This is a genomic window from Achromobacter sp. FW305-C-28 (assembly GCF_058783235.1).
In genome coordinates this window covers 675355-719661 of record NZ_JBYSYL010000003.1, presented here as the reverse complement: position 1 = coordinate 719661, position 44307 = coordinate 675355, and the positions used below count along the sequence as shown (strand labels likewise).

General features: G+C 67.4%; 40 protein-coding genes and 1 pseudogene (1 of these 41 only partly in view). 21 read left to right on the top strand and 20 right to left on the bottom strand.

Annotated elements, in window-relative coordinates; all coding sequences use genetic code 11:
• Nucleotides 1-72: 72 nt before the first annotated feature.
• A pseudogene (locus AC3WMR_RS12070) lies at nt 73-781 on the top strand (IS256 family transposase); the annotation flags it as partial.
• A gap of 207 nt (nt 782-988) precedes the next feature.
• On the opposite strand, the gene AC3WMR_RS12065 reads toward AC3WMR_RS12070, so the two are convergent.
• The 3 genes from AC3WMR_RS12065 to AC3WMR_RS12055 form a co-directional block, all read right to left on the bottom strand.
• Nucleotides 989-1342 (bottom strand): hypothetical protein, encoded by a 354-nt coding sequence (locus AC3WMR_RS12065; RefSeq protein WP_492263303.1) that lies wholly within the window; start codon nt 1340-1342, stop codon nt 989-991.
• An 87-nt stretch (nt 1343-1429) separates the two neighbouring features.
• Nucleotides 1430-1897 carry a hypothetical protein gene (locus AC3WMR_RS12060; protein WP_492263302.1) on the bottom strand — a complete coding sequence of 156 codons (468 nt, stop codon included), beginning with the start codon at nt 1895-1897 and terminating at the stop codon, nt 1430-1432.
• Between the two features lie 638 nt (nt 1898-2535).
• A complete protein-coding gene (locus AC3WMR_RS12055; RefSeq protein ID WP_492263301.1) occupies nt 2536-3981 on the bottom strand; it encodes an MFS transporter in 1446 nt (481 codons plus the stop codon).
• Nucleotides 3982-4202: 221 nt separating this feature from the next.
• Between AC3WMR_RS12055 and AC3WMR_RS12050 the strand changes: the two genes are divergently transcribed.
• The 4 genes from AC3WMR_RS12050 (at nt 4203) to AC3WMR_RS12035 (ending at nt 7098) form a co-directional block, all read left to right on the top strand.
• Entirely contained in the window at nt 4203-4646 is a 444-nt protein-coding gene (locus tag AC3WMR_RS12050) for a DUF2946 family protein (RefSeq protein ID WP_492263300.1), read from the top strand.
• A gap of 100 nt (nt 4647-4746) precedes the next feature.
• A complete protein-coding gene (locus AC3WMR_RS12045; protein ID WP_492263299.1) occupies nt 4747-5010 on the top strand; it encodes a FeoA family protein in 264 nt (87 codons plus the stop codon).
• Nucleotides 5003-6826 carry a ferrous iron transporter B gene (feoB, locus tag AC3WMR_RS12040; protein ID WP_492263298.1) on the top strand — a complete coding sequence of 608 codons (1824 nt, stop codon included), beginning with the start codon at nt 5003-5005 and terminating at the stop codon, nt 6824-6826. The genes AC3WMR_RS12045 and feoB overlap by 8 nt, the downstream gene beginning before the upstream one ends.
• Complete coding sequence (locus AC3WMR_RS12035; protein WP_492263297.1) at nt 6823-7098, top strand: hypothetical protein; 276 nt, start codon at nt 6823-6825, stop codon at nt 7096-7098. The genes feoB and AC3WMR_RS12035 overlap by 4 nt, the downstream gene beginning before the upstream one ends.
• A gap of 25 nt (nt 7099-7123) precedes the next feature.
• Here AC3WMR_RS12035 and AC3WMR_RS12030 read toward each other — a convergent pair whose 3' ends face one another.
• The 3 genes from AC3WMR_RS12030 to AC3WMR_RS12020 form a co-directional block, all read right to left on the bottom strand.
• Entirely contained in the window at nt 7124-8326 is a 1203-nt protein-coding gene (locus AC3WMR_RS12030; protein ID WP_492263296.1) for a pyridoxal phosphate-dependent aminotransferase, read from the bottom strand.
• Nucleotides 8327-8393: 67 nt separating this feature from the next.
• Entirely contained in the window at nt 8394-9365 is a 972-nt protein-coding gene (locus AC3WMR_RS12025) for a D-2-hydroxyacid dehydrogenase (RefSeq protein WP_492263295.1), read from the bottom strand.
• Nucleotides 9366-9369: 4 nt separating this feature from the next.
• Entirely contained in the window at nt 9370-10158 is a 789-nt protein-coding gene (locus AC3WMR_RS12020) for a class II aldolase/adducin family protein (RefSeq protein ID WP_492263294.1), read from the bottom strand.
• Nucleotides 10159-10349: 191 nt separating this feature from the next.
• Between AC3WMR_RS12020 and AC3WMR_RS12015 the strand changes: the two genes are divergently transcribed.
• On the top strand, nt 10350-11312 hold the full coding sequence (locus AC3WMR_RS12015; protein WP_492263293.1) for a LysR family transcriptional regulator: 963 nt from the start codon (nt 10350-10352) through the stop codon (nt 11310-11312).
• Between the two features lie 2 nt (nt 11313-11314).
• On the opposite strand, the gene AC3WMR_RS12010 is transcribed toward AC3WMR_RS12015, so the two are convergent.
• From AC3WMR_RS12010 to AC3WMR_RS11995, 4 genes are all read right to left on the bottom strand, one after another.
• Nucleotides 11315-12298: a Bug family tripartite tricarboxylate transporter substrate binding protein gene (locus AC3WMR_RS12010; RefSeq protein ID WP_492263292.1), complete on the bottom strand. Its 984-nt coding sequence runs from the start codon at nt 12296-12298 to the stop codon at nt 11315-11317.
• Nucleotides 12299-12349: 51 nt separating this feature from the next.
• Nucleotides 12350-13981, bottom strand: a complete 1632-nt coding sequence (locus tag AC3WMR_RS12005) for a hydantoinase B/oxoprolinase family protein (protein WP_492263291.1) — start codon at nt 13979-13981, stop codon at nt 12350-12352.
• Nucleotides 13982-16084: a hydantoinase/oxoprolinase family protein gene (locus AC3WMR_RS12000; RefSeq protein WP_492263290.1), complete on the bottom strand. Its 2103-nt coding sequence runs from the start codon at nt 16082-16084 to the stop codon at nt 13982-13984.
• A gap of 129 nt (nt 16085-16213) precedes the next feature.
• A complete protein-coding gene (locus AC3WMR_RS11995; protein WP_492263289.1) occupies nt 16214-17194 on the bottom strand; it encodes a LysR substrate-binding domain-containing protein in 981 nt (326 codons plus the stop codon).
• 88 nt (nt 17195-17282) lie between these two features.
• On the opposite strand from AC3WMR_RS11995, the gene AC3WMR_RS11990 reads away from it, so the two are divergent.
• The 7 genes from AC3WMR_RS11990 to AC3WMR_RS11960 are packed head-to-tail and all read left to right on the top strand — an operon-like array spanning nt 17283 to nt 24057.
• Nucleotides 17283-18563, top strand: coding sequence for an amidase (locus AC3WMR_RS11990; RefSeq protein WP_492263288.1), 1281 nt, complete (start codon nt 17283-17285; stop codon nt 18561-18563).
• Nucleotides 18564-18599: 36 nt separating this feature from the next.
• On the top strand, nt 18600-19766 hold the full coding sequence (locus AC3WMR_RS11985) for an ABC transporter substrate-binding protein (protein WP_492263287.1): 1167 nt from the start codon (nt 18600-18602) through the stop codon (nt 19764-19766).
• Between the two features lie 27 nt (nt 19767-19793).
• Nucleotides 19794-20663, top strand: a complete 870-nt coding sequence (locus AC3WMR_RS11980; RefSeq protein ID WP_175217229.1) for a branched-chain amino acid ABC transporter permease — start codon at nt 19794-19796, stop codon at nt 20661-20663.
• Nucleotides 20664-20677: 14 nt separating this feature from the next.
• Complete coding sequence (locus AC3WMR_RS11975) at nt 20678-21664, top strand: branched-chain amino acid ABC transporter permease (protein WP_492263286.1); 987 nt, start codon at nt 20678-20680, stop codon at nt 21662-21664.
• A complete protein-coding gene (locus AC3WMR_RS11970) occupies nt 21661-22443 on the top strand; it encodes an ABC transporter ATP-binding protein (protein ID WP_492263285.1) in 783 nt (260 codons plus the stop codon). The genes AC3WMR_RS11975 and AC3WMR_RS11970 overlap by 4 nt, the downstream gene beginning before the upstream one ends.
• Nucleotides 22427-23131, top strand: coding sequence for an ABC transporter ATP-binding protein (locus AC3WMR_RS11965; protein ID WP_369797695.1), 705 nt, complete (start codon nt 22427-22429; stop codon nt 23129-23131). Before AC3WMR_RS11970 ends, AC3WMR_RS11965 begins: the two co-directional genes overlap by 17 nt.
• Before the next feature lie 26 nt (nt 23132-23157).
• The gene (locus tag AC3WMR_RS11960; protein ID WP_492263284.1) at nt 23158-24057 is read left to right on the top strand and encodes a polysaccharide deacetylase family protein; all 900 of its coding nucleotides are present in this window, start codon (nt 23158-23160) and stop codon (nt 24055-24057) included.
• Nucleotides 24058-24098: 41 nt separating this feature from the next.
• On the opposite strand, the gene AC3WMR_RS11955 is transcribed toward AC3WMR_RS11960, so the two are convergent.
• From AC3WMR_RS11955 to AC3WMR_RS11940, 4 genes are read right to left on the bottom strand one after another with little or no spacing between them, the layout of a single operon-like run.
• Nucleotides 24099-25007, bottom strand: a complete 909-nt coding sequence (locus AC3WMR_RS11955) for a polysaccharide deacetylase family protein (RefSeq protein ID WP_492263283.1) — start codon at nt 25005-25007, stop codon at nt 24099-24101.
• Nucleotide 25008: 1 nt separating this feature from the next.
• Nucleotides 25009-26631, bottom strand: coding sequence for an FAD-dependent monooxygenase (locus AC3WMR_RS11950; protein ID WP_492263282.1), 1623 nt, complete (start codon nt 26629-26631; stop codon nt 25009-25011).
• A gap of 37 nt (nt 26632-26668) precedes the next feature.
• Nucleotides 26669-27673 carry a Bug family tripartite tricarboxylate transporter substrate binding protein gene (locus tag AC3WMR_RS11945; protein ID WP_492263281.1) on the bottom strand — a complete coding sequence of 335 codons (1005 nt, stop codon included), beginning with the start codon at nt 27671-27673 and terminating at the stop codon, nt 26669-26671.
• A gap of 56 nt (nt 27674-27729) precedes the next feature.
• Nucleotides 27730-28542: a maleate cis-trans isomerase family protein gene (locus AC3WMR_RS11940; protein ID WP_492263280.1), complete on the bottom strand. Its 813-nt coding sequence runs from the start codon at nt 28540-28542 to the stop codon at nt 27730-27732.
• Between the two features lie 243 nt (nt 28543-28785).
• On the opposite strand from AC3WMR_RS11940, the gene AC3WMR_RS11935 reads away from it, so the two are divergent.
• From AC3WMR_RS11935 to AC3WMR_RS11925, 3 genes are read left to right on the top strand one after another with little or no spacing between them, the layout of a single operon-like run.
• Complete coding sequence (locus tag AC3WMR_RS11935) at nt 28786-29787, top strand: Bug family tripartite tricarboxylate transporter substrate binding protein (protein ID WP_492263279.1); 1002 nt, start codon at nt 28786-28788, stop codon at nt 29785-29787.
• Nucleotides 29788-29796: 9 nt separating this feature from the next.
• Nucleotides 29797-30534: a hypothetical protein gene (locus AC3WMR_RS11930; RefSeq protein ID WP_492263278.1), complete on the top strand. Its 738-nt coding sequence runs from the start codon at nt 29797-29799 to the stop codon at nt 30532-30534.
• A gap of 45 nt (nt 30535-30579) precedes the next feature.
• A complete protein-coding gene (locus AC3WMR_RS11925) occupies nt 30580-31527 on the top strand; it encodes a LysR substrate-binding domain-containing protein (RefSeq protein ID WP_492263277.1) in 948 nt (315 codons plus the stop codon).
• On the opposite strand, the gene AC3WMR_RS11920 is transcribed toward AC3WMR_RS11925, so the two are convergent.
• A complete protein-coding gene (locus tag AC3WMR_RS11920) occupies nt 31516-32430 on the bottom strand; it encodes a LysR substrate-binding domain-containing protein (RefSeq protein WP_492263276.1) in 915 nt (304 codons plus the stop codon). The genes AC3WMR_RS11925 and AC3WMR_RS11920 overlap by 12 nt on opposite strands.
• Nucleotides 32431-32566: 136 nt before the next feature.
• Between AC3WMR_RS11920 and AC3WMR_RS11915 the strand changes: the two genes are divergently transcribed.
• The 5 genes from AC3WMR_RS11915 to AC3WMR_RS11895 are packed head-to-tail and all read left to right on the top strand — an operon-like array spanning nt 32567 to nt 38101.
• Nucleotides 32567-34198: an FAD-dependent monooxygenase gene (locus AC3WMR_RS11915; RefSeq protein ID WP_492263275.1), complete on the top strand. Its 1632-nt coding sequence runs from the start codon at nt 32567-32569 to the stop codon at nt 34196-34198.
• Nucleotides 34195-35130: a VOC family protein gene (locus AC3WMR_RS11910; protein WP_492263274.1), complete on the top strand. Its 936-nt coding sequence runs from the start codon at nt 34195-34197 to the stop codon at nt 35128-35130. The genes AC3WMR_RS11915 and AC3WMR_RS11910 overlap by 4 nt, the downstream gene beginning before the upstream one ends.
• 11 nt (nt 35131-35141) lie before the next feature.
• Nucleotides 35142-36002 (top strand): fumarylacetoacetate hydrolase family protein, encoded by an 861-nt coding sequence (locus AC3WMR_RS11905; RefSeq protein ID WP_492263273.1) that lies wholly within the window; start codon nt 35142-35144, stop codon nt 36000-36002.
• A 36-nt stretch (nt 36003-36038) separates the two neighbouring features.
• The gene (locus AC3WMR_RS11900; protein ID WP_492263272.1) at nt 36039-37361 is read left to right on the top strand and encodes an MFS transporter; all 1323 of its coding nucleotides are present in this window, start codon (nt 36039-36041) and stop codon (nt 37359-37361) included.
• A 38-nt stretch (nt 37362-37399) separates the two neighbouring features.
• Nucleotides 37400-38101 carry an SDR family NAD(P)-dependent oxidoreductase gene (locus AC3WMR_RS11895; RefSeq protein ID WP_492263271.1) on the top strand — a complete coding sequence of 234 codons (702 nt, stop codon included), beginning with the start codon at nt 37400-37402 and terminating at the stop codon, nt 38099-38101.
• A 58-nt stretch (nt 38102-38159) separates the two neighbouring features.
• Here the strand turns inward: AC3WMR_RS11895 and AC3WMR_RS11890 are convergent, their stop codons facing one another.
• The 5 genes from AC3WMR_RS11890 to AC3WMR_RS11870 form a co-directional block, all read right to left on the bottom strand.
• Complete coding sequence (locus tag AC3WMR_RS11890) at nt 38160-39113, bottom strand: hypothetical protein (protein ID WP_492263270.1); 954 nt, start codon at nt 39111-39113, stop codon at nt 38160-38162.
• Nucleotides 39114-39131: 18 nt separating this feature from the next.
• A complete protein-coding gene (locus tag AC3WMR_RS11885) occupies nt 39132-39920 on the bottom strand; it encodes a bestrophin-like domain (RefSeq protein WP_492263269.1) in 789 nt (262 codons plus the stop codon).
• Between the two features lie 75 nt (nt 39921-39995).
• On the bottom strand, nt 39996-42515 hold the full coding sequence (locus AC3WMR_RS11880) for a spermidine synthase (RefSeq protein ID WP_492263268.1): 2520 nt from the start codon (nt 42513-42515) through the stop codon (nt 39996-39998).
• A 90-nt stretch (nt 42516-42605) separates the two neighbouring features.
• The gene (locus AC3WMR_RS11875) at nt 42606-44243 is read right to left on the bottom strand and encodes an arylsulfatase (RefSeq protein ID WP_492263267.1); all 1638 of its coding nucleotides are present in this window, start codon (nt 44241-44243) and stop codon (nt 42606-42608) included.
• A gap of 50 nt (nt 44244-44293) precedes the next feature.
• Nucleotides 44294-44307, bottom strand: the final stretch of a protein-coding gene (locus AC3WMR_RS11870) for an HAD family hydrolase (protein ID WP_492263316.1). The gene runs 1021 nt beyond the window's last position; 14 of the gene's 1035 nt are visible here — the last part of the coding sequence; its start codon lies beyond the right edge, outside the window — the gene reads right to left on this strand; its stop codon occupies nt 44294-44296.

Here is a 44307-nt window from a genome sequence, read left to right as displayed (position 1 = left end):
TGGCGACGCCCTCCTGGGGGCTAGTTTCGCCGGAATTTTCCAGTTATCAACTGTCCAACTTTTAGGGGGGAGGTCAAAATCCGCGAGGACGGGGTGGTGCGCAACAAGGCGGTGTAGCTGGCGCTGGGCGTGCTGCCTGACGGCACGCGCGACATCCTGGGCCTGTGGATCGAACAGACCGAGGGCGCCAAGTTCTGGATGAAGGTGTTCAACGAACTGAAGACCCGCGGCACCCAGGGCATCCTGATCGCGGTCACCGATGGCTTGAAGGGCATGGAGCAAGCCTTGAACGCGGTGTTCCCGCTCACCACGCTACAGACCTGCATCGTGCATCTGATCCGCGCCAGCCTGGACTACGCCAGCTGGAAGGAGCGGCGCACGGTGGCAGCGGCCCTCAAACCCATCTACACCGCGCCCTCCGTCGAGGCAGCCCTGGCGGCCCTGGCAGAGTTCGAACAAGGTCCGTGGGGACAACGCTACTGGCCGGATCGTCGATGCCTGGCGGCGGGCCTGGGACCAGGTGATCCCGTTCTTTATGTTCCCGCCGGCCATCAGGCGCGTGATCTACACCACCAACGCCATCGAGAGCATCAATGCGCAACTGCGACGGGCGGTCAAGACACGAGGCCACTTCCCCAGCGACGAGGCGGCCACCAAGTTGCTCTGGCTGGTCTTGCGCAACATTACCGAGGGCTGGGGTGGCGCTACCCATGACTGGAAGACCGCCATGAACCAGTTCGCCATCATCTACGCCGAACGCTTCACTGACCCGCACCGCTGAGATAGCATCAACAAGCCTGACCGAAACGTCGTGCGGACAGAGGAGGGAGCGCGCTGTGGGCAAAGGCCGCGGGCCTAGTTAGCACTTGATACGCCTACCCGCCTGGTCAGCATAGCCGGTTGCTCGTGTAGCAATGATCGGAAGAGCAGGGTAGGGCACGGAGCCGGGAATCTACTTCGGCTCTAGCAAAACGCTCCAGGCTAGCCTTTAGGAGGCGTTATGCTGCTGCTTGGCCTCAGCCAGCTCATCGCGAAGCGTTTTCGATGTGTCGAGTTCAAATATGCCCGGCGTTATTGGTGTTGAGCCGACGCGGGATGCCCGCCATGCATAACTGATCGCTGTTACCCATGAACCAACCCTATATGCAGAAATCGCCGAGCGGAAGTGTTTATCTTCGGACGTCGTGGCGTCTCTGCCTTGGGTCTTGAGTTGGTCCAGGAGCCGCTCGATGAGGCGGTGGACGAGGATCTGTATCTCGTCTTCCGGTCGAGAGGGGAGAGCACCATTTGCTATCAGATCAAGGCCTGAGTTGGCCTCGTCAAAGTTCAATACAGCCGTCATGAACTGATCTTCCTCTATGAGATGGCAGTGCCGCGATCGCTCGAGCGACCGACACAGCAGGCTTTCGCGCCAGGTGTTGCGATTGAATTACTCTAGGGCCGCGCGAAGGAACTTGGACCACCATTGCGTAGCCTCGGGTAACTGGAAGGAATCCAGAGAGATGTTATCTCCCAGTACCACGTCGCCGCCGCGGGGCGATGGGATATAGCAGCCTCTGACGACGTCGCCGTACGACTGAATCAAAAAACTCCAATGGCTGCCTGTACCAGGCTGGGCTGCGGCTTTACCCTTGACTGGTATGAACCGCACGAACACGCTCGCACGATCCGTACTGGCGTCCTGCGTGTATTCCGCAGAGATGAGGCCGCATTCCACCATCGACTTAACCTCGGCCGCAAAGAAGTCGTAGATGGATATTTCGTCAAAGTGTTGGCGGGCACGTTTGACGGCCTCGTCCTTCTTCCGCGCTACCTCTTCTGCAGCGGCATGCGCCGCAGCTAGTTCACTCGCCTTGCGGTCTTCTATTTGATTAAGAATTTGGCTGAACATGCTCATGGTGCGCCCTCTGGTAAATAGAGACGACCATTGTCCGCAAGACGCTGGTGGATTCTTGAGCAACAGAGCAGTGCAGATCTGCGGTCGCATAGCCAGTTCCGTGACTAGAGAGGTCATCTTGCCGCGACGAGATGCTTTGGACTGCCGACCAAGCGCGCGAATTGCTTCCTTCGGCATGTAGGGCCCGACAGATTCCAAGCGTTCGATTGGCCTGCCGCGTTTTGTGATGCGAGCGATGGCCACGCTGGCGGCAGGCGAGCGTACAGGCACCGCTATCAGAAACGGTCAGAAACTGCCTTTTTTGCACGACTTGCTTAATTTTCACTCGGAAGTTTGCTTAATTGGACGGCAATGACTCGGTTTGGGTGATTGCCGCCTATCTATTACTTTACATAATATACATTATGCGTATTACGGGCAGCCCGCAGGCGGCCTTGCCCCGGCGCGGCCGCCCTACGGGGATCCGACTGCCGTTCTTGACCCAAGACACGACTGATTCAGCCCCTCGAACTTCCGTAAATTTTGCCCCCATGGACCGAGGCTCTTCTAGGATGCGCGAATCTCCCTGATCTTGCTGAATCATGCAGATAGGCGCTGAACATCTCGGACAAGAAGTCGGCGTCGCGTTGCCATGGCGCCTACCTGCCGCTGACCGAGCTGCCGGCGTCACGCTTCAAGCCGAGCAGATCCAGCATGCCGATCAAGGAAACCAGCGCCACCACCAGGAATGCCAGGCGATAGGCCGCGCCAGGCGCCTGATCCACCCCCAGCACGGGCGCCGTCCACTCGCCAATGCGAATGGCGATCGCGCCCAGCGCAATGCCCATCCCCAAGGCCAGCTGCGACATCGTGGAAAACAGCGAACTGGCCGCACTGAGTTCCTCTTGCGGCATGTCGGCGAACGCCAAGGTGTTCAGGGCGGTGAACTGCATGGACCGCGACAACCCGCCGATGAACAGGATCGCCGCGGTCGTCGGGAAGCTCATGGCCGGGCCGATCAGCGCGCACGCTGCCAGGGCCAGCGTGTTGATCACGCCGTTGCACAAGAGGATGCGCTGAAAGCCGAACCGCTTCATCACGGGCGTCGTGAACATCTTCATCGCAAGGTTGCCGGCGAAGACGACCAGCACCAGCTGGCCGGCATGAAAGGCATCCATGCCGTAGCCGACCTGGAACATCAGCGGCAACAGGAACGGCACGGCGCCCACCGACATGCGAAACAGCGACCCGCCCCGGATGTTCACCGCATAGGTCGGGTGCTTGATCGGTGTCAGCAAGAGCATGGGGTGAGGATGGCGGTTCAGGTGCCGGATGCCGATGGCGAGCATGGCCGCGCCCGCGCCCAGGAAAAGCGTCATTTCCTGCCAGGGCAGCACGGAACGTCCGCACAGTTCCACGCCCCACAACACGCTGGCCAGTCCGCCGCCGATCCAGAAAAAGCCCTGCCAATCGAACGGACGCCGGGTGTCGTCGATCTCGTTGGGAATCAACAGCCAGGCCGCGGCCAGCGCGGCGAAACCGACCGGGATGTTGAGATAAAAGATCCAGCGCCAAGACGTGTACTCGGTAATGAAACCGCCCAACGGAGGCCCCAGGACCGGTGCGAACAGCCCCGGCCAGATCAGGATGGACATGACCCGCATCAGGTCGTGCTTGGGCGTGCTGCGCAGCAGGACCAGTCGTCCGACGGGCACCATCATCGCGCCGCCGATGCCTTGCAACACGCGCAACGCGATGAACGCCCAGAGGCTGTCGGCCAGCCCGCAAGCCAGGGACGCCAGGGTGAAGAGGATCAGCGCCGAGCAGAACACTCGCCGGCTGCCGAAGCGTTCGGCCATCCAGCCGCTGATGGGAATGAACACCCCCAACGTCAAGAGATAGGCGCTGACGCCCAGGCCGAGGTCGGTGGGGATGACGCCGAAGTCGCGGGCCATCGCAGGGACGGCCGTCGTGATCACGGTGCCGTCCAGGTTCTCCATGAAGAACGCGGTGGCCACCAGCAAGGCGGTCAGGGTATTGCGGCGTCTGCCCGCGTAGCCGCTGGCCGCGGGCGGAGGAAGGGTTGGGGTGGAATCTTGAGCCATGAATAGCGTTTCCGATGAGAAACGCCTGCGCCGATGCGACCTGGCCCCTGCGTACACGCGGCCACGCCCGACCGCGGCGAAGGCGGTTTCAGGCGCGTTGGATGACGTGAACGCTTACGGCGCAAAGGGCTGAATGCCCGAGCGCTGGGCGATACGTTAGCACGCGGCAGCGGCGTTTTCTACCGTTTCAACGCCCTGTCGATTCGGCTTAGAATCCGGCCATGGCCGTTTCCGCCCGTCCGGGCCCATCCCTCGCGCTCAAGTCCTGGCATGCCTATGGCATGCTGTGGGCGTTGCTGGTGGCGCTGGTGCTGCGCGGCTTCGTGCCGCCGGGATACATGCCGGACCCCCGCGGCCGGGATGACGGGCGCATTGCCCTCACGCTTTGCACGTCGGCGGGCACCGTGTCCACGGTATTGCTGTCCCTGACGGACAAGCGCGCGGATACGTCCCGCCATGGCGGCCCGTCGGCTTCCGGCCTGGATTGCCCCTACGGGCTGCTTGCCCACGACGGTTCCGCGCCGCCGCCGTCCGATCTGGCGCCGTCCCCGCTACGGGTGGCGGTTGCGGTCGTGCCGGGGGTTGCCACGTCGCAAGCGCTGCCGCCCCTGCCTGGGCAGGGGCCGCCGCTGGGCTCCCGCGCACCGCCCTCCTCTCTCGGCTGATCCGCACTCATGCAGCGCGCCAGGCATGGCGCGTTCGTCCCGTCTTGCCCGCGACCGCCTGGCCCCTTCCGGCCGCGCGATCGCCATTCTGATTCCTATCATGATTGATTCTGTCCTACGTCTTTGCGACCTGGCGTTGCGAGATCGCGCCGTGGTCGACCATATCGTCCAGGAGCGTCCTTCGGACCCCATCGCAGACCGGCTGCGTGACCTGGGGTTCGTCCACGGGGAACCGATACGGCTGACCGCCCGGGGTCCGTTCGGCGCGTCCCCCTTGCTGGTGGCCATCGGCGCCACCCGTTTCGCGCTGCGTCGCCAGGAAGCGGCCCGCGTGATGGTCAAGCGCGAGGTGCCCCATGGCTGACCACGCATTGCGGCTGGCGCTGGTGGGCAACCCCAACTGCGGCAAGACCGCCCTCTTCAACCAACTGACCGGCGGCCGCCAGAAGGTCGCCAATTACGCCGGCGTCACGGTCGACCGCAAGGAAGGATTCTTCGCCACGCCCGCCGGGCGGCGCGCGCGGATTCTTGACCTGCCCGGCACCTACAGCCTGACGGCGGCCAGCGCCGACGAGCAAGTCACCCAGGACATCCTGCAAGGCCGCTATCCCCGCGAAGTGCGGCCGGACCTGGTGGTGATGGTCGTCGACGCCACCAACCTGCGCCTGCACCTGCGATTGCTGCTGGAAATGCGGCGCCTGGACCTGCCGATGGTGGTGGCGTTGAACCTGTCGGACCAGGCGCGGCGGCGTGGTATCGACATCGACGTGCCCGAGCTGGCCCGGCGCCTGGGGGTGCCGGTGGTCGAGACCGTCGCGGTGCGGCGGCAAGGCGCCCAGGCGCTGCTGGATCAGCTGGACCAACCTTTGGCGCCCCAAGCTCCCCTGCCCCGCGCCGCTGATCCGCAGGCCGAATTGCGCCAGATCCTGGCGGACACGGTGCGCACGCCGGCGTCCGCCACCGCCGTGGATGACCGCATCGACCGCTGGACGCTGCATCCGGTGTTCGGTCCGCTGATCCTGGCGCTGATCATGTTCCTGACGTTCCAGGCCGTCTATGCGATCGGCAAGCCGCTGACCGACGCGATCGTCGACGGCATCGGCGGCCTGGGCGTCTGGAGCACGGCCGCCCTGGGCGACGGTCCGTTCAAGGCGATGCTGCGCGAAGGCCTGTTCGGCGGGCTGGGAACCGTTTTGGGTTTTCTGCCGCAGATCCTGGTGCTGTTCCTGTTCATCCTGGTGCTGGAGGAATCCGGCTATCTGCCGCGCGCCGCCTTCCTGCTGGATCAGGCCATGGTGGCCGTGGGGCTGACCGGCCGCGCCTTCATTCCCCTGCTGTCGAGCTTTGCGTGCGCCATTCCCGGCATCGTCGGCACGCGCAGCATTCCCGACAGGCGCGACCGCCTGGTGACCATCCTGGTGGCGCCATTGATGACCTGCTCGGCCCGCCTGCCCGTCTATGCCCTGCTGATCGGCGCCTTCGTGCCTGATGTGCCGGTGCTGGGCATCTTCAATCTGCAAGGCGCGGTGCTGTTCGCGTTGTACGCAGGCGGCATCGTGGCGGCGTTGGGCGTCGCCTATATCGGCAAACGCCTGCGGCCGGCCGGGCAGACCGCGGCATTGCTGATGGAGCTGCCGGCATACCGTCTGCCCAGGTGGCGCGACATCGGCATCGGCCTGTGGGCGCGCGCGTGGCTGTTCCTGAAGAAGTTGACCGGGGTCATGCTGGCGCTGACCGTGCTGATGTGGTTTATCGCCACGTTCCCGGGCGCACCTGCCGGGGCGACGGGGCCGGCCATCGAGTACAGCTTCGCCAATATCCTGGGCCAGTGGATGCAGCCGCTGTTCGCGCCGCTTGGCTTTAACTGGCAGATCACGCTGGCCCTGATTCCCGCCTTTGCCGCGCGCGAATCGGCGGTGGCGACCCTGGCCACGATCTACAGCGTAGCCGAGGGCCAGGAGGACGCCCTGGGCAACGTGCTGGCCGGCAATTTTCCGCTGGCCAGCGCCCTGTCGCTGATGGTGTGGTTTGCCTTCGCGCCGCAGTGCATGTCGACGCTGGCGATCATCAAGCGCGAAACGGGGGACTGGCGCAACGTGGCGCTGTCTTTCGGCCACATGTTCGCGCTGGCCTATGCCGCGTCTTTCTTGACCTACCGGCTTGCGGGGTGGCTGCTATGACGCCGGCCAACGATACGCAAGTCTGGCAGTACGCCGTGGTGGCGATGGCGGTGGCAGCCAGCGCCATCGCATTCGCTTGCCATCTGTCGCCTGCCCTGCGCGCCTGGCTGCGCAAGAAAGTGACGGGTGGCCGCCTGCCGGCAGCATCGGCGGATGCGGCTTGCGATCAGGGCTGCGGCCCGTGCGGCGGCTGCGGTGCGCGCCCATCGCCGCGCGGGTCGGAATCCTCGGTTGCGCCGCCCCGTAGCCGGCGCCCGCCGCAACAGCCTTGACGCGCAGCGATGCCAGAAATGCGAATTACGCCAGCTTCTCGCAAGCGCGCTTCAATCGGCGGCAGCCTTCGTCGATCACGTCCATCGACGTCGCATACGACAGCCGGAAAAATGGCGATACGCCATAGGCCGCGCCTTGCAGCACGGCCAGGTTTTCCTCGTCCAGCAGGTACATCACGAAGTCCTCGTCCGTCTGCAGGGTCTTGCCCGCCGGCGTCTTGCGGCCCAGTACGCCGGCGCAGGACGGGAATGCGTAGAACGCACCCTCCGGCACATGGCACGACAAGCCCGGCATCTGGTTGATCTGCGCCACGATGGCATCGCGCCGCGTCTGGAAGATGGCCGTCCGCTCGGCGATGAAACCCTGCGGGCCGGACAGCGCTTCCTGCGCGGCCGCCTGACTGATGGACGACGGATTCGAGGTGCTTTGCGATTGCAGCTTGGTCATGGCGCGTACCAGTTCTGCCGGCGCCCCGCCGTAGCCGATGCGCCAGCCGGTCATGGCATAGGCCTTGGAGACGCCATTGATGGTCAGCGTGCGCGCCTGCAAGGCGGGTTCGACCTGCGCCAGGGTGTGAAACGAGCGGCCGTCGTAAAGGATGTGTTCGTAGATGTCGTCCGTCATGACCCAGACCTGCGGATGGCGCAGCAACACGTCGGCCAGCGCCTGCAATTCTTCCCGGCTGTAGGCGGCGCCGCTGGGGTTGTTGGGCCCGTTCAGCATCAGCCAGCGGGTGCGCGGCGTAATGGCGCGTTCCAGGTCTTCGGGTTGCAGCTTGAAGCCTTTTTCGGGTGGGCCGGGCACGAATACGGGCGTGCCGCCGGCCAGCAGCACGATATCCGGGTACGACACCCAGTATGGGGTGGGAATGAGCACTTCATCGCCCTCTTCCACCGTGCTCAGCAAAGCGTTGAAAATGATCTGCTTGCCGCCGTTGCCGACGATGATTTCGGTGGCGCTGTAGGCCAGGTCATTGTCACGCTTGAATTTTTCGGCAATGGCGGCCTTCAGTTCGGGCGTGCCGCCGATGTCGGTGTATTTGGTCTTGGACTGCGACATGGCGCGGATGACGGCCTGGGCCACGTTGTCCGGCGTGTCGAAGTCCGGTTCGCCCGCGGTCAGGCTGACGATGTCGCGGCCGGCGGCGCGCAATTCACGGGCGCGCTGGCCCGCCATCGAGCTGGGCGACGGTTTGATGCGGTCCATTCTTGAAGCGATGAAAGCCATGAGGGTTCCTGTGCAAGGGATGCGGGGATGGGTGTAGGAGCGTTATCGATGAATCGTCGTGCCGGCGTCAAGGCCAGCGGCGCAGGTGATCGAGGAATATCTGGTCGACCCGCCCTTCGTTGCCGTCGGAATGGCCGGCGGAATGGGGCGTGACGATGACGTTGTCCAGGTCCCAGAGCGGCGAATCGCGTTGCAGCGGCTCGAATTCGAAGACATCCAGGTAGGCGCCGGCCAGCCGGCCGTCGCGCAGCGCGTCCACCAGGTCGGATTGCACGACGATCTCGCCACGGGCCACGTTGACAAGGCGCGCGCCCGGCTTGAGCGCCGAGAATGTCCGTGCGTCGACCAAGTGGCGGGTGCGATCGCTCAAGGGGCAAGCCAGGATCAGCCAGTCGGCCCGGGCCGCGGCCTGGTTCAGGTCTTCGAATGCCAGGGTTTCCAGCCCGGGCCCGGCGCTGGCGGCGGTACTGCGCGCGACGATCACATTGAGCCGCAGCGCCCGCAGCAAGGCGGTGAGCGACTGGCCGATGGGGCCCCAGCCGGCCACGATGGCGGTCTGCCCGGCGAGGTCAGCCGGTAGCGCTTGGGCGATCAACGATGCCCAGGTGCGTTCGCGCTGGGCCCGCCACAGGCGCGGAAAATGGCGCGCCAGCGCCAGGACGCCCGCAAGGGCCGTCTGGGCGACCACTTCCGCATTGGCGCCCGACGAGGTCGTGACGGTGACGCCCCGGGTCTTGAGCTCGGCAAAGATCGGCCGGTCGGCGCCGGCCGAGTGCGTGTGCACCCAGTGCAGCGACGGCGATTGGCGCAGCGATTCGTAGAAGGCTTCCAGGGTTTCCTGGATGACGTGCTTGGTGGACAGGCCGGTCACGTCGCGGGAAATGAAGGCCAGATCGACATTGCCGGGCGCCTGGCCGCGTACCGGGCTGGCGACGACGGCTTCGAACGGGCGCGGGCCCAGCGTGGCGGCGATGGCCGGGCCCAGGCGGTCCCAGGCCTGGGCCGACAGCAGAATGCGTAAAGGGTCGACGGCGGGCATGGGATCAATTCCGGAACGAAGGGTCCATGCGGTCCAGCTTGCGCAGCAGCGCCGGCCACTCCATCTTGCCGTATGGCCGGCGGGTGCCGGGCTGGTAATTGCTCCAGGTTTCCTGCAGCACGGCATGCGGCACGGCTTGCAGCGGGCTGTGGGTGGCCATGGCGGCCAGTTGCGAACGGCAGGCCAGTTCCAGTCGATGCATCCAGTTGAACGCCTCGCCCACCGTGTTGCCCACGGTCAGGGCGCCGTGATTGCGCAGGATCAGCGCTTCGCCGCGGCCCAGGTCCTGCAGCAGCGAGGCCTGCTCGGCGGTGTCCAGCACCACGCCCTGGTAGTCGTGGTACCCGATGTGCAGAAAGCGCATCGCGGTCTGGGTGATGGGCAGCAGGCCGCACGCCAGTGACGAGACGGCCATCGAGGCCCAGCTGTGGGTGTGGATGACACAGGCGACTTCGGGGCGGGCCTCGTGCACGGCGCTGTGGATCACGTAGCCCGCCTTGTTGATGCCGTAATCCAGGTCGCCGAAATCCGGCCGGGCCAGGATCTTGCCTGCCAGGTCCACCTTGATGAGGCTGGACGCGGTGATTTCCTCGTACATCATGCCGTAGGCATTGATGAGAAAGGCGCCCTCCTCGCCCGGCACGCGCGCCGAAATGTGGTTGGCCATCATGTCGGACATGCCGTACAGGTGCACCAGCCGGTAGCAGGCCGCCAGGTCGACGCGCGCCTCCCATTCCTCGGGCGTGCACCTGGCCTGCATGGATTCGATCTGCAGGGTTCCTTTGGCGTTCATCAAGCGACTCTCCTGAAAAGGCGCGGCCGGGCCGCGGTGGGCGATGGCGGGCAGAGCCGCCTGCTGGAAATTCTAGGCAAGTGTTTTCATCGCTACAAATAATTGGTTTTTGTTGATTATTCGTTTTTGCAAATATATGATCCGGCCAGACATCCCGGGCGGCGTTGGGCTGCCCGCTACTGGTGACCCGCATGCTGAGAAACGTCTCCCTGCGCCATCTGCGCTGCTTCGTGGCGGTGGCCAACGCCGGCTCGTTCACGGTCGCGGCTGCGCGCCTGTTCCTGACGCAGTCTTCCCTGACTGCGACCATCCAGCAGTTCGAGGAATCGGTGGGGGTCAAGCTGTTCGACCGCAATACCCGCCGGGTCGCCATGACGCAGGAAGCGGTGCGTTTCAAGGTCGAGGCCGAAAAGATTCTCAGCCAGTTCGATGGCGCCCTGAGCGACCTGCAGGCGTTCTCCAAAGGGCACCAGGGCCACGTGCGCATCGCGGCGGCGGCGTCGGTCATCAACCATTTCCTGGCCGACGCCATTCACGGGTTTCGCCAGACCTACCCCAACATCACGATTTCGTTGCGCGACGCGGGCGCCGAACTGGTCGAGCGCATGGTCTCGGCCGGCGAGATCGACTTCGCGGTGACCAGCCGGCACAAGGGCTATGACGACCTGATCTACACGCCCTTGTTCGAAGACCGCTACGGCGTGGTCTGCACGAAGGATCATGCCTTGGCGGCGGGCCGCGGCCCGCTGCGCTGGGACGCGCTGGACCCGGCCGATTACGTCGGTTTCACGGCAGACACCGGCATTGGCGCCTACCTGCGCGCCAACACGCCCAATTCGGCCCTGTTCGACGGCACCCGCGACGAAATCTCCAGCACGACGTCGCTGTACGCGGTATTGCGGTGCGGCGGTCGTTATTCGATCCTGCCGGCGCTGCCGGCCAGCGTGGGGGAATTTGCCCAGTTCCGGTTCCGCGAACTGACCGGTCCCAAGCTGGCGCGCGAGGTCTGCCTGATCACGCGGCGGTTGCGGTCCTTGTCGCCCAGTTCCGAACAGTTGCTGCGCTTCATCCGCGAGGAAATGCGCAAAAAGCCGGTGCCCCCCGGCGTGCGCATCCTGGAAGCGCGCAAGCGCGGGGGCACCGGCCAGGGCTGAGCTCAGTCCAGCTTGATGCCGGCCTCGTCGATCACGGATTTCCATTTGCGGCTTTCGCTGCGCATCATGTCGGCCAGCCTGTCGGGTGGGCCGCCGGCGATTTCAAAGCCCATCTCGGACAGCTTCTTCTTGGTGCCATCGTCCTGCAAGGCCTGGTTGAACGCCCGGTTGAGCGTTTGCACGATGGCCGCGGGCGTGCCGGCCGGTGCCAGAAAGCCGTACCAGCCGATCAGTTCGTACCCCGGCACGCCGGATTCCGCCACGGTGGGCAGGTCCGGATAGGCCGCCAGGCGTTGCGCCGTGGTGACCGCCAGGGCGCGCAGCTGGCCGCCTTTCACCAGCGGCATGGCTTCCGGCAGGATCGCGAACATGTAGGTGGTCTGGCCGCCGATCAGGTCCTGCAGCGCGGGTGCCCCGCCCTTGTACGGAATGTGCGTGGCCCGGGCGCCGGTCATGCGCTTGTAGAGCTCGCCGCCCAGGTGCGACGGCGTGCCGGCGCCGGCAGACGCATAGTTGACGGTCCCCCCTGCCCCGCCCGGCTTGAGCAGGGCCGTGAGTTCCTGCAGGGTCTTGGGCGCGGCCGCCTTGTTCACCACCACCAGGCTGGGCAACAGGGTCGCCAGCACGATCGGGCTGAAGTCCTTCTGGGCGTTGTACGGCAGGTTGGCGTACAGGCTCTGGTTGACCGACAACGCCGTCGAGGTGCCCAGGAACAAGGTGTAGCCATCCGGTTCCGACTTGGCGACGTAGGCGGCGCCGATATTGCCGCTGGCGCCAGCCCGGTTTTCCACGATGACGGGCTGGCCCAGCGCGTCGCCCACTTTCTGGCCCAGGGCGCGGGCCAGCACGTCGGTCGAGCCGCCGGCCGGGTATGGCACGATCAGCCGGATGGGCTTGTCGGGATAGCCCGCCGCCAGCACCGTTGCCGACGTCATCGTGGCCGCCAGCATGGCCCCCCGGGCAAACTGCAATGCAATGCGCTTCATTTTTTGTTTTCCCCTTGCTACGTTGAAAGAAGCTGCCGCCCTCAAGAGCGGTCAGCGTGCTGCAACATATCCCTGCAGGCGGTCCTGGCGCAGGCCGGCGGCATCGCGTTGGGCCGCCGGGCCATAGCCGCCGCCGCCCGGCGTGCACAGGGTGACTTCGTCGCCGGGCTGCAAGACGTGCGGACGCCGACTGTCGACGGCCTGGCCATTGATCAGCACGCGGCCCAGCGCGCCGGGTTCGCCGCCGCCCAGCCCTGGCGCAGCCACCTTCAGCCGTTCGGTCAGGAAGACGATCGACAGCGGCGTGTCGTGGGTGCTGACGAAACGGATCTCTTCGCCCAGGCCGCCGCGCCAGGCGCCCTCGCCGCCCGAGTCCTGGCGCAGCGTCTTGCACCGGAACATCAGCGGCGCTTCGCGCTCGGCCACCTCGATGGGCGTGGCCGAGATATTGCTGGGCCAGGACATGACCGACGCCCCGTTCTTGCCCGCGGTGGCCCCCATGCCGCCGTTGTAGAACAGCACGGTGGCAAAGGGCTTGCCGTTGGCGCGGGTGCCGCTGAGATTGGCGATCCACAGGGGCGAGCCGACCCCGGCCATGACCCGCTGCGGCAGCACCGAGTACAGCGCCCCGAAGATGACGGTGGGCACGTAGTGCCCGGTGCAGGCGCGCCCGCCGACGGGCGCCGGCATGCGCGGGTTCAGGATGGTGCCTTCGGGCGCCACGGCGCGGATCGGGCGGAACAGGCCATCGTTGTTCGGCAGGTTCGGCAGCAGCAGGCACTTGATGGCGTAGACGGTCATGGCGCGGGTGTAGGCCAGCACGCAATTGATGCCGCGCGGCTGCTGCGCCGAGGTCCCGGCGAAATCGCATTCGATCTCGCCGTCGCCGATGCGTACGTTCACCGCGTAGCGAAAACGCTCGTCAAAGCCGTCGGTCTGCATCTCGTAACGGTAGTGTCCGGCGGGCAAGGCACGGATCGCGTGGCGCATCGCGGCCTCGCTGCGTTCGAACAGCGCGCCGGCCAGGTCGTCGATGCCCGGCAGGCGGTATTCGCGCAGGATGTCCTGCAGTCGCGCGCCGATCAGTTCCACCGCGCCCACTTGCGACCAGATGTCGCCCACCGTCTGCTCGGGGGTGCGCACATTGGTGCGGATCAGTTGCAGCAGCGTCTCGTCCGGCTCGCCGGCCGTCAGGAACCGCATCAGGGGAATGTGCAAGCCCTCTTCATATAGCTCGCGCGCATCGACCGAGCGGATCTTGCCGCCGATGTCGGGCACGTGGGCCGCCGTGGCCGAAAAGGCCACCAGCGTCTCCTGGTGGAAGATCGGCTTGACCAGGCTGACGTCGTTCAGGTGCCCGGTGCCGATCCAGGGATTGTTGGTGATGAATACATCGCCCGGCTGCATGGCGCGCGGGTCGAAACGTTCGATCACCGCCTGCACCGTGCGCGGCAAGGTGCCGATGAACGAGGGAATGCTGCCGTTGTTCTCGGCCAGCGCGCGTCCGGCCGAATCCGTCAGGACCACGGCGAAGTCGTTGGCTTCGGTCGACAGCGTCGAAAAGGACGTGCGCACGATCAGCTTGGCGGCTTCGTTGACAACCGAGCGTACGCGGGTCCAGAACACTTCCAGGAAGATGGGGTCGGCGGCCGCCGCCAGGGGGGTGGGTTGCAGGTCAGGCATTTACGGTTCCTCAATCGTGATCACGAGATTGCCGGTGGGCAGTTGTTCCACCTGGCCCTTGGGGCCAACGACCAGCGTCGAGCCGGCGTCTTCGATCAACATCGGGCCGCGGGCCTGGAAGCCGCTGCGCAGCGCGTCGCGGTCGTAGACGGGGGTATCCACATAGGCATCTGCCTCGTGGAAGTACACCGGGCGGCGGCTCTTGGGCTCGGGCGCGCCGCCCTGCGCCAGCGCCTGCCATTGCAAGGCCTGGCGCGGCGGCGCTTCGGCCGTGACGCGCAGGTTCATCAGTTCCACCGGCACATCGGGCGGAATGCGGCCGAACTTCTCGCGATAGCCGGATTCGAACGCCGCCACCAGCGCGGCGCGCAAGGCCTGCGGCGTGCGGGCGCCGGGGCCGGCATAGGGGCCGTCCGGCATGCGCACCGTCAAGTTAAAGCCCTGGCCGGCGTAGCGGCCGTCGGCCTGGCGGGTAAGCGCGACGGGGCCAAACGTGGCATCCAGCGGCGCCAGCGCCTCGCGGGCCTGCGCTTGCAGGTCGGCGTAGGCGGCTTCCAGCTCGTCCAGGCTGTCTTCGCTCGGACGCATGCTGACCGTGCGTGATCGGTCGGCGCGCGCGGGCGCCACCAGCAGGCCGTAGGCCGACGCCACGCCGGCAGCCGGCGGGCAGAGAATGGTCTTGACGCCGATCTTGCGCGCCACGTAGTAAGCATGCAGCGGTCCGCCGCCGCCCGTGCACAGCAGCACGAAATCGCGCGGATCGCGGCCGCGCTCGGCCACGTGCACGCGCGCCGCGCCCGCCATGTTCTCGGCCACGATGTCGTGCATGCCCCAGGCGACTGCCAGTGCCTTGCGCTGCAGGCTGGCGCCGATACCGCCCACGGCTTCGCGGGCCAGTACCGGGTCGATCGCGACGGTACCGCCGGCAAAGTAGGCGGGGTTCAGGTAACCCAGCAGCAGGTTGGCGTCGGTGACGGTGGCGGCCTGGCCGCCGCGCCCATAGCAAGCCGGCCCCGGTTCGGAACCGGCGCTCTGCGGCCCCACTTTCAGCAGGCCCAGCGCATCCTGGTGGGCGATGCTGCCCCCGCCCGCGCCGATCTCGATCAGGTCGACCGTGGTGATGCGCACGGGCAGGCCGCTGCCTTCGGCAAAGCGCTTTTGCCGCGCGGCCTCGAAGCCGAACGAGATCGACGGACGGCCGCGTTCCACCAGGCACAGCTTGGCGGTCGTGCCGCCCATGTCGAAGGCCAGCAGGTTTTCCTGGCCGTCGCGCAGGCTGTAGTGCGCGGCAGAGATCGCACCGGCCGCCGGCCCCGATTCCAGCAGTTCGATGGGCGTGCGCTTGGCCTCGTCGATATGCGACAGACCGCCGTTGGACAGCATCATGAGCACCCCGGCGCGCAAGCCCAGGTCGGCCAGCCGAGCCTGCAGCGTGTCCAGGTAGCGGTTGGCCAGGGGCTTGATATAGGCGTTGGCCGTGGCCGTCGACATGCGCTCGAATTCCCGCACCACCGGTGCCACATCACACGACAACGTGACGGCCAGGCCCGGAAACGCCTGCTGGACGATTTGGTGCACCTGGCGTTCGTGCGCATCGGAGGCATAGGAATGCAGCAGGCATACCGCCAGGGATTGCACCCCCTGCCCCACCAGGCCGGCGACCGCGTCCCGGACTTCGCCGGCATCGACCGGGGCGATCTCCATGCCGGCGGCATTCATGCGCGCCGAGATCTCGCCGCGCAGGCGGCGTTCGACCAGCGGCGGCGCGGCTTCGAGGGTCAGGTCGTAGAGATCGTATTTGCGTTCATGGCCGATCTCGATCACGTCCTTGAAGCCGTGCGTGACCAGCAGGCCCGTGGGGCTGCCGCGGCGTTCGATCAGCGCGTTGGTGAAGAGCGTGGTGGCGTGCACCACGCGGGCGACGTGCGCTGGGTCGATGCCGTTGTCGCGGATCAGGCGGGCCACGCCGTCCGCCACCCCTTGTGCCGGATCGCCGTGCGTGGTCAGCACTTTCAGGCTGTGCAGCCGCCCCGCCCCGTAGTCCACCGCGACCACGTCCGTGAACGTGCCGCCGATATCGATTCCCACCGCCCATGAATTCACTGCTGTTCTCCCGAAACGTCTGAGTGACGGGAGTCATGATAGAAATCGGTCTACTTCAAATCCAATGAAAAATTGAGAACGATTATTCGCTCAAAACGATAAATCAAGGCCCCACATACCGCGGCGGCGTCAGCGCGTCGGCGGCTCGCGGGTAGCGTCGCGTGTCGATTCTCGCAGCACACGCGCAAAGGCCTGGGCCGTGGGGTTGAGGTTGTCGGCCCGGCGGGCGCAGTACAGATCCACGTCGAAGGCGTTCGCCCGCCCCGACAGCGGCCGGTACTGCACGCCCGTGCCGCGCAGCGTGGCGGCCGATTCGGGCACCAGCGCCACGCCCATGCCGCATTCCACCATCGACAGCAAGGTGGGCAGCACGCTTTCGTAGACGATGTGCGGCCGAACGTTGTGGTCGCGGAACAGGCGTGTTTGCACGCTGTTGAAATAGAACGAGGCCTCGCGCTGGAAACCGACGACGTCCTGGCCGTCCAGCCGAGCCATCGGCACCCGCTCGTAGCGGTTCAGGGGATGGTCCGCCGGCAGCGCCAGGATCATCTTTTCGCGGTGCACCCGTTCGTAGACAAAGTCTGGCTCTTCGGCGCGCGGCAGGCGGCGGAAGATGGCCAGGTCGATGGTGCCGGCCGCCAGCTTGTCGGCCAATTCGCCGGTCAGGGCGTGTTCCAGCGCCAGTTCGACGTCGGGATATTCAGCGCGATAGCGCGACAGCGCCGGCGGCAGCACCTGGTAGGCCGCCGTGCTGACGAAGCCCACCGTCAGGCGGCCGGCATCGCCGCTGCCGGCGCGCCGCGCGGCGTGCACGGCGGCATCCCCTTCCGCCAACAGCCGCCGGGCGTGCTGCAGCAGCACTTCGCCGGCCCGGGTCAGCTTGACCGAGCGGGTCGAGCGCACGAAGAGTTCAGCGCCCACCTGGGCCTCGAACTGGCGAATCAATTGGCTGAGCGGCGGTTGGCTGATGTTGAGCCGGGCCGCCGCATTGCCGAAATGCAGCTCTTCGGCCACCACCACAAAGGCGCGTAGCGCACGCGAGATCAGGGGCATGGTGTTTTCGGGGACCAGGTTGGCGGGGATCGGGTCGGCAATTAGGTCAAGATTCAACTTAATTACTCGTTTTTATTGTATTAGACAACCCAATCTCCCATCAATAGAGTTCTCGGTGACCTCATCCTTTTTCATGGATCTCACTGTGAAGCCTCTCAATCAATGGACCGCCTGCGAAACGGCGGCCGCCATCGCCCGCGGCGAGATCACGCCCGAAGCCGTGGTGCGGGCCTGCCTGGACCGCATCGCCGAACGCAACGACGTGATCCAGGCCTTCGTGGCGTTCGACCCCGAACGCGCATTGGCCGATGCCCGCCAGGCCGCGCAACTGGCGCACGCCCCGCTGCGCGGCGTGCCATTCGCCGCCAAGGACATCCTGGATTCGGCCGACTACCCCACCGAATACGGCTCGCCCATCTACCGCGGCCACCGGCCCGCGGCCGATGCCGGCTGCATCGCCCTGGCCCGTCACCGCGGCGCCGTGCTGCTGGGCAAGGCCGCCACCGGGGAGTTCGCCACGCAGACGCCCAGCCGGGCCACCAATCCCTTGCGCACCAGCCACACGCCGGGCGGCTCGTCCAGCGGATCGGCCGCGGCGGTGGCGGACGGCATGGTGCCGGTGGCGTTCGGCACCCAGACCACCGCGTCGATCGTTCGCCCCGCGGTGTATTGCGGCGTGGTGGGCTACAAGCCCAGCTTCGGCCTGATCGCGCCGGGCGGCATGAAGGCGTTGAGCCCGTCGCAGGACACCGTGGGCGTCATTGCCCGCGACGTGGCCGACGCGGCCTTCTTCACCCTGGGCCTGCACGCCGCCCGCGACGTGTCGGCGGTGGCGGGCCTGCGGCCCCGTATCGGCCTGTGCCTGTCGCGGCAGTGGGATTACGCCCAGCCGGCCACCGTCGCCGCCATCGACCGCGCTGCGGCCCGCCTGGAACAGACGGGCGCGCAGGTCGAACGCTTCTGGCTGCCGCCGCAATTCGAGGCGCTGGAGGCCCTGCAACTGCGCATATTCGCCTTCGAGGCCCGCCAGTCGCTGGCGACGGAACGGCTGCACCACGCCGACCAGCTCAGCCCCCGGCTGACGGCCAGGCTGCACGCCGAGATCGGCCTGGATGAATACGCGTTGATGCTGCAGGAGGCCGCGCGCATGCGGGCGCGGGTGAACCTGCTGTTCGACCGTTATGACGTGCTGCTCTACCCCGCCGCCGAAGGCGAAGCCGAGGCCGGGTATGACTCGGCCGGCTCGCCGCGCTACGGCGCGATCTGGACGCTGCTGCACGTGCCCTGCATTTCGTTTCCGCTGGACATCGGGCCGGGCGGCCTGCCGGTCGGCGCGCAGCTGATCGGCCCGTATGGGCAGGACACGCGCCTGCTGGCGGCCGCCAAGTTCGCCACCCAGGCGCTGGACCTGCCGTCCGCGGCCTGAACAGATTCAACCGCAGCATCGACAAGGGGAAATACCATGCAAACGAAAAAATGGCTGGCTGCACTGGCGTTGACGTTGCCCGCGCTGGGCGCCCAGGCCCAGGAAACGCTCAAGATCGGCGGCATCGGCCCGCTGTCCGGCGGGGGCACCGCCTGGGGCCTGGCCGTGCAGCGCGGCGTGCAGATGGCGATCGACGAGGTCAACGCCCAGGGCGGCCTGAAGATCGGCGGCCAGACCTACAAGCCGGAACTGGTCATGTATGACGACAAGTACAGCGCCACGGGCGGGCGCAGCGCGGCCGAACGGCTGGTCAACCTGGACAAGGTCAAGTTCATCATCGGGCCGATCGGCACGCCGTCGGTGATGGCGGTGGTGCCGATCGTGAACGACGCGCGCGTCATCATGCTGTCCAACGGCTATGCGCCGGACATCCTCAAGCAAGGCGGCCAGAACGGCTACAACTTCCGCACCATGAACAGCAACGTCGAGTTCGGCCCGGCGATGGTGAAGTGGTTGAAGGAAAACCGGCCCCAGGCCCGCAAGGTGGCGCTGATCGTGCCCAACGACGCCACCGGCCAGGTCGTCATGCCCACGCTGGGCAAGGCCTACCAGGACGCCGGCTACACCGTCTGGTCGGAAAGCTACGAGCGCGGGTCCAAGGAATTCGCGCCGCTCCTGACCCGGATGCTGGCCCAGGGCGTCGACGTGCTGGATCTGAATCTGAACGCGCCGGGCGAAGCCGGCCTGTTGACCAAGCAGGCCCGCCAGGTGGGCTTCAAGGGCATCATCTGGCAGGTGGGCGGTCCCGGCATCGACGAGGTCGCGGACATTGCCGGGCCCTATGCCGAAGGCTTCATGTCGTACGACGTGTTCGACTTCAACGAGCCGGCCGCGCGCCGTTTCGTCGACGCCTACAAGCAGCGCTGGAGCGGCGTCATCAATGCACAGACGCCCGGCTGGTACAACTCGGCGCGCATCCTGTTCAAGGCAATGGAAACCGCCGGCACCACCACCGATACCGACAAGGTGCGGGCCGCGCTGGAAAACCTGGGCGGCTTTGACGCCGGCATCTACGGGCCGGTGGTGTGGGGCGGCGCCAAGGCCTACGGCGTGAACCACCAGCTGCTGAACCGGTTCTGGGTCACCGAGATCCGCGACGGCAAGCCGCACGCCCTGGCGACGTTGTCGCCGGCCCGCGAATAACGCGGCCCCGCCGTCCGAGGCATCGCCATGTTCTCCCTACCTGTCCTGACGCAGGTGCTGGTCAACGGCCTGAGCCTGAGCGCGATCTATGTGCTGATCGCGCTGGGGTTCACGCTGCTGTTCGGCATCATGAAGGTCGTCAATTTCGCGCATGGCAGTTTTGCCATGCTGGGCGGCTACGCCCTCTTCTATTACTTCGGAAAATGGTCGCTGCCCTATGTGGTGGCCATCGTGCTGGCCGCGTTGACGGTGGCCGCCCTGGGCCTGGTGCTGGAATGGCTGGTGTTCCGGCGTTTCTACCAGAAGATGTTCCAGAGCATGATCGGCCTGCTTGGCCTGGACATCGCCATCGTCTACACCGCGGTGCTGGTCTGGGACGTGCAGGAACGCTCGGTGCCGTCGGCGCTGAGCGCCATGGTGCAGCTGGGGCCGGCGGTCATTCCCGCCGACCGGCTGATGGTGATCGGCGTGGCCATCGCGGTGCTGCTGGCGTTCTGGGGCTTCATGGCGCTTACCCGCCATGGCCTGGCCATGCGGGCGGCGGCCGAAGACATCGAGATCGCCCAGGCCCAGGGTGTGAACACGCGGCGCATCTACCAGCTGGCGTTCTTTCTGGCGGTGTTCATGACGGCGGTGGCCGGCGCCATCTATGCGCAGACGTACGCGCTGTCGCCGTTCATGGGCGAGCGGCCGCTGATGGTGGCGTTCATCGTCGTCATCCTGGGCGGCATGGGCAGCATTCCTGGCGCCGCGCTGGGCGGCACCCTGTTCGGCTTCGGCGAAAGCCTGCTGTCGACGTTCTATGGGTCGGCGGTATCGACCTTCGTGTCCTTCGGGGTGGTGATCGCGCTGCTGGTGGTGCGCCCGTGGGGCTTGCTGGGCAAACCTGAACGCTGAAGGACGACCATTCCATGATGCCTCATCCCCTGTCTTTGCCTGGCGTGGCCGCCCGGCCGCGGCGCGCCAGCCTGGCGCTCTCTGCCGGGTCGGCCGCGCTGGCCATCCTGGCCCTGGCGCCCCTGGCGCTGGACAATCCTTTCCTGCTGGCGACCGGCGCGCTCATCCTGCTGAATGTGATCGGCGCGGTGAGCCTGCATCTGATCATCCGCACCGGCCACATCTCGCTGGCCCATGCCGGCTTCATGGGCGTGGGCGCCTATGCCTGCGCGCTGTCGGTGCTGCGGTTCGACCTGCCGCCCGCGATCGGCCTGGCCATCGGCGCGGCCGCGGCCGGCGCGCTGGCGCTGCTGGTCGGGCCGGTGCTGCTGCGCCTGACCGGCAAATACTTCGTGCTGGTGACCTTCCTGCTGGGCGAGATCATCCGGCTGGTGCTGGTCGAATGGCAAAGCGTGACAGGGGGGGCCAGCGGCCTGTCGAACCTGCCGCCCCTGAATGCCGCCTGGACCTCGCCGCTGGCGCAGTACTACGTGGCGCTGGCCGCGGCCGCGTTGACGGTGCTGCTGTGCGTGCGCCTGTTGCTGTCGGAGACGGGCCGGGCCATCGACGCGGTGCGCGAAGCGCCGCAGCTGACCGAATGCACCGGCGTGCGCGGACTGCCCTTGAAAGTGGGCGTATTCGTGCTGGGCTGCGCGCTGGCCGGCGTGCAAGGCGGTCTGCTGGCCTTTTTCATGCGCTACATCGACCCGTCCACCTTCGGCATGGCCGAGTCGCTGAACCTGGTGGTGATGAATGTGGTGGGCGGCATGTACAACGTGGTCGGCCCCATCCTCGGCGCGGTGTTCCTGGTGGCGCTGCCTGAACTCTTGCGCGGCTACGTCGAGATCCAGCGGATCCTGTTCGGGGTGGCGCTGATCGTCGTGATGGCGGCGTTTCCCGCGGGCATCGCCGGCCTGGCGGGCTGGTTCGGCGGCCGCCGCGCCCAGGGGAAAACGGCATGAGCGCCCTGCTGGAAGTCCAGGGCATCGGCCGCAGTTTCGGCGGCCTCAAGGCGGTGGATGGCGTCAGCTTCGATGTGCGCGAAGGCGAGATCCTCGGCATCATCGGCCCGAACGGCGCCGGCAAGACCACCCTGGTCAACCTGGTCAGCGGCGTGTTGCGCCCGACCGGCGGCGCGGTGGCCTTTGCCGGGGAACGCGTCACGGGGCTGGCGACGTCGGCGCTGAGCGCACGCGGGCTGGTGCGTACCTTCCAGTCCACCGCCGTGTATGGCGCCTGCACCGTGCGCGAGAACCTGGTGCGCGGCAGCTACCTGACGCGCTACCCGGGCGTGTTGGCCGCGCTGTTCGGCTCGGCCCGGGCCCATCGCCGCCGCGCCGAGGCGGACGCCTTGGTCGAACGCCTGCTCGACGACATGGCGCTGCGCGACGTCGCCGACACCCCGGCGGGCAGCCTGCCCTATGGCGTGCAGAAGATCCTGGGCATCGCCATCGCCCTGGCCGCGCGGCCGCGCCTGTTGCTGCTGGATGAACCGGTGGCGGGCCTGAGCGCAGCAGAAACCGACCAGGTGCGCGACGTGATCCTGCAAGTGCGGGCGTCGGGCGTCACGCTGGTGGTCATCGACCACAACATGCGTTTCATCGCCGGCCTGTGCGACCGGCTGCTGGTCGTGGCCGCCGGCCGCGAGCTGGTGCGCGGCCTGCCGGGCGACGTCCTGCGCGATACGCGGGTGGTGCAAGCTTATCTGGGGACGAAGAATGTCACTGCTGGAATTGCGTGATCTGGAGGTGCGCTACGGCCCGGTCGCCGGCACGCGCAAGCTGAACCTGACGGTCGAACCCGGCGAAACGCTGGCCTTGATCGGGTCCAACGGCGCCGGCAAGAGCAGCACGCTGCGCGCCGTGGTCGGCCTGGCGCGCCACTATGGCGGCGATGTGCTGTGGCAAGGCCGCAGCATCAAGGGGCTGCCGGCGTCTGACGTGGTCAGGCTGGGCATCGGTTTCTCGCCCGAAGGGCGGCGGGTGTTTCCGTCACTGACGGTGGCCGAAAACCTGAAGATGGGCGCTTTTGGCCGCGGCGGCGAAAGCGCCACGGCGCGGCTGGAAGAGATCCACCGCTATTTTCCCCGGCTGAAGGAACGCAGCCGCCAGGCCGCCGGCAGCCTGTCCGGCGGCGAACAGCAGATGCTGGCGATCGGCCGCGCACTGATGAGCCGGCCCCAGCTGTTTTTGCTGGATGAGCCGTCGCTGGGTCTCGCGCCCATCGTGGTCGAGCGCATCGGCGACATCCTGCTGGAGATCCAGGCGCGCGAGGGGCTGGCGTTCGTGCTGGCCGAACAGAATGCCAACTGGGCGATGCGCGTGGCCCGCCGCACCGCCATCCTGCAATTGGGCGAAAAAGTCTACGACGATCCCTCCGAGGCCCTGCTGTCCGACCCGCGGGTCCAGACGGCATTCCTTGGCGTCTGACAGGAAACCACCCTGAGGAAACCACCATGCAGCTTCCGTATCACGACCGCTACCCTTACAGCGCCATCGTCGAACGCGGCAATTACGACTGGCCGGGCGGCAAGCGCCTGGCCGTGTACATCGGCCTGAACATCGAACACTTTGCCTTTGGCGCCGGCCGCGGCCATCACCTGGGCACCGAACTGCCGCAGCCCGATGCGCGCGGCTTTGCCTGGCGCGACTATGGCAACCGGGTGGGTGTCTGGCGGCTGTTCGATCTGTTCGACGAACTGCAACTGCCCGCTGCACACTTGCTGAACACCGCCCTCTTCGACTACGCGCCGCAGATTGCCGAGCGGGTGATGGCGCGCGGCGACGAGATCATCGGCCACGGCCGCACCAATGCCGAGGCCCAGGGCCACCTGTGGCCGGACGACGAAAAACGCCTGCTGAACGAGGTGCGCGAGGCCATCAAGCGCCATACGGGCCAGGACGTGCGCGGCTGGATGGGCCCGTGGATGTCGCAAAGCCACCAGACGCCGGAGCTGCTGGTCGAGACGGGCTACAAGTTCGTCATGGACTGGCCGGCGGACGACCAGCCGCTGTGGATGCACACCCGCCAGGGGCCCCTGATGTCGGTGCCCTACCCGCTGGAAATCAATGATTCGCCGCAGATGCTGGTGCGCCGGCATACGCCGCAGGACTTCGAGCACATGATCATCGAGCAGTTCGAGGAAATGCTGGAACAGTCGACGCGCCAGCCGCTGGTGTTCGGCATTGCGCTGCACACCATGATCGTCGGCCAGCCCTATCGGCTGCGGTCGTTGCGCCGCGCGTTGAAGTACATCGCCCGGCATCCCCAGCGCGACCGACTCTGGTTCACCCGGCCCGGCGAGATCTACGACCACTGCGCTGCGTTGCCGCCGGCGATCCTGCCGCAGCCCTGAACCCGCGCCGCGCCGGCCGCCCGGCGCGGCGTCGGGCGCGGCTAGGCGGGGCCGCCCGGCACGATGCCCTCAGGCAGGCTCGCCACGTGCGCCGCGATCTGGCCCGGGGTGGCCAGCCAGACGTCGTCGCGCCGGGCGCTGATGTGCCGCAGCACGTCGCGCAGGCGCTTGATGCGCTGGGGTTGGCCGCTCAGGAACGTATGCAGGGCCACGCAATACACCTGCGGAAACTTCACGGATTCGGCCAGTTGCTCGTCGAAGGCGTCGATGGCCATCTGCGCGAAGTCGCCATCGCTGGCGCCGCGATTGATGTAGGCCGGCAGGTCGTTCAGTTCCATGGACGGATACGGCATGGCAAGAATCGGGCCGCGATCGGTGCGAAACCAGGTCGGCTGGTCGTCGAACCACCAATCCAGCATGTAGGAGAAGCCGGCGTCCTTCAACAATTCGGGCGTGCGCGGGCTTTGCGAGATGAACGGCCCCAGCCAGCCTTGCGGCGACGTACCCTCTTCCTGCGCAATGCGTGCGCGCACGTCCTGCAGCATCTGGCGTTCTTCGTCGGGCGCCATGTCGATCTGGCGCTCTGAATTGGTGCGGCCATGGCCCACGAATTCGTCGCCGCGCGCCCGGAACGGCGCCAGCACGTCGGGGCACACGTCATACACCGACCCGTTGACCAGCACGGCCAGCGGGATGCGGAAAGCCTCGAACAGCGCCAGCAGGCGCCAGACGCCCACCCGGTTGCCATAGTCGCGATAGGCATAACCGCGGTGGTAAGGCGCCGCGGGCGACGAGGTGAAATCCTTGCCCGGGTTCAGGCCGAACTCGAAGGCTTCGATGTTTATGGCGAAGTACACGGCCAGGCGCTTGCCGCCCGGCCAGTGGTAGGTGGGGCGGTTGACGATGGCGCTGAAAGGATAGCGGTCGTTGCCCGTGTGGAAGGTTTTCATGTCAGAGGGCTCCTCGTGCGATGTCGATGATCATGGGCGCGTTGTCGACGTGGGCGCCGCGCCAGGCGACGTGGCCGTCGGGCCGCACCAGCACCAGCGGCGCTTCGTACAGCTCGTGGATGGATTCGTCGGCGATCGGCCTGACCGACAGGGGCACGCCGCGGCTGGCGGCGGCGCTGTGCAGGCTGGCCACGCAGCCGGTATGGGCGCCGGCAAAGGCCAGGAGCGCATAGCCGCGGCCGTACAGGTCCAGCGTCGAGCGCCCGGCGTCGAGCCAGGCATGCGGGGCCCGCGCGCCCGGACGCGAGGTGGGCTGGTAGCGTGAATAGTCATCGGGCGTGGGCGGCGTGCCGTCGGGAATGCAGATCGGGGAATTCTCGTAGCGATAGCCGACTTGCAAACCCCACGACTGCCATTCGGTGGCGGTGGCGCGTTTCAGGTCGGCGCCGATCAGGCGGCGCTGGGCGTGGGCCTGCGGGTCGTCTTCCAGCACGCGGTCATAGCGCGGCGCGGACGTCCAGGTCTGGAAGTTGCGGGTGGAATAGGCGGCGTTGCGCACCGCGATGGGCCGGCGTTCCAGCCCGTACGAGGCCAGCAGCGACGCCCCGCCCCACCCTTGCAGCATCGCGTCCAGCTTCCAGCCCAGGTCAACCGCGTCGCCCATGCCCGTGTTCATGCCCATGCCGCCGGTGGGCGACATGGTGTGCACCGCGTCGCCGGCGAGCAGCGCCCGGCCCATCTGGTAACGCTGCGCCACCAGTTCGGTGCGCTTCCAGGGCAATACGGACTGGATCGTGAACGGGATGGCGGCGCCCGGCGTCTCGCCCAGGGCGCGGCGCACGTAGGCCGCCGCGTCGAAGTGTTCCAGGTCGAATTTGTCGGCGGTGCCGTAGACGGTCAGTCGCCACAGCGCGTCGCCGTCGATGACCGTCAGGTTGCCCCAGGTGCCTTCCGGCCCGATCAGCAGGAACCGTTCGGCCGCGTCGCGGCGGCAGCGGCCCAAGAGGCCGGGGCAGGCAAACAGGATGCTCATGGAATAGTTGATGTGCGCATTGCCGACCATGGGAATGTCCAGCTGGCGGCGCACCACGCTCCCGGCGCCGTCGCAGCCGACCAGGTAGCGGCCCCGGAACGTCACGGGTTCGCCGCGGCCGTGGTCCCGCGCGGTGACGATCACTTCGTCGCCGGTGTCTTCGAACCCGGTGACCTCGGTATGCAAGCGCAGCTCGGCCTGCCCCTGGCGGCGCAGTTCCTGCTTCAGGATGGGGTCCATCCACTGCTGCGGACAACGCTGCTTCTTTTCCGGCGTCCACGCCGGCGTGGGCATCTGCGCCATGCTGGGATAGTCGTCGCGCTCCAGGGTATGGCCTTGCAGGCTGGTGCAGAACTCGATCGACAGCGCGTAATCCTTGGGAAAGCCGCAGTCGCGCAGGCGGTCCGCCATGCCCCAGCGGCGAAAGAACTCCATGGTGCGCACCGCGATCAGGCCGGTGCGCGGGTGCGCCACGGCGCCATCGCCCTTTTCCAGCACCAGGCTGGGAATGCCGCGCCAGCCCAGGTCCAGCGCCAGCGCCAGGCCCACCGGGCCGGCGCCGACGATGATGACGGGGTAAGTCGAAGTCATGTCGAAAACCTCTTTTGAACGAAATGATCGGCGCCCGTCATTGCAGGGTGACATGCGCGGCCACCACCGTCTGGCGCCATGTGTCGGCGTCTTGCGCGATGGTGCGGGAGAACTGTTCCGGCGTGTCCCGGATGGCCACGTAGCCCAGCGCCGCGATGGCGTCGGCCACCGCGCGCTGGCTGGCCACGGCGGCGTACAGCCGCTGCAGGCGTTGCAGGACATCCACCGGGGTCTTGGCCGGGGCCAGCAGCCCGAACCATTCCACCGATTCAAAGCCCGGATAGCCGCTTTCGGCCACGGTGGGCACGCCAGGCAGGCTCGCCACGCGGTCCCGGCTGGTCACGGCCAGCACCCGGATGTCGCCCTTGCCCAGCTGCGGCATGACCTGGCCCAGCGCCATGAAGGCCATCTGCAAGCGGCCGGCGCTGAGGTCGGTCAGCACCTCGGCATTGCCCTTGTAAGGAATGTGCGTGATGTCGATGGCCGCGCGCTGGCGGAACATCTCGCCGGTCAGGTGGATGATCGACCCAATGCCGGCCGACCCGAAATTGATCGCGCCCGGCTTGGCACGGGCCAGCGCCACCAGGTCAGCCACCGACCGCGCGGGCAGCTTGCCGTGCACCACCAGCGCCAGCGGACCGGTCATGGCCCGCCCCACGGGCTGGAACGAGGTGTGCGCGTCATACGGCAGCGAGGCATACAACGCCGGCGCCACCGTCAGCGTGCTGGTGCCGGCCCACAACAGCGTGTAGCCGTCGGGCTTGGCGCGGGCCGCGATGCCGCCGCCGGTGGCGCCGCCCGCGCCGGGGCGGTTCTCGACGATGACCGGCTTGCCGGCTTCGCGGGCCATGGCTTGCGCGAACAACCGGGCGGTCACATCCGTCGGACCGCCGGCCGAGAACGGCACGATCAGGGTAACGGGCCGCTCGGGAAATTCCTGCGGCCACGCCGCGCATGGCGCCAGCCCGATCAGGACAGCCAGGGCGCAAACCGGCAAAGGCCCGCGGCGCAAGGGCCGGGCCGGGAATGGAAAGACAGGCATGATGCCGCTCCTGGGACGGCCGGCAGGCGTGCCGGCGCAAATCAAGGGGACTGCGATCAAGGGGGTGCCGAGGGACCGCCCTGGCCCGGCACGCGTTCCGCCCAACCGCCGAACAGCGGCTGGGTCGCATCCGGCGGCGGCAGGTGCTGACCATTGCCGGTCACGCGCAACAGTTCCCAGGCCAGGCACAGGTTGGACGACAGCACCGGCTTGCCCGTCAGCGCCGCCACGCGCTGTATGGCCGGCAGCGTCGGCATGCCGGTGCCCGAAAACAGCACGGCATCGGCGTCCTGCCAACGCAAGGCGTCGAACGCCGCCATGACGGTGGGCGTGGTGATGGCATAGATGGCGCGGGTGTCGGCGGTATCGAGATCGATGGCGGCCGTGTCGGCCACGTCGATGCCGGCCGCCGCCCAGTAGGCCTGGCACAGCGCGGTCATCCAGGCCGGATACGGCGACACCAGCGCAATGCGCCGGATGCCCAGATGCGCAAACGCCGACTTGATGGCCTGCGATGCCGTCACTATCGGATAGCCGTGGCGCATCTGCAGCGCGTCCAGGCGGCGCCGCTCGAGTTCGGGATCGATCAGGTACGAGCTGCCCGTGCAGGCATAGCCCGCGGCATCCAGCGGCGCGGTGTCGAAGCTGTCCAGCGTGTGGCCCAGGTTGCCGAAGTAATCCGTCAGGCGGGTGCGAGAATCGGTGCGACTGCCGGTGAGGCGCGACGACAGCATCGTGAATCCGCCGGGCAGCAACGCCGCAAGCTCGGGTTCCACCACGGTGTTGGCTTGTGGAATCAGGATGCCGACAAGGCCTTTGCTGCCGTATTCGCGCAGCGGCTGCGGGCTGGAAATCGCTTGCGTGTTCATCTGCCTGCCCCGTTGGTTTTGTTGGGATCAAGGCATTCTAGGCAGCGATGCGCCAGCGGCCTACTGGGGAATTTTGATACCCCTCTTCATGAAAAATGGCCTACCCGCCAGAGGGTCTACCGCCCTTGCACCAGCCTTCACGAAAACTTAACCCCTCCTGCCCCGCGCGGCGTTGAGCGCTGCTTGCCACCGCCCTATAGTGCGGCCAGGATCAGCCCGAAACGGGGCGGCAAGGAGCGTCACATGAGCAGCATCGAACACGGAAAACGCAGGTTGATGGGGCTGGCGGTGGCAGGCGGTGCGTTGGCATCGCTGCGCCTGCGTCCCGCGATGGCACAGGCCGAATGGCGCCCCACCACGGTCGTCAGGCTGATCAACGGTTTCAGCCCCGGCGGGTCCGCCGACCAGCTTTGCCGGGTGCTGGCGCAGCCCCTGGCGGCGCGCCTGGGCCAGCCTGTGATCGTCGAAACCCGCACGGGATCGGGCGGTTTCGTGGCCGCCTCGGCCGTGGCCCGCTCGGCGGCCGACGGCCACACGCTGGGGCTGGCCACCATGGGCATGCTGACGATCTCGTCGCAATTGCGCGGGCTGTCGCTGCCGCTGGACGTGCAGAAAGACCTGACGCCGATCTGCGGCGTGGCGGGCATCTATTCGCTGCTGGTGGCCTCGCCCCAGGCGCCGTTTCGCGACGTGCCCGAATTGATCGCGTATGCCAAGGCCAACCCGGGCAAGCTGTCGTATGCGTCCACCGGCATCGGTTCCGCACCCAATCTGGCGGCCGAACTGTTCCGCAGCCAGGCCGGCGTCAACATCGTGCACATTCCCTACAAGGGCGGCTCGCAGGCGGTGGTGGACCTGATCGCCGGCCGCGTCGACATGCTGATCGGCAATCTGCCCGATTTCCTGCCGCAGGTGCGGGGTGGCCAGATTCGGCCGATCGCCTTTGCCGGCGAACGCGCGGCGCCGGAATTGCCCGACATTCCATTGATCAAGCAATGGCTTCCCGGCTACAGTGTCACGAACTGGTTCGGCATCGTCGCGCCCGCCGGGCTCAAGCCCGACGTGCTGCAAGCCTGGAGCCAGGCGTTGCAGCAGGTGCTGGCAGAGCCGGACACGCGCAACCGCATGACCGAGCTGGGCATGGAGATCATGGGCGGATCGCCGCAGGCGTTCCTCGAACGCATCGACCAGGATCGCGAGCGCTGGAGCGCTGTGATCAAAAGCGCGAATATCACACTGGAATGAGCATCTGCCATGTCATCGCCCGCGCAGCCCGGCCCCACTCCCCCCGATGACGTTCGGCGCAGGCTCGAGGCCTTTCGCCAGCAACGCGGCTACCTGCTGCCCCACCAGGGCGCGCTGGCCGCAGCGCTGCCGGCATTGCAGGACGCCTACGGCCCGTTCTATCGCACGCTGGTGCAAGAGCCGCAGCACCTGACCGCCTTCGAAAGCGAATTCGTCTGGCTGGTGCTGCTGACGGCCGCGGGCGAAGCCCTGGGCACCCACCACGTCGACCTGTTCTACCGCCATGGCGGCACCGGCCGGCAGGCGCAGGCGGCCTTTCGCGTAGCGGCCTGGTCGGCCGGCACCGGCGCCTATGCCTTTCTGGACCGCCATTGGCAAAGCCACTTTCCGGACGTGCCCGCCGCCGCGGCCTACCAGGACGCGATGCGCACGCTGCTGGCAGGCCTGGACGTGCCCGAAGAGCTGGCGCGGCTGGCGCTGCTGTCGGCGCATTCGGCACGCTCGGACCACTGGGGCGTCGAGCAGGCGATCCGGGCGTGCTACGCCGCGGGCGTGGCCGAGCCGCGTATGGTGCAGGCACTGAGCCTGGCGCTGTGGCCCTGCGGCATCAATCGCTTCATCGAAGCCTGCGATATCTGGCTGGCGCTGATGCAGGCCGGCGCGGTAACGCCATCGGCCAGCTTCCAGGCCTGGGCCGATACGCCGGACCAGCACGGCAGCGCCGTGGCCAGGCAGGATCAACGCTAGCTGCGCGCGGACCGCCGGTCCGCCACGCTGGCAGACGGGGGCATCATGGAACTACGCCAGTTGCGCTACTTCGTCGCCATCGCCGAACACGGTTCCATGGGCCGTGCGGCGCTGGCCCTGGGCGTGGCCACGGCGGCGCTCAGCCAGCAGGTGTCGCGCCTGGAAGGCGAACTGGGCGTGCGGCTGCTGCTGCGGCAGGTGCAAGGCACCACCCCCACCGCGGCCGGCGAGGCCTTCCTGCGCCGCGCCCGCCAGATCCTGCGCCAGACCGAAATGGCCACCGAAGAAGCGCGCGGCGCCCGGCTGACCGGCTCGGCGTCGCTGGGTTTCACCCCGGCCACCGCGGCCGTGCTGGGCGGCCCGCTGCTGCAAGCCATGCGTGAGCGCTACCCCGAGGTCCGGCTGCATCTGGTCGAGGCGTTTTCCGGCTTTCTGTCGCAGATGCTCAATGCCCGCAAGCTGGACCTGGCGGTGGTGTTCCAGACCGACATCGCGCAGCGCTGGCACTGCACCCCGATCCTGCGCGAAAGCCTGTTCGCCATCTGTTCCCCGGCTTCGCCCCACGGCTTTGCGGGGGCCAGCGTACGGCTGGAAGACCTGGCCGACAAACCCTTGCTGCTGCCCAGCCGCGCCCACGGCCTGCGCCTGCTGCTGGACGTGGCGTTTTCGCAGATCGGCTGCGCGCCGCGCATCGAGGCCGAAATCGATTCCCTGGGGCTGCTGCTGGAAGCCGTGCGGCTGGGCTACGGCGTGACCATCCAGCAAAGCGCCGTGGCGTCCTGTTCGCCGCGCCCCGGGCTCAGTTTCGCCCGCGTCGCCAATACCGGGGTCGGCGTGCAGAACGTGCTGGTGAACCTGGCCGAGGAAGAAGCCTCGCCCGCCGTCGCGGTGACGGGCAAGATGGTGTTCGACGTGGCGCGCAAGCTGGTCACCGACCGGCACTGGGTGGGCGCCACGCTGGGCGAAGATCCGGGCGCCGGCCTAGCGGCCTGAGCCGGCCTTGGCCGCCAGCCGCGCGCTGACCCGTCGCACCAGGGTGCAATAGTGTTCGGCGGCCGGCGTCAGCGGCAGGCCCGTGCGCCGCACGATGCAGATGGGCGGCGCCGGCAGGGCTTCGCGCACCTTGATTTCCTGCAGCACCCCATGCAGCAGTGGATGCTGCAACCACTGGATCGGCAGCATCATCAGCAGGTCCGAATTGACCAGCGCCGTCAGGAACGTCAGGGCGGACTGCGCTTTCATGGCCAGACGCGGCGCGGGCAATCCGTGCTTTTCGAACAAGGGGCCGAGTTCTTCCTCGGCCTTGTGGGTGATGGACGTGGTGATCCATTCCGCGCCGACCAGGTCGCGCAGCGAGCGGGCGTGCGCCAGCGGGTGGTCTTTGCGGCCCAGGATGACGCGGGTGTTGTCGAACAGCTTTTCGGCTTGCAGCTCGCCCGGCACGCGCGCGGGCACGGGGCCGATGTAGAAGTCCAGCGCGCCGTCCAGCAGCGATGCCTCGGCCAGGGGATAGACCCCGTCGATGATTTCCAGGTGGGTGTCGGGATAGCGGGCGCGAAACGGCTTGAGCACGTCGGCGAACAGGCCCAGGTGCGGTGCGGTGGACATGCACAGCGCGACCCGGCCGTGCGTGGCGCCGCGCATTTGCTCGACTTCGTCGCGGGCGCGTTCGATCTCGTGGCGGATGGCGCTGGCGCGCCGCAGGAACACTACGCCGGTGGGCGTCAGGCGCAGACCCTTGGTGTGGCGTTCGAACAGCGCCACGCCCAGTTCCTTTTCCAGCTCGTGGATGCTGCGGGTGATGGCCGGCTGGGCCAGCCCCAGGTGGCGCGCCGCCGCTCGCACGCCGCCCCGCTCGGCCACTGCCAGGAAGTCACGCAAGGTGTTCAGTTTCATCGCTGGGGCCGCTTTGCCAAAGTGATACGAATCCGGTATCGGTAAGACAATTTTGCCATCTTTCGGTATCTATCGGGGGGTTCTAGGATTCCGTCCAAGCGTCGCCATCCGAGCGACCGGCACAGGAGACAACACCGTGCAACAGCAGGCATCGTTTCGAGTGGTGATCGTGGGGGCGGGGCCGGCCGGACTGGGCCTGGCCATCGAGCTGGGCGTGCGCGGCATTCCGTGCCTGCTGATCGAGCGCAACGACCGCGTGGGCTACGCGCCGCGCGCCAAGACCACCAACGTGCGCACCCGCGAACACCTGCGCCGCTGGGGCATCGCCGACCGTCTGCGCGCGGCCTCGCCGCTGGGCGTGGACTACCCGTCGAACGTGGTGTTCTGCACCCGGCTGGCAGGCGTGGAACTGGCGCGCCACGAAAACGCCATGTACTGCGCGCCGGGCCGCAACCCGCTCTACGCCGAGCATGCGCAATGGATTCCGCAGTACACGCTGGAGGAAACGCTGCGCGCCTACGCCCAGTCGTTGCCCTGCGTGCAGATCCGCTTCAACTGTGAACTGCTGGACGTGTCGCAGCATCCGGCCGGCGTGCAGGTACGCATGCGCGATGGCGCCGATGGCAGCGAACGGCAGGTCCAGGCCGACTACCTGGTGGGCGCGGACGGTGCGCGCAGCAAGGTCCGCGAGCTGATCGGCGCGCGCATGGAAGGCCGCTACGGCCTGTCGCGCAACTTCAACATCGTGTTTCGGGCGCCAGGCCTGGATCGGGCGCACGGCCTGGGGCCGGCCATCATGTACTGGCAGGTCAATCGCGACGTGCCCAGCCTGATCGGCCCGATGGATCGGGGCGATACCTGGTTCTTCATGCCGACCCACGCTGACGGCCACGGCCGCATCGACGACGTGGACGTGGCCGCCTTGATCGGCCGCGCTACGGGCATCGACCTGCCCTACCAGGTCCTGAGCCGCGACGAATGGGTGGCCAGCAAGCTGCTGGCCGACCGCTACCGCCGCGGCCGCATCTTCCTGGTGGGCGATGCCTGCCACCAGCACCCTCCGTTTGGCGGTTACGGCATGAACATGGGCATCGCCGACAGCGTGGACCTGGGCTGGAAGCTGGCCGCCACGCTGCAAGGCTGGGGCGGGCCGGCGCTGCTGGACAGCTACGAGGCCGAACGGCGGCCGCTGCACCAGTGGGTGCTGGACGAGGCCGAGGTCAACCACGCCACGCTGGGCAACCAGCTGCTGGCCGACGGCATCGAGGACGCCGGTCCCGCCGGCCAGCGCATCCGCCAGGAAATCCGCGCGCGCATCGAAGTGGAAAAGATGCGCGAATTCGCGACCCTGGGCGTGGTGCTGGGCTATCGCTACGACGATTCGCCGGTGATCGTCGGCGACGCCGGCCCAACGCCCGAACGCGACTTCATCAACTACGTGCCCAGTTCCCGCCCCGGCGCACGCGCGCCGCATCTGTGGCTGCACGACGGCAGCTCGCTGTACGACCACTTCGGCTTCGGCTTCACGTTGCTGGCCGCGCCGTCCGTGCCGCCGGGCGAATTGGAAGAAATCCAGGGCGAGGCCCGCGCCCGCAGGCTGCCGTTCACCATCATCCAGCCGCGCGAAGGCGCCGTGGCCAGCCACTACCCTGCCCGGTTGACCTTGATCCGGCCGGACCAGCAGGTGGCCTGGCGAGGCGATGGCTGGCCGGGCGCGAGCCTGCTCGCCCGCGTCACGGGCGCCACGACCTTCAGGAGCGCGACATGATGCCTTCCACCGCCGCCGTGCATTCCGTCAACCGCTACGTCATGTCCGTGCCGGACCTGAATGCGGCCGAACGCTTCTATCGCCATTTCGGCCTGGACGTGCGCGCGACCCCGGGCCGCCTGGATCTGTATGCCGCGGGCCATCGCCATTGCTGGGCTTCCGTGTATGCCAATGGCGGCGGCGACAAGCAGCTGGAATACGTGAGCTTCGGCCTCTACGAGCACGACGTGGCCGAGATGCAGGCGCGCGTGGCGGCGCTGGGACTGGCGACGGATCCGCATCCGCTATCGGACGGCGACGGCCTCTGGCTGCGCAATCCCGATGGCCTGCCAATCCAGCTGATCAAGGCGCCCAAGGTGTCGCCTGATGCCAAGTCGCTGCCCTCGCCGCGCGCGGCAGTGCCCACTGGCGAACGCGCGGCCGGCCTGCGCAGCCAGGCCGCCCAGGTGCGTCCGCGGCGCCTGTCGCACGTGCTGTTCTTCACGCCCGATGTGTCGCGCATGGTGGAATTCGCGATACGGGTGCTGGGCCTGCGGCTGTCGGACCGGTCGGGCGACCTGGTGGCCTTCCTGCATGGCCCGCACGGGTCCGACCACCACCTGGTGGCCTTCGCCAAGTCCACCCACGCCGGGCTGCACCATTGCAGCTGGGACGTGGGCAGCATCGACGAGGTCGGCGCGGGCGCCGAGCAGATGCGCGCGGCGGGGTATGCCGAAGGCTGGGGACTGGGCCGGCACGTGCTGGGATCGAACTACTTCCATTACGTGCAAGACCCCTGGGGCAGCTACGCCGAATACTCGTTCGATATCGATCACATCCCGGCGGGCCTGGCCTGGACCGCGGCCGACCATCCGCCGGAAGATGCGCTGTACCTGTGGGGCCCGGCGGTGCCGGACGCCTTTTTCATCAATCATGAACGGGCGCGAACCTGAAGGAGCCCCTGATGCGATTCATCACCTTTTCCGTTGGCGACAGCGGTGCCCACCTGGGCCTGCGGCGGGATGCCGACCACCTTGTCGACCTGACCGCGGCTGGCCTGCCCCGCCATCTGGAAGCGCTGCTGGCGCATGGCGACGAGGGCCTGCGCGCCGCGGCGCAGCACCTGGCGGCGGCGCGCCACGTCCTGCCGCTGTCGCAGGTGCGCATACTGCCGCCGCTGACGCGCCCGGGCAAGGCGCTGGCGATCGGCCTGAACTACCGCGACCACGCCGCGGAAAGCCAATTCGATCCGCCCGCGTACCCGGTGGTATTCGCGCGCTACCCGTCGTCGTGGGTGGCGCATGGCGAAGCGCTGGTGTGCCCGCGGGTGTCAACGCAGTTTGACTACGAGGCCGAGCTGGTGGCGGTAATCGGCAAGGCCGGCCGCCATATTCCGGCGCATCGGGCGCTGGACCACGTGGCGGGCTATTCGATCTTCAATGAAGGGTCGGTGCGCGACTTTCAGCTGCGCACCAACCAGTGGACGCTGGGCAAGAACTTCGACGCCAGCGGCGCCTTTGGCCCCGAATTCGTCACGCGGGACGAATTGCCGGACGGCGCGCGCGGCCTGCGTATCCAGTGCCGCCTGAACGGCCAGACCTTGCAGGACGCCAACACGGCGGACATGATTTTCGACGTCGCGACCCTGGTGGCCGCATGTTCGCAAGCCATGACGCTGCATCCCGGCGATCTCCTCATCACCGGCACGCCTGCCGGGGTCGGCCTGGCCAGGTCGCCGCAGGTCTGGATGAAGCCGGGCGACGTCTGCGAAGTGGAAATCGACCAGTTGGGCGTATTGCGCAACCCCGTCGTTGCCGAAGCCTGATTGGCGACAACAAGAACATAGATCCAGGAGACAACCATGACCACCCTTGTGAATGCCGCGGGCGCGGACCAGGCGGTAGCCGGCTTTCGCAGCAGGGTCCTGCCCTTGCTGTTCGCCGGCTACCTGCTCAACTTCATCGACCGCACCAACATCAGCTACGCGCAGTTGCAGATGGGCAGCGACATTGGCCTGTCGCTGGCCGCCTACGGCTTTGGCGCGGGCCTGTTCTTCTTCGGCTACGCCTGCGTCTGCGTGCCCGCCAACCTGGCCCTGCAGCGGGTCGGCATCCAGCGCTGGCTGGCCTTCGTCTTTCTCAGCTGGGGGCTGGTGGCCTGCCTGATGTCCACCGTACAGGGCGAAAAGTCGTTCTACGCCATGCGTTTTCTGCTCGGCCTGACCGAAGGCGGCTTCATTCCTGCGGTGAATTTCTACATCACCTCGTGGATTCCGCCGCGCTACCGCAGCCGCCTGAATTCGGTGTTCATCATGGCGCTGCCCGTGGCGATGATCATCGGCGGGCCGCTGGCCGGCGGGCTGATGGGCATCAACGTCGGCATGGCCGGCTGGCGCTGGCTGTTCCTGCTGGAAGGCTTGCCCACGGTGCTGCTGGGCCTGGCGGTGCTGCGCTACCTGCCCGCCACGCCGGCCGATGCGCGCTGGCTCACTGACGACCAGCGCCAATCCTTGCGCGCGGTGATGGACAGCGAGACGGCAGCCAGCCCGCCCGCCGCCCAAACCTCTTGGCGCCACGGTTTTCAGGTATTCCGCCAGCCGCTGCTGTGGGGTCTCTTGCTGATCCTGCTGATCGCGTACGCCGCAACCTTTGCGCTGGCCTATTTCCTGCCGCTGATTCTGAAGAACCTGTACCACATCACGCCCTTGCAGATCGGCTCGGCGCTGATGATTCCGAACCTGGTGGCGGCCGTGTTCAGCTACCTGGTGGGCCGTAGCAGCGAACGCAGCGGCGACGTGCGCTGGCACCTGGCGGCCGTGTGCCTGGCCGGCGCGGGCGGCTTCCTGCTGCTGCCCAGCGCGGCCGTGGCGTCGATTGCCGCCTTCCTGGCCGTGGTGTCGCTCATCACCGGCTACACCATCGCCTACTACGGACCGCTGAACGCCGCCATCCAGAACCGCATCGGCGCCCATGCCGGGCCGCTGGCCCTGGTGACCAGCATCGGCGCGCTTGGCGGATTCTTCGGCCCCACGCTGACCGGTTGGGTCATGCAGCAGACAGGCGGAGAATGGCAGCTGGCCGCCTGGATCTTCGCGCTGACCACCCTGGCCAGCGCGGCGCTGGCGGTCATCTGCGTGCGCAACGCCCGGGCCGGCGTCAAGCCGCTGGCCGCCTCGAAGGCCTGACCTGTTCATCGCACCGACTGCAACCAGGAGACATAAAAATGACCAACGACCCGATCAAGACCGCCGTCGTGACCGGCGGCGCCAGCGGCATCGGCCAGGAATGCGCCCGGCAATTGCGCGAGGACGGCTGGCGGGTGGCGGTGTGGGACCGCGCCAGCCACGGCGATGATCCCGCGGTGGACGTGGCCGATTACGCCAGCGTCGCGGCCGCCGCCCGCCGGCTCGATGGCGTGGACCTGCTGGTCAACGCCGCCGGCATCGCGGGGGGACGCGAACCCGTGGCCGACAAAAACCCGGCCGAATGGGCGCAGGTGCTGGCGGTGAACCTGACCGGCACCTTCCACTGCGCCCACGCCCTGTATCCGCACCTGAAGGCGCGCCGCGGCGTGGTCGTCAACATCGCCTCGGTCGCCGGCATCACCATGATGAAGGGGCGCGCGCACTATGCCGTGTCCAAGGCCGGGGTGGCGACCCTGACCCGGTCGCTGGCCAATGAGTGGGCGGCGGACGGCATCCGCGTCCTGGCGGTGGCGCCGGGCTACGTGAAAACGCAGATGATCGAACGTTCGATCGAGGCGGGCGAGCTGGACGAAGCCAAGCTGGCGGCGATGCATCCGCTGAATCGGCTCGCCTCGCCCCAGGAAATCGCCGCTGCGATGATCGCGCTGGCCAAGCCGCCCTTCCTGTTCATGACCGGCAGCGTGGTGCTGATCGACGGCGGGCTGACGTTGGGGAAATAGGCCGACCGCGTCGATAGCCGACCGCGTCGATAGCCGACCGCGTCTAGAGCCGACCGCGTCAAAAGCTGACCGCCAGCCCCACCGAGAACCCGGACACCCCTGTGCCGAACACATACCGGCCCACCAGCCGGGTCCGCGTCACGATGACGTTGTAGGCGCTGGAATCCAGTTCCAGCCCGGCGCCCACCGACGTCAGGCGGTCAAAGCCCAGTACGCCGCGCTGGTCGCCCAGGAACTCGGAATGGGTCAGTTCCAGCACGTAGCGCAGCGGCCGCTGCAGCAGCGTCAGCCCTGTGGGCGCCCGGTAGCGCGCCCACAGGTTGGCCGACTGGGCGATGGCGTTGCCCTGCACGGCGGCCGAACTGGCGAAGCTTTTCAAGCGGATGTCCGAATAGCGCATTTCGACGTCCACCTCATAGCCCGGCCGGTAATGCTCGTAGTCCAGCATCAGCGAGCCGCCCAGGCCGTAGGCGTTCAACGACCCCTTGTCCAGGAAGTTGACGTCCTGCCCGGTCTTTTGCCCCACGTACCAGCTCGCCGCGCGCAGGTCGCTGGTGACATTGCCCAGGGCAACGTTGAAAATCGGCCGCAGCTTCAGTTCGTCGGCCAGCTTGAAGTCCCAGCCGATGCCGCCCGTGGCCGACACGCTGTTCCATTTGGTCGGTATCTTGCGGGTTTCGGCGCCCTGCGAGGCAATGAAGGTGGGGTCGTAGCGGCTGGCGGCCAGCACGCCTTCCAGGTAGATGGGCACCGATTTCGAGATCGTGTCGCCGCCGCCCAGCTGGGTCATGAAGAATTCGGTCGATCCGGACGTGGTGCCGCCGCCCGAACCGATCGACAGCGAACTGGTGGTGATGTCCGGCACGATGGACAGCGACATGATCGCCAGCACCCCGTTGGCGCGCTTTTGCAGATCGTCGTGGTTCAACCTGACGGTGGGTTGCGCGGCGGCGTCGGCGCCCACGGCGCAGACCTGCGTCGCGATCAGCCAGGGCAACAGGCGCTTGATCATGAGGGCCTCCGGGCGCCGTCATTGTGGGGCGGGCAACGCGCCGCCCATCGCCTGGCGTTGCGCCAGCAGCAAGGCATCGCTCTGGTCGATGCGGATGGCCCCGATGCGCGGAAATTCGAAGTCGATGATGATGTACAGCGCCGCGGTCATTACCAGCGCGTAGATCACCTGGTGAAACAAGGTGGCGCGCCTGGCCTGGGCCAGGTTCAGGCCGATCAGGCAGGCGCAGATCAGCGCCAGGAACCCCAAAAATAGATAGGTCATGACCGGGCGATGGACTTTCTGGGCGACGGTCTGGGCGCTGGCCACGTCGAACATGTCGTTCACGGCGGCAATGTAGGACGCGGCAAACGGCGGCGCGGTATTGCGCGCAGCGGCCATCGAGCGGGTCCAGATGTCTTTTTGCAGCGCGCCGACCTGGACGGCGATCTGGTCGCGGTGGTCCAGGTCGGCCACATGCCGGTAATAGTTGACGCGTTCGTCCACGTAGCGCCGGAATTGATCGCGCAGCTGGGGCTGGTCCACGGTGTCGAGCAGGTCGATGCGCAACCAGGCGGTGCCAATGGCGTTGACTTCACTCACCAGCAGGTTGCGCCGGTCCGCCATGCGCTGCGCGGCGCCGGAAAAGGTGAAGGCGATCAACAGGCCCAGCAAGGCGAACACCGAGGCCTCGATGGCGGCGGACCCCGCCTTGCCGTGATCGTCCGCATCGCCATGGCGGCCCAGGGCCTGCCCCAGGCGGATGGCCGCGAGCAACAGGAAGAAAAAGACGATGGCGCCGGCGGCCAGCACAAGTGAATAGTTCAAGATGCCCCTCCTATGCGGGGTCGGTGTTCGGGGATGGGTCGAGCCATCCCCGCCCTCACCCATCCCTTGCGTGCATTACTGGGCCGCGCCGCCCGTGAACCAGCGTAGATAGGGATTGTCCCGGCTGGCCGCCGCCAGCTGGCCCGCGCTGCGCGCCCAGGCTTCGCGATTGCCGTCGTACGCCGCCAGCGCGCTTTGATAGAACAGGTCCAGCCCATCGCGCTCGCGTTCGATGGCCTGCGCCATGGCCGGGTCCGACCCGGCCAGCGGAGCCGGGGTGCGCAGCGCCAGCAGCGCCGGCAGCGTGCGCGAGATTTCGCGCGGGCGCACCCAGGTGGCGTATTCGATGGCCGGCCTGTCGTCGGACACGGCCGGCGTGGCCCCGGCGAAACGGGCCAGTCCCGCGCGGTCAGTCACCCAGGTGGCCAGCAAGGCGGCCGCCGAGCCAACGCCGACTTCGGCCAACGCGGTCGCGACGGCCGGCGCGGCATAGCGGTCGGCAATGCGTTGGGCATCGAGCGGCAGCGGGTCCATCGACCCGACCAGCAGCATTTCGTGCAGCTCGGTCGTCCACAAGGAGGCATGCGGGAACACGTTGATGAAGCTGGCCACCAGGGCCCGCGTGTCGTCCAGGTTCTGCGTGGGCAGCGGCAGCCACTGGGCGACGATGCCCTGCGGCTGCAAGCGCGTGGCGGCCAGCGCATAGAAGTCCTGCGAGTACAGGTTGACCACGCCGGCCGCCGACGGCGGCGGCGGTTCGAGGGTGATGAGGTCGTAACGTTCGGCGTTGCCCAGCAGTTCGCGGCGTCCGTCGCGCAGGCGCCGCTCCAGGCCGGGGTCTTGCGACGCGCCGTAGCTGCCCTGGAACAGCGGCGCGGCATGCAGCACGGCGGGCAGCAGTTCCGCCACCACGCGGCGTTCCAGCCCGGGGTAGCGCGACAAGGCGCCCGCGGTGATGCCGGTGCCGTAGCCGATCACCAGGGCCGAGCGCGGCTCGCCGGCATGCACGATCAGCGGCAACAGGGCCTGCAGGCGCATGTAGCGCAGCGATGGCATGGCATCACCGGAATTGGAGACGCCCTGTATGTAAAGGCGGCGAAAGCGTTGCGTGCCCTGCCCTTGCTCCACCACCGCCACCGTGCCGCCGTGGTTTTCCTCGTAGAACACCAGATCGCCGCCTTGCGCGCCTGGCAGCAGGCGGGCCAGGTGCTGGACGGGGATGGCTGCGCCCAGGATCACCGCCGCGCCAGCCAAAGCGACGCCCAGGCCCTTGGTCATCGACGACGCCGGACGCGCCTGCCAGAGGGCCGCTACGCCCACCACGCAGGCGACGACGGTCAGCAGCGCCAGGCTGCGCACCGTGCCCAGGTGGGGCAGCAGGAAAAACCCGGTCAAGGCGGTGCCGGCGATGCCGCCCAACGTGTTGCAGGCCAGCACCGCGCCGGCCCCCTGCCCGCGGCGCTGCGGCGGCACGGCAATGCGCAGCACGGCGGGAAAGGCAGCCCCGAGCAGCAGCGTGGGCAGCAGCACCACGGCGCTTGCCGCCACGGCAAAGCGCGCGCTCATGCCGGCCAGGGGGCTGCCCGTCCAACCCAGGATGGCCGCTTCGGCAAGGCCCTGGGCGCCGATGAGCCAGCGGCCCAACAACGCGGTTTCGACCAGCGCCAGCAGGCCGGCACCGGCGATCAGGAAGCCGAAGACACGCCACGGGTCGCCCAGCGCGCGTTCCCAGCGGGCATACAGCGCGGCGCCGATCGTCAGCCCCGCCAGGTACACCGCGAGCACGATCGAGAACGCAAAGGCCCGGGTGCTCATGAACGGCACGACCATCTGCGACCAGAGCACTTCGTAGCCCATGGCGACGGCGCCCGCGACGGCATACAGGCCCAGCGCGAGCCGGGCCTGGCCGGACAGGGCTTCCCGCGGGCCGCGCACGGCGGACGGCGCCGGCGCGCTGGCAGCGCGAGCCTGGCGCCGGTCCAGCACCCACGCGCCCGCGGCCGCCGCCAGGTTCAGGCAGGCCGCCGCCCAGGCGCTGCCGCGCACGCCCAGGGCTGGAATCAGGAAAAAAGCCGGTAATAGCGCGCCGATGATCGCGCCGCCCGTGTTGGCGGCATAGAGCGTGGCGCCCGCTCGGCCGATGCGCGCCGCGCCCGTGGCACGCAGCAGCACGGGCAAGGTGCCGCCCATGAAGAACGGTGCGATGCCCACGATCACGACGATGGCCAGCCACGCCAGCCCGGGGCTCACCGCCTCGCCTTGGGCAAAGGCAGCGGCGCCCTGCCCCAGCGCCAGCGTGACGCCGATGCCCAGCGCGGCGATCGCCACTTCAATGCCCGCATACAGCCGGAACGGGCGCGCACTGGCATCCGCCCGCCGGCCCAGCACCCAGCTGCCGGCCGCCAGGCCCAGGAAAAAGGCCCCGACCGCCACGGCGATGGCATGCACTTCCACACCCACGATCAGCGATAGTTGCTTGATCCACAGAATCTGGAAGACCAGCGCCGCGACGCCCGACAGGGCCAGCAAGGCGGCCGCGGGCCACAAGGCCGTGCCGGCGTGCGCGGCCTCGCCCCTGTCGTGAAGCGATGTCATCGGGCGCACAGAGGCTGTCATCTGTCGGATCCTTGTCCAGAGAGAGTCAATGCGCGGATGCGGCCGCACGCCGCATCCGCCGGTCACACCCTATTTGCCTTGCTTCTTGGCCTGCTGCTCGAAGTACTCGTCGATCTGCTTGTCCACCGCCTTCTGGATCTGGTCGGTGCTGAAGCTGGGCGGATTCTGGCTGGGCGGCCATTCAATGAAGGTCTGCAGGAATTCGCCCGCCTTGGCCGAGCCGACGAAGGCCAGATAGGCGTTCTTGGTCAGCCAGTCGTTGTACTGATCGGACACGATATCGGCGCGTTCATAAGGGTCCATGCGCAGGTTGAACACCTTGGGCACCCGCAGGCAGACGAACGGTTCCTTCCACACCGCGAATCCGCCCGGCGCTTTCTGTTCGCAGAACACGACCTTCCAGTTGTCGAACCGCATCGCGACCAGCAGACCGTCGTCATTGAAGTAATAGAAGTCGCTGCGGGCGCTCTTGTCGTCCTTGCCGGTCAGGTACGCCAGCTGGTTGTAGCCATCCAGGTGCACCTTGTAGTCGCGATTGGCGCCGTTGGGCCGCCAGCCCTTGAGCAGCCGTTCCTTCACGCCGTCGTCTCCCGCCGCGGCCAGCAAGGTCGGAAACCAGTCCATGCCGGAGACGATGTCGTTCTTGACCGTGCCAGGTTCGATGTGGCCTGGCCAGCGGATCATCGCCGGTACGCGGAAGGCGCCTTCCCAGTTGGTGTCTTTTTCGCTGCGGAACGGCGTGGTGGCGGCGTCCGGCCAACTGAACTGGTTGGGCCCGTTGTCCGTCGTGTAGATCACGATGGTGTCCTTGGCGATGCCCAGGTCGTCCAGCTTCTTCAACAGCTTGCCGACGTCCTGGTCGTGTTCCCACATGCCGTCGGCGTAGTCGTTGCCGGGCATGCCGCTCTTGCCCTGGTGTTCCGGCCGGATATGGGTGAACAGGTGCATGCGCGTGGTGTTCATCCACACGAAGAATGGCTTGTCTTCCTTGCCATGCTTGTCCAGGTAGTCCAATGCCGCCCCGACGGTTTCGTCGTCGATGGTCTCCATGCGCTTGGTGGTCAAGGCGCCGGTGTCCTCGATCTTGCCGTCGGCCGAGGCCTTGATCACGCCACGCGGCATGTATGCCTTGATGACGGGGTCTGTCGAGTCCTTGGGGAAATAGGGCCGTTCGGGCTCTTCTTCGGCATTCAGGTGATACAGGTTGCCGAAGAACACGTCAAAGCCGTGCTTGGTGGGCAGGTACTCGTCGCGGTCGCCCAGGTGGTTCTTGCCGAATTGCGCGGTGTTGTAGCCCTGCCCCTTCAAGGCGGTGGCAATGGTGATGTCGCGATCCTGCAAGCCCACCGGCGCGCCCGGAATGCCCACCTTGGACAGGCCGGTGCGGCGGGCGGATTGCCCGGTGATGAAGGTAGACCGCCCCGCCGTGCAGCTGTTCTCGGCGTAGTAGTCGGTGAAGATCGCGCCCTCGTTGGCGATGCGGTCGATGTTCGGCGTGCGGTAGCCGACCACGCCGCGCGTGTACGCACTGATATTGGCCTGGCCGACGTCATCGCCGAAGATGACGAGAATGTTCGGCTTTTTGCCGGACGCCTGCCCCTGGGGACTGGACGGCGGCGCACTCTGGGCCTGCCCGTACGCCCCTCCCATTACCGCAAGCCCGCTGGCGGCCACCAGCGCCGCTCCCAACCATCGTCTTGCTTTCATGACTGCTCTCCTCGCCCACAGGGGCCGTATGTACTCCCGGTACAGCACGATCAAGGGTTATCGA

What these genes read in the sequence shown, in the direction of transcription:
- AC3WMR_RS12050 (WP_492263300.1), top strand. Translation starts at nt 4,203, where the DNA reads ATGGCCGTTTCCGCCCGTCCGGGCCCATCCCTCGCGCTCAAGTCCTGG.
- AC3WMR_RS12020 (WP_492263294.1), bottom strand. Translation starts at nt 10,158, where the DNA reads ATGAACGCCAAAGGAACCCTGCAGATCGAATCCATGCAGGCCAGGTGC.
- AC3WMR_RS11985 (WP_492263287.1), top strand. Translation starts at nt 18,600, where the DNA reads ATGCAAACGAAAAAATGGCTGGCTGCACTGGCGTTGACGTTGCCCGCG.
- AC3WMR_RS12060 (WP_492263302.1), bottom strand. Translation starts at nt 1,897, where the DNA reads ATGAGCATGTTCAGCCAAATTCTTAATCAAATAGAAGACCGCAAGGCG.
- AC3WMR_RS11905 (WP_492263273.1), top strand. Translation starts at nt 35,142, where the DNA reads ATGCGATTCATCACCTTTTCCGTTGGCGACAGCGGTGCCCACCTGGGC.
- AC3WMR_RS12055 (WP_492263301.1), bottom strand. Translation starts at nt 3,981, where the DNA reads ATGGCTCAAGATTCCACCCCAACCCTTCCTCCGCCCGCGGCCAGCGGC.
- AC3WMR_RS11925 (WP_492263277.1), top strand. Translation starts at nt 30,580, where the DNA reads ATGGAACTACGCCAGTTGCGCTACTTCGTCGCCATCGCCGAACACGGT.
- AC3WMR_RS11880 (WP_492263268.1), bottom strand. Translation starts at nt 42,515, where the DNA reads ATGACATCGCTTCACGACAGGGGCGAGGCCGCGCACGCCGGCACGGCC.
- AC3WMR_RS11975 (WP_492263286.1), top strand. Translation starts at nt 20,678, where the DNA reads ATGATGCCTCATCCCCTGTCTTTGCCTGGCGTGGCCGCCCGGCCGCGG.
- AC3WMR_RS11890 (WP_492263270.1), bottom strand. Translation starts at nt 39,113, where the DNA reads ATGATCAAGCGCCTGTTGCCCTGGCTGATCGCGACGCAGGTCTGCGCC.
- AC3WMR_RS12025 (WP_492263295.1), bottom strand. Translation starts at nt 9,365, where the DNA reads ATGCCCGCCGTCGACCCTTTACGCATTCTGCTGTCGGCCCAGGCCTGG.
- AC3WMR_RS11940 (WP_492263280.1), bottom strand. Translation starts at nt 28,542, where the DNA reads ATGAACACGCAAGCGATTTCCAGCCCGCAGCCGCTGCGCGAATACGGC.
- AC3WMR_RS11930 (WP_492263278.1), top strand. Translation starts at nt 29,797, where the DNA reads ATGTCATCGCCCGCGCAGCCCGGCCCCACTCCCCCCGATGACGTTCGG.
- AC3WMR_RS11900 (WP_492263272.1), top strand. Translation starts at nt 36,039, where the DNA reads ATGACCACCCTTGTGAATGCCGCGGGCGCGGACCAGGCGGTAGCCGGC.
- AC3WMR_RS12045 (WP_492263299.1), top strand. Translation starts at nt 4,747, where the DNA reads ATGATTGATTCTGTCCTACGTCTTTGCGACCTGGCGTTGCGAGATCGC.
- AC3WMR_RS11910 (WP_492263274.1), top strand. Translation starts at nt 34,195, where the DNA reads ATGATGCCTTCCACCGCCGCCGTGCATTCCGTCAACCGCTACGTCATG.
- AC3WMR_RS11920 (WP_492263276.1), bottom strand. Translation starts at nt 32,430, where the DNA reads ATGAAACTGAACACCTTGCGTGACTTCCTGGCAGTGGCCGAGCGGGGC.
- AC3WMR_RS11970 (WP_492263285.1), top strand. Translation starts at nt 21,661, where the DNA reads ATGAGCGCCCTGCTGGAAGTCCAGGGCATCGGCCGCAGTTTCGGCGGC.
- AC3WMR_RS12015 (WP_492263293.1), top strand. Translation starts at nt 10,350, where the DNA reads ATGCTGAGAAACGTCTCCCTGCGCCATCTGCGCTGCTTCGTGGCGGTG.
- AC3WMR_RS11950 (WP_492263282.1), bottom strand. Translation starts at nt 26,631, where the DNA reads ATGACTTCGACTTACCCCGTCATCATCGTCGGCGCCGGCCCGGTGGGC.
- AC3WMR_RS11960 (WP_492263284.1), top strand. Translation starts at nt 23,158, where the DNA reads ATGCAGCTTCCGTATCACGACCGCTACCCTTACAGCGCCATCGTCGAA.
- AC3WMR_RS12005 (WP_492263291.1), bottom strand. Translation starts at nt 13,981, where the DNA reads ATGCCTGACCTGCAACCCACCCCCCTGGCGGCGGCCGCCGACCCCATC.
- AC3WMR_RS11945 (WP_492263281.1), bottom strand. Translation starts at nt 27,673, where the DNA reads ATGCCTGTCTTTCCATTCCCGGCCCGGCCCTTGCGCCGCGGGCCTTTG.
- AC3WMR_RS11980 (WP_175217229.1), top strand. Translation starts at nt 19,794, where the DNA reads ATGTTCTCCCTACCTGTCCTGACGCAGGTGCTGGTCAACGGCCTGAGC.
- AC3WMR_RS12010 (WP_492263292.1), bottom strand. Translation starts at nt 12,298, where the DNA reads ATGAAGCGCATTGCATTGCAGTTTGCCCGGGGGGCCATGCTGGCGGCC.
- AC3WMR_RS12030 (WP_492263296.1), bottom strand. Translation starts at nt 8,326, where the DNA reads ATGGCTTTCATCGCTTCAAGAATGGACCGCATCAAACCGTCGCCCAGC.
- AC3WMR_RS11875 (WP_492263267.1), bottom strand. Translation starts at nt 44,243, where the DNA reads ATGAAAGCAAGACGATGGTTGGGAGCGGCGCTGGTGGCCGCCAGCGGG.
- AC3WMR_RS11935 (WP_492263279.1), top strand. Translation starts at nt 28,786, where the DNA reads ATGAGCAGCATCGAACACGGAAAACGCAGGTTGATGGGGCTGGCGGTG.
- AC3WMR_RS11895 (WP_492263271.1), top strand. Translation starts at nt 37,400, where the DNA reads ATGACCAACGACCCGATCAAGACCGCCGTCGTGACCGGCGGCGCCAGC.
- AC3WMR_RS12035 (WP_492263297.1), top strand. Translation starts at nt 6,823, where the DNA reads ATGACGCCGGCCAACGATACGCAAGTCTGGCAGTACGCCGTGGTGGCG.
- feoB (WP_492263298.1), top strand. Translation starts at nt 5,003, where the DNA reads ATGGCTGACCACGCATTGCGGCTGGCGCTGGTGGGCAACCCCAACTGC.
- AC3WMR_RS12065 (WP_492263303.1), bottom strand. Translation starts at nt 1,342, where the DNA reads ATGACGGCTGTATTGAACTTTGACGAGGCCAACTCAGGCCTTGATCTG.
- AC3WMR_RS11955 (WP_492263283.1), bottom strand. Translation starts at nt 25,007, where the DNA reads ATGAAAACCTTCCACACGGGCAACGACCGCTATCCTTTCAGCGCCATC.